The sequence below is a fragment of the Massilia luteola genome (assembly GCF_034420155.1).
Taxonomy (GTDB): Bacteria; Pseudomonadota; Gammaproteobacteria; order Burkholderiales; family Burkholderiaceae_D; genus Telluria; species Telluria luteola.
This window is the reverse complement of record NZ_JAXOFN010000024.1, coordinates 57373-103220: the sequence shown is the minus strand read 5'-3', so window position 1 is coordinate 103220 and position 45848 is coordinate 57373. Positions and strand designations below refer to the sequence as shown.

Below are 45848 nucleotides of genomic sequence, written 5' to 3'. Positions count from 1 at the left end.
CATGATTTACGATTCACGCTTCCTCCCCACGGTCGATTACTCTTCCGCAGTTGCGCTTCACTTCGCTCGCTGTGGTCAGCTTGCGGCGGGACTTTCACCCGCAAGAGTGCGCCCATGCTGGGCGCACGACGAAAAAAAAACCGCCCCGGCATGGCCGGAGCGGTTTTTCGTGCCGGTGCGCGTGTGGCTTACGCGGAGAACGACGAGCCGCAGCCGCAGGTCGACGTGGCGTTCGGGTTCTTGATGACGAACTGGGCGCCTTCGAGGTCGTCCTTGTAGTCGATCTCGGCGCCGACCAGGTACTGGTAGCTCATCGAGTCGATCAGCAGCATGACGCCGTTCTTTTCCATCGTCGTGTCGTCTTCGTTCACGATCTCGTCGAAGGTGAAGCCGTACTGGAAGCCCGAGCACCCGCCACCCTGCACGAAGACGCGCAGTTTCAGGTCGGGATTGCCTTCTTCCTCGATCAGTTGAGCAACCTTCTGGGCAGCGCTGTCGGTGAAATTGATGGGCGAGGGGATCGTGTCTTGTGCGTTTTGCACTTCGGCGACTGCGTTCATGGATAAACTCCTGATTGGATTCGGATTTCGTCCATTATAGACCGTTGGCGCCAGTCATGCTGAAGCCCCTTCGGCCGCCACGCCGAGATGAAAAACGGGCTCGGGGGCCGGCGCCAGGTCGGTCTGGTGCGTCAATTTTCCGGTGACGAGGGCGCCGCCGTGCATTTCCAGCAGGCGGTAATGGACATCCCCATGTATGCGGCCTTTCGGCTGCAATTCAAGGAGTTCCGACGAAAACACCGTCCCCGCGATATAGCCGTTGACCACCAGGTTGGCGCAACGGACCTCGCCCTCGATGCGCGCGTGTTCGGACACGATCAGCACGCTCTCGTTGCCGTCCGCGGCGACCACGTTGCCGTGCACCTCACCGTCGATGCGCAGGCCGCCGGTGAACACCAGATCCCCTTCGATGCGTGCGGAAATGCCGATCAGGCTATCGATTTCGCTTTTTGCGTTACGACCGAACATGATTGTCCCCTGTGCGTGTGGCGTCGACGTCAAAACTCAGTCCAACGGTCAATGTACCGGCGCCAACACTTGCCACCTTGATCTGCGTCTTGTGGCTTGGGGGTGAACGGTCCGGGCCGTTACGGCAGCAGCGCGATCTGCTTCAGGCCGGTACTTTCCGGCACGCCGAACATCAGGTTCATGCACTGCACGGCCTGGCCAGCCGCGCCTTTGACCAGGTTGTCCTGGACGACGAGGATGACGACCGTGTTGCCGTTGTCCGGACGGTGCAGCGCGATGCGCAGCATGTTCGAGCCGCGCGTCGAGCGGGTTTCCGGATGCGAGCCGAACGGCATCACGTCGACGAATTCCGCGTCCTTGTACTGCGCTTCGAACAGCGCTTGGAGGGCGTCGTTCGTGATGTCCTGCGTGAGGCGCGCGTACAGGGTCGAATGCATGCCTCGGATCATCGGCACGAGGTGCGGCGTGAAGATCAGGCCGACCTTCTGGTCCGTGTAGCGCTGCAGCTGGGCCGACGTCTCCGGCGTGTGGCGGTGGCCGTGCACGCCGTAGGCCTTGAAATTGTCGCTGGCTTCCGAGAACAGCGTGCCGATCTCGGCCTTGCGGCCGGCGCCGGACACGCCCGACTTACTGTCGGCGATCAGGTTGCCCGCATCGACGATGCCCGCCTTCAGCAGCGGATAAAAGCCCAACTGCATCGTGGTCGGGTAGCAGCCCGGGTTGGCGATCAGGCGCGCCTTCCGGATGTCGTCGCGGTTCAGTTCCGGCAGGCCGTACACGGCTTCTTCCAGCAGGTCGGGCGCGCTGTGCGGGATCTTGTACCACTTCTCGAACGTGGCCTGGTCCTTCAGGCGGAAGTCGGCGGCCAGGTCGATCACTTTCACGCCGGCGGCGATCAAATCGGGCGCCTGGGCCATGGCGACGCCGTGCGGGGTCGCGAAGAACACGACGTCGCACTGCTTCAGGTCGGCCTTGTCCGGGCTCGAGAACGCGAGGTCGACGTGGCCGCGCAGCGAGGGAAACATGTCGGCGACGGGCAGGCCGTCTTCCTTGCGCGACGTGATGGCGTTCAGCTGCGCCTCGGGGTGGGCTGCGAGCAGGCGCAGCAATTCCACGCCCGTGTACCCGGTGCCGCCAACGATGCCAACTTTGATCATGCTGTTTCCCCTTGGTAAATGAATACATTCTGTTCGAGCCCGCAATTTTAGCAGGCTGCTACGGCGCGTGCTGCATAGCCGCATGGCCGACGGTGAGCGCACGTCATCAGGCCGTCACAACCGTTACTTACCGTCCGCATGAATTTTTACACTGTTGCGCTTTTGTAATCAAAACCTCTGGAAATCCATGCCACGACGTTTCGCCTGACGCCGATCGCACGTACACGAACGATGCGGGCATGCCGTCGTGCTGGCTCGCGAACCTGTCGGTCGGCTGGCCGGGGCTGACCGGGATCAGGACCGGGGTCAGAGCCCGTTTTTTGGAAATTGCCCAAAACAGGGCTCTGACCCCGAATTTGGGCAACAAAAAAGCCGCCGGCTTTGCAGCGGGCGGCTTTTCGTTTCGGCAGCAGCGCAGCAGCGCTGCAGATCCGATTAACGCTTCGAGAATTGCTTTGCGCGACGTGCTTTGCGCAGACCAACTTTCTTACGCTCGACTTCACGGGCGTCACGGGTGACGAAACCGGCACGTGCCAGATCGCCCTTGAGGCCTGCGTCGTAGTCGATCAGTGCGCGGGTGATGCCGTGGCGCACTGCACCTGCCTGGCCGGACTCGCCGCCGCCATGCACGTTGACTTTGATGTCGAAACGCTCGACGTTGCCGGTCAGTTCCAGCGGTTGACGGATGACCATCAGGCCGGTTTCGCGCGAGAAGTATTCGGCGGCCGGTTTGCCGTTCACGATGATCTGGCCGGTGCCAGCTTTGATGAACACACGGGCCACTGCACTCTTGCGACGGCCGGTGCCGTAGTTGTAGTTACCGATCATGTCAGTTCCTTACTTAGATTTCGAGTGCTTTGGGTTGCTGGGCAGCGTGCGGGTGGGTGGCTTCCGCATACACTTTCAGCTTCTTGATCATTGCGTAGCCCAGCGGGCCCTTCGGCAGCATGCCTTTGACGGCTTTTTCCAGGGCGCGGCCCGGGAAGCGCTGTTGCATTTTCAGGAAGTTGGTTTCGTAGATACCGCCCGGGTAGCCCGAGTGACGGTAGTATTTCTTGTCGTTGGCTTTGGTGCCGGTCACGCGCAGTTTGCCTGCGTTGACGACGACGATGAAATCACCGGTATCGACGTGCGGAGTAAATTCCGGCTTGTGCTTGCCGCGCAGTCGGAGTGCCACTTCGCTGGCAACACGTCCGAGGACTTTGTCCGTCGCGTCAATCACGTACCAATCGCGCTGGACTTCATGGCCCTTAGCGGAAAAAGTTTTCATGTTGACTTCCTAATATAGGGGTAGTAATGCTCGAATGGTGGTTCCGCGGGCGATATTACTTCGCGGACTCTGCCTTATTGTCTTTTCCCGAGCAAATGGAAAGCCCACGACTATAGCCGATTTCTCACCCGACAGTCAAGGCCGCCCCCGCCTGCGCACTGGGGTGGAGGCAACGCAATTCCTAGCGGAATCACACAGCCTAGACTCCCACGCTGAGTCATGCAATTTTGCAACTTTTCATTGACCACGAAATCGATATCAAATTAGTATGATCTGCATCGATGAGGAGACTATTTGTTGAAATCCATCCTGTTCCTGGGCGCACTGCTGGCCACGCTCCCAGCGGCGGCGGCGCCCGCGGCACCGGCGCAGACGCGCACCTGCCACCTGCCCGGCGTCGAGGAAGCCCTGCGCTGCCTGACCCTGCCCGTTCCGCTCGAACCCGGCAAGCCCGCCACCCTGAACCTGCACGTGACGATCGCCCCCGCCCTGCGCCAGGGCGCGCGGCCGGATCCGCTGTTCGTGCTCGCGGGCGGCCCCGGCGAAGCGGGCAGCGACGTGCTGCCGCTGCTGTCCACCGCGTTCAAGCGCGTGCGCGCCACGCGCGACATCGTGTTCATCGACCAGCGCGGCACCGGGTTGTCCGGCAAGCTCGAATGCCCGTCCGACAGGGACGCGGATGCGCAGCTCAGCGATCTGGAGGCCGACGCCGCCATGCGCCGCTGCATCACGGCCAGCAAAACCCCGTTTGCCGCCTACACGACGGCCGCCGCCGCGCGCGACATCGAAGCGGTGCGCCGGGCGCTGGGCTATGAAAAGATCAATCTGTGGGGCGGTTCGTACGGCACCCGTCTCGCGCAGGCCTATGCGCGCGCCTACCCGGCCGCCGTGCGCACGCTTCTGCTCGACGCGGTCGCCGCGCCCGACCAGGTGATCCCGGCCGGCGGCCACGATGCCCAGGCCGCGCTCGACCGGCTGTTCGCGCAGTGCGCCAGGGATGCCGCCTGCGCCCGCGCCTACCCGAACCTGCGCGGCGAATTCGACGCGCTCGTCGGCAAGCTCGATGCGGCGCCCCTGAAACTGAACCTGCCGGACCCGCGCACGGCGCGCCAGGTCGACTTCACGATGACGAGCGCACGCCTGCTCAACACCGTGCGCAACATGCTGTATTCGCCGGCCGACGCGCGCCGCCTGCCCTTCCTCGTGCACAGCGCCAGCGAAGGCCGCTGGCAGCCGTTCGTCGCGCGCCGCAACCTCGCCGCCGACATGTCCGCGGAGGGTTCGCCGGCCACGTTGCTGCTCCTCGCCGTCGTCTGCGCCGAGGACATGCCGCGTTTTACGCCCGCGCTGGCGGCCGCCGACGCGAGCCCGCTGACGCGCACCCTGGGCGACCGCCTGCGCGGGTGGTGCCACGCCATGAACGTGCCGGCCGTCCCGTATGTCGCGCCGACGCGCATCGCCGCGCCCGCGCTGCTGCTGTCCGGCGCGCAGGACCCCGTCACGCCGCCACACCGCGCCCAGGAGGCCGCCCGCTACATGGCTAACGCGCAGCTGCTGACGGCGCCCAACGTCGGCCACGGCGTGTCGCAGCTGGGCTGCGCACCGCGCCTGCTGCGCGCCTTCCTCGACCGGCCCGAGGCCAAAGTCGACGGCGCCTGCCTGAACGAGATCCCGGCCCCGACCTTCCAGCTCGGCAGCGCCGGACCGCAACCCTGAACACAGGCCGCATATGATCGAAGCACACGAAGTCCGCAAACAGTTCGGCGCCGTGCAGGCGCTGGGAGGCGTCAGCTTCACGGCGCGCGACGGCAACATCACGGCCCTGCTGGGCCCCAACGGCGCCGGCAAGACGACCCTGCTGCGCACCCTCGTCGGCATGCTGAAACGCGACCACGGCACCATCCTGGTGGACGGCGTCGACCCGGAACGCGATCCGCTCGCCGTGCGCGCCAACATCGGCTTCCTGACCGACCAGTTCGGGCTGTACGAGCGCCTGTCCACGCGCGAATACCTCACGTATTTCGGGGAGCTGAACGGCATGGAAGACGGCGACCTGCGCCAGCGCATCGACGAGGTCTCGGAGATGCTCGCGATGGACGACATCCTGGAACGCCGCAGCAAGGGCTTTTCGCAGGGCCAGCGCATCAAGGTGGCCCTCGCGCGCGCGCTGCTGCACCGTCCGCGCCACCTGCTGCTCGACGAACCCACGCGCGGCCTGGACGTGATGAGCACGCGCGCCGTGCGCCACGCGCTGGCCGCGCTGCGCGCCGAGGGCTGCTGCGTCGTGATGGCCACGCACGTGATGCAGGAAGTCAGCCATTTGTGCGACGACGTGATCGTCATCGCCAAGGGCCATACCGTGGCGCAGGGCACGCCGGCCGACCTGTGCCGGCGCACCGGCATCGCCAACCTGGAAGACGCCTTCGTGCGCCTGGTCGGCACCGACGAAGGGATCGTCGCATGAAATCCAAATTCCTCGTGGTGTTTCGCAAAGAATTCAAGGAATCGCTGCGCGACAAGCGCTCGCTCGGCCTGCTGGCCCTGTTCACGCTGATGTACCCGGTGCTGCTGGGCGTCCTGCTGCACCAGTGGATCGAGCGCGCCACGCGGCCCGAGCGCGAAGGCATCGTGCTGGCCGTGATCGGCGGCGCGCAGGCGCCCACCTTGATGGCCCAGCTGAAGCAGAAGAGCATCACCGTCCACGATACGCCGCCGCTCACCGAAGCCGCGATCGGCGACCTGCTGCGCGCAAAGAAGGCCGCCGCCGTGCTGCGCCTGCCCGGCAAGTACGCGCGCGACTACGAGGCGATGCGGCCGGCCCGCATCGAGCTGTGGTTCGATTCGTCGACGGAGCAGGACGGCCGGCGCGATGTCGAGGACGTGCTGAACGCCTACGGCGCCAACATCGCCAGCGCGCGCCTGCTGGCGCACGGCGTGTCGCCGGCGGCGCTGTCGCCCGTGCAGGTGCAGCGCTACGACACGGGCACGACGGCCGCGCGTTCCGCCGGCATCATCGGCGGCATCCTCGGCTTCCTGTTCTTCCCCGCGTTCATCTGCGGCCTCTCGGCGGCGGTCGATTCCACGGCGGGCGAGCGCGAACGCCGCTCGCTCGAGGTGCTGATGGCGCAGCCCGTGCGCACGTGGGAACTCGTCGGCGGCAAATGGCTGGCCGCGGCGTCGCTGGCCGTCATCGGCATCACGCTGGAACTGATGCTGGCGCACGGGATCCTGTCGTGGATGCCGCTGGAAGAAATCGGCATGAGCTGGCGCGTGGGCTGGGGACGGCTGCTGCTCGTGTGCCTGGCGTCCGTGCCGCTGTCGCTGTTCGCGGCCGCCATGCAGATCGCGGTGGCGATGAACGCCCGCTCGTTCAAGGAAGCACAGAGCGTGCTGTCGATCGTGATGCTGGTGCCGATGCTGCCGGGGCTCGCCGTGTCGATGCTGGAGCTGAAGACGGCGTCGTGGATGTACCTCGTGCCGATGCTGTCGAACCAGACCTTGCTGCGCGAGACGGCGAAGGGCGGCGACATCGGGTTCCTGCCGTTCGTGCTGACGTTCCTGTGTTCCGCGCTGGCGGCGTGGGCGGCCGTCGCGTTCGCCGCCTGGCGCATGAAGAGCGAGCGCTACGTGCTGGCCGTCTGAACGATGGAATGCGACCCGGCCAGCACGGTGCGCCGCGCTGGCTTAGAATGGACGCCCTCGTCAACACACACTCAAGCGGAGAATTCGATGGAAGTCAAAGTCAGCTGGAACGGACCGTCCGGGATGAGCTTCCGGGCCGAGACCGGCTCCGGCCACCTGGTCAACATGGATGGCGCCCCCGAAGGCGGCGGCCACAACCTGGCGCCGCGCCCGATGGAAATGGTGCTGCTGGGTACCGGTGGATGCACCGCCTACGACGTCGTGCTGATCCTCAAGCGCAGCCGCGAGGACGTGCGCGGCTGCGACGTCACCCTGAAGGCCGAACGCGCCGAGACGGACCCGAAGGTGTTCACGAAGATCCACTTCCACTTCATCGTCACGGGCCGCGACCTCAAGCCGGCGACCGTCGAGCGGGCCGTCAACCTGTCGCACGACAAGTATTGCTCGGCCTCGATCATGCTGGCCAAGACGGCCGAGATCACGCACTCGTTCGAGATCGTCGAGGGTTGATTTTCGTGGCGGCGCATGGCCAAATTCACACGCCTGCGTCACGTTGGCTTGTCAGATGTAATACGCCGCCGTGGTCATCACCCTGGACATGGCGCGCATCGCCGCCTTGACGGGCAGCGGCATCTCGGCGGCGCCCATCGCCTCGGCCTTGGCGCCGTGTTCGATCTCGTCGTCGCGCATCCGGGTGACGATCGCGCGCGATTTCGCGTCGTGCGGCGGCAGCTGCTCGAGGTGGCTGTTCAGGTGCGCCTCGACCTGGCGCTCCGTCTCGACGACGAAACCGAGGCTGACGGCGTCGCCCAGGCGCGATGCGACCGTCCCGAGCGCGTAGGCGCCGGCATACCACAGCGGATTCAGCAGGCTCGGCTGCGAGCCCAGTTCGGCCAGGCGCTCGGCCGTCCAGGCCAGGTGGTCTTCTTCCTCGCGTCCGGATTGCGCGAACTGCGCGCGCATGGCATTCGTGGACGCGCGCCGGCCCTGCGCATCGTACAGCGCTTGCGCGCACACTTCCCCCACGTGGTTCACACGCATCAGGCCCGCGCTGTGCCGCTGTTCCTGGGCATTCAGCTCGCAATCCGGGGCCGACACGCCCGGATTCGGGCGCGCGGCCTTCGCCACGCCGCCCATGACGCGCAACGCCTTGTCGAAGCCGACGATCAGGTGGTCGAGAGGATGGAGGATGCGGGGTGCGGTTGCCATGGGATGCCTTTTCAGCCTGGTTGTTCGATAAGCCGAATTATATGCCCTCGGCCGCCGCGCCTCCCGCCCTCGTCTTCTGCGCAAGCTTCTGCGCCTCCAGCCAGTCGTGCAACGGCCCGTCCACCTCGAGCTTCGAGATATTCTTCGCGACGCCCAGGTTCAGTTCCAGCAGGAAGGGGATCGAATCCCGGTGCACGTCGGTGCAGGTGCTGGTGAACGCCGCCATGAAGCGCTCGGATTGCACCACCGGCAAGACCCGCTGGCCGCTCATGAATTGCAGGACGCTCGTGATCGTGTGGCCGCCGCCGATCGTGTGGTAGATGAAGCGGTTGAAGTCGCGGTCGACCGTCTTGAAATCGATGGCTTCCTTCGTCATCAGCCCGGCCAGGTAGTACAGGCCGACGGCGACGCGGAACCAGTCCGTCGATTCGGCCCGGGTGCGGCCCTGGCGCGTGACGGCCAGCACCTTGTCCTTGATGAGGGTATCCATGGGCCCATTATGCGCCCGTCCGGATATCACCGGCAATGTTGCCAAAGTGGACAGAAAGCATGCCGTACCGTATGCTGGCGGGCATCCTGCTCCCGCTTTTCTGCACTCTGGACTTGTGAAAACGCCGTATGTCGCACGGCTGCTGCCGCGTCAGCTCGTTTTTAATACAATGCAACAGTCATGAAATACGTGCATTGTCACGTGCAACGGGAGTCTCCATGGAATTACAAATCCGCAACCTGTCCAAGACCTATGCCAATGGCGTGGTCGCGCTGGACAAGGTCACGCTGAGCATCCCGCCGGGGATGTTCGGCCTGCTGGGCCCGAACGGGGCCGGCAAGTCGACCCTGATGCGGATCCTCGCCACCTTGCAGGAATGCGACAGCGGCTCCGTCTTCCTGGACGACATCGACGTGCTCGACGAAAAGGACGAGGTGCGCCGAATGCTGGGCTATCTGCCGCAGGATTTCGGTGTCTACCCGAAAGTGACCGCTTACGAACTGCTCGACCACTTCGCGCAATTGAAGGGCCTGGCACAGCGCCACCGCCGGCGCGAAGTGGTCGACGCCCTGCTGCAGCAGACCAATCTGTTCGAGGTGCGCAACCAGAAGCTGGGCACCTTTTCCGGCGGCATGCGCCAGCGCTTCGGCATCGCCCAGGCCCTGCTCGGCGACCCGCAACTGATCATCGTCGACGAGCCGACGGCCGGCCTCGACCCGCAGGAGCGGGTGCGCTTCCACAACCTGCTGTCCGACATCGGCGAGGACAAGACCGTGATCCTGTCCACGCACATCGTGTCCGACGTGGCCGACCTGTGCGCCAACATGGCGATCATCAACAAGGGCCACGTGCTGCTGTGCGGCGAACCGGTCCGCCTCATCGAGGGCCTCGAAGGCAAGATCTGGGCAAGAGTCGTCAGCAAGCAGGACCTGCCCGCCTTCCAGAAGCGCCACACCGTCATCTCCACGCGCCTGCTGTCCGGACGCACGCTGATCCACGTGCACGCCGACCGCTATCCCGGCGACGACTTCGAACCGATCCACCCGACCCTGGACGACGTCTATTTCGCCACCATCGCCGGCCGCCACAACGGCCTGGCGGGGAATTGCTGACGCCATGGGCGCGCTCCTCGCCATCGCCGGCTTCGAGGCCAGGCAGCGCCTGAAGCTGCTGTCGACCTGGGTGTATTTCCTTGCCTTCTTCGCGCTGGCGCTGCTGTGGATGGCCGCCGCGGGCGGCGTGTTCAAGGATGCCTTCGTGTCATTCGGCGGCCGCGTCCTGATCAACGCGCCGCGCCAGATCGCGCTGAGCGTGGCCTTCCTCGGCTGCCTGGGCGTCATCGTCGTGGCCGCGATGATGGGCCGCTCGGTGCAGCAGGACTTCGAATACGAGATGCATCACTTCTTCTTCAGCGCGCCGATCCCGAAGTACGCCTACGTGTTCGGACGCTTCCTCGGCGCGCTGGCCACGCTGGCCGTCGTGTTCTCGGCGATCCTGTTCGGCACCCTGCTGGGGACCGTGCTGCCCGGGATCGATCCCGCCCGCGTCGGGCCCTATTCGGTGGCCGGCTACCTGCTTCCCTTTTTCCTCACGCTGCTGCCGAACCTGTTCATCTTCGGCGCCATCTTCTTCGTGCTGGCGGCGCTCACGCGGCGCATGCTGGCCGTGTACGTAGCCAGCGTCGTCATGCTGATCGGTTACATCGTCGCGCCGTCGCTGGCGCGCGACCTCGATTACAAGACGCTCGCGGCGCTGATCGATCCGTTCGGCACGACGGCGCTGATCCGCCTCACCGAGTACTGGAGTGTCACGGAACGCAATACGCTGCAGGTCCCGCTCGAAGGCGTCTACCTCGTCAACCGCGCGCTCTGGTCGCTGTTCTCGCTCGTCGCGCTGGGGCTCGGCTACTGGCGCTTCAGCTTCGTGTCCACGCCCGCGGGCCGGCGCGGCCAGGCGCGGCTTGACCCCGACGCCGCGCCGCAGGCGGCGCCCCTCCCCGCCGACATGTACGAGGCACCGGACTTCGCCGCGCGCAGCCTCGCCGTGCTGCTGGCGAAATCGAGCTGGCTCGCGTTCCGGGAATCCGTCAAGAACGTCTACTTCGCCGTGATCGTCCTGGCGGGCATGCTGACCCTCGTCGTCAGCTCGCTCGACCTGGGCGCGATCTACGGCACGAAGACCTATCCCGTCACGTACATGGTGCTGGAACTGATCCGCGACGTGTTCGCGCTGTTCCTGCTGATCGTCACGACGTTCTATGCCGGCGAGATGGTGTGGCGCGAACGCGAGGCGCGCATGGGCCTGATGCTGGACGCGCTGCCCGTGCCCAGCTGGCTGCCGCTGGCCGCCAAGACCATCGCCCTCGTCGGCCTGCAGGCGCTGCTGCTGCTGGCCGCGATGCTGTGCGGGATGGGCATCCAGCTGGCGCACGGCTACGTGACGCTGGAGCCGGGCCTGTACCTGACGACGCTGTTCGGCATCCTGCTGCCCCGCTACGCGCTGCTGGCCGTGCTGGCGATCGCCGCCCAGGCCATCCTGAACCACAAATACCTCGCCTACTTCGCGCTGGTGACCTATTACGTGGCCACGCTGTTCCTCGGCGGCTTCGGCCTCGACCACCCGATGCTCGTGTACGGCGCGCTGCCGGACGTGACCTATTCGGCCATGAACGGCTTCGGCCACTTCCTGGCACTGCAGCGCGCACTGCAAGTCTACTGGGGCGGCGCGGCCGTCGTCCTGTTCACCATCGCGCTCGTGCTGTGGCCGCGCGGCGTGAGCGACAGCTTCGCCGAGCGCCTGCAACTGGCGCGCCGCCGCCTGACGCCCGGCGTGCTGGGTGCGTTCGCGGCCGGCATCCTGATCTTCGCCGCCAGCGGCGCCCTGCTGTGGTACAACCTCGTGCACCTGGGCGCGTACCAGACGGCCTGGCACAAGGAGCAGGTACGCGCCGACTACGAGCTGCGCTACAAGCGCTATGCGAAACTGCCGCAGCCGCGCATCACGGACGTCGGCCTGCAGGTCGATATCCATCCCGGCAGCCGCACGCTGAAGGTGCACGGCTTCTACCAGCTGGAAAACCGCACGGGCGCGCCGGTCCGCGACGTCGTCCTGTTCCAGAAGCCCGGCCCGGCATTCCATCCGCGCTTCGCGCAGGCGGCGCGGCTGCTGCGCGCCGATCCGGCTCACGGCTTTTATCATTACCTGCTGGCGGCGCCCCTGCAGCCCGGCGCGCGCGTGGCGCTGGAATTCGATCTGCTGGACGCCCCCGGCGGCGTCCTGGGACTGGGCCGCGACACGGCCGTCGTCGGCAACGGCACCTTCTTCAGCAACGAGATCCTGCCGCACGTCGGCTACCAGCGCACGTACGAGCTGGAGGACGACCGCGACCGCAAGCACCACGGCCTCGCGCCGCGGGAACGCATGGCCGCGCGCGACGACCTGAGCGCGCGCGCGAACAACTACATCGCCAACGACGCCGACTGGATCCGCTTCGACGCCGTCGTCAGCACGAGCCCGGACCAGACGGTCGTCGCGCCGGGCACGCTGGAGCAGGAGTGGATGAGCGGCGGGCGGCGCTGGTTCCATTACAAGGCCGACAAGCCCGTGCTGAACTTCTACACGTTCCAGTCGGCGCGCTACGAAGTGCGCCACGACCGCTGGCAGGACGTGACGATCGACGTCTATTACCAGCCCGGCCACGAGTTCAATGTCGACCGCATGATCCGCGGCGCCAAGGCGGCCCTCGCCTATGGCTCGAAGCACTTCAGCCCCTACCAGAACCGCGAGCTGCGCATCGCGGAGTTCCCCCGCTATGCATCGTACGCGCAGGCGGCGCCGGGCACGATCCCGTTCTCGGAAAGCGTGGGCTTCATCGCCAAGGTGGACCCGGAATCGCGCAAGGACATCGACTACCCGTATTACATCAGCGCGCACGAGGTGGGCCACCAGTGGTGGGCGCACCAGATCGTCGGCGCCGACGTGCGCGGCGCGACCGTGCTGTCGGAAAGCCTCGCCGAATACACGGCGCTGATGACGATGAAGAACACGCTGGGATCGAGCAAGATGCGGCGCTTCCTGCGCTACGACCTGGAGGAATACCTGATGGGCCGCGCGCGCGAGAACAAGAAGGAGCTGCCGCTCGCGCAAAACGAAAACCAGAGCTACATCCACTACCACAAGGGCAGCCTCGCGATGTACCTGCTGCAGGACATGGTGGGCGAGGACGCCGTCAACGGCGTGCTGCACGGCCTGCTGCTGGAATACGCGTACAAGGGGCCTCCCTATCCGACCGTGGCGACGCTGGTCGACCGGCTGCGCGGCATCACGCCGCCGGACAAGGCCTACCTGATCGACGACCTGTTCGAATCGATCGTCCTGTACGAAAACCACACCGACAGCGCGACGGCGCACCGCCGGCCGGACGGCAAGTACGAGGTCGAGATCCGCGCCACGGCCGGCAAGGTGCGCGCCGGCGACAAGGGCGAGGAGCAGCCTGTGCCGCTGCGCGACTACATCGAATTCGGCGTCGACGACAGTGACGGCAACCCGCTCGCGCGCGAGCGCCGGCTCGTGACGCAGACCGATCAGCGCGTCGTGCTGGTGGTCGACGGCCGCCCGGCGCGGGCGGGCATCGATCCCGACAACAAGCTGATCGACAGGAAGCCAACGGACAATATGCAGCCAGTCGACATGCACTGAACTTCACGTTATGATCTGGTCACAAAACCCTGCTAGGAGACACCCCATGTCCAATGCCACCGTCGCCGAACTGGCCGGTCAGATCCAGCAACTGTCCCCCGAGGACAGGCATGAGCTGTTGCGTCTGCTGATGGTCGACAGTGACGATGGCGACCAGGATGCCGACGAAGCCTGGCGCAACGAAATCGTGCGCCGCGTGAAGGCGATCCGGAACGGCGAGGCGGCCATCCGGGCGCTGCAGGAGGACTGGCGCGAATAACGCCGCCATCGGACGTAAAAAAACCGCGATGCCGAAGGATCGCGGTTTTTTTTATGCGTTCGATAACAAGACTAACGGTATGCGCCCGAGGCGCGTCGCCCCCTGAAGGCAGGGCCCGCGTTTTGCCCGCGCCGACGCAGCGCCGAAAGCACGTCACCCCTGCGAAGGCAGGGGCCCCAAGTTCTACCCGCGTCGAGGCAACGCCGAAAGCACGTCGCCCCTGCGAAGGCAGGGGCCCAAGTTCTACCCGTGTCGAGGCAACGCCGAAAGCACGTCGCCCCTGCGAAGGCAGGGGCCCAAGTTCTACCCGCGTCGAGGCAACGCCGAAAGCACGTCGCCCCTGCGAAGGCAGGGGCCCAAGTTTTGCCCGTGTCGACGCAGCGCTGAACCTGGGTCCCCGCCTTCGCGGGGACGACGGGGGCTTATTCGCCCGCGACCGCCTTCTTGGCCGCCGTGGCGCGCTTGGCCGGCGCTTTCTTGGCGGCGACCGTCTTGGTGGCCGCTTTCGCCGCAGGTTTCGCGGCTGCCTTGGTCGCCGCGGTCTTGCGCGCGGCCGGCTTGGCGGCGGCGGCTTCCGCGCCGCTATCGCCTTCCTCGGCCTGTTCCTTGGGCTTCGCGCCCGGCTTGGCCTTGCGCTCCTCGAACTCGAAGCTGATCTTGCCGTCCTTGCCGCGCACGAGGAACGCCTTGAACGACCGGCGGGTCCGTTGCGAGACGAAGCCCGGCAGCAGGTCGGTCTTGCCTTCGTTCAGCAGCTTGGCCATCTGCTCGGGCAGGATCTCCTGCTGCAGGATGATGCGGCTGCTGCGGAAATCGCAGGTCTTGGGCTTGGCGACGGTGTGTTCGCAGACATAGGCCAGGCCCATCTCGTAGACATTGCCGGCGCACTTGGGGCACGGGCCGAGCGGCGTCTGGCCGGTGAAGTCGACGCCTTCGCCGTCCTCGCCCTCGTCCTGGTCCTGGCCGAAGTCGAATTCCAGCTTGAAGTTCTTGATATCCTCGTCGCGCACGATGCGCAGGATCGCGGCGAACGGCCGGCCCATCTTCGAGCGGAAGCCCTGCAGCGGACCGATGGTGCGCTTCTCCAGCAATTCCTCGACTTCCTCGATCTCGAACTGGCGCCCGCCCGGCACCTTGCTCATCGAAAAATCGCACTTGGTGCAGGCAAAGCGGCGGTAGTTTTCCTTGACGACGCCACCGCAGTTCGGGCACGGCGTCTTCAAGGTGGCGTACTCGCCCGGGATCGTGTCGTTGTTGTATTCCTTGGCCCGCTTGACGATGATCTGGGTCATCTCGGCGATTTCGCGCATGAACTCTTCGCGCGACATCTTGCCCTTTTCCATCTGCGACAGCTTGTATTCCCATTCGCCCGTCAGTTCCGGCGCCGTCAATTCGTTCACGCCGAGGCCGCGCAGCAGGGTCATCAGCTGGAACGCCTTGGCGGTCGGGATCATCTCCCGGCCTTCGCGCAGCAGGTATTTTTCGGTCAGCAGGCCTTCGATGATCGCGGCGCGCGTGGCCGGTGTGCCGAGGCCCTTGCCGGCCATGGCGTCGCGCAATTCATCGGAATCGACCAGCTTGCCGGCGCCCTCCATCGCCGACAGCAGGGTCGCTTCGTTGTAGCGTGCGGGCGGCTTGGTGACGAGGCCGTTGGCGTTGACCTGCTCGGCCTTCACCAGCTCGCCCTTCGCCACCGGCACGAGGCTGGCGCCGTCCTTGTCGTCGCCCGTCGTGTCCTTGCCGTACACGGCCAGCCAGCCCGGGTTCGTCATGACCTTGCCCTCGGTCTTGAACTGGTGGCCTTCGACTTCCGTGAAGCGCGTCGTGACGAGGAATTCCGCGGCCGGGAAGAACACGGCCATGAAGCGGCGCGTGACGAGGTCGTACAGCTTCTGTTCCGGCTCGGACAGGTTTTTCGGCGCGACGCCGGTCGGGATGATCGCGAAGTGGTCCGAGATCTTGCTGTTGTCGAAGATGCGCTTGTTCGGCTTGACCCAGCCCTTGTCCAGGATCTGCTTGGCGAACGGCAGATAGTTCGAACTGCCCTTCAACACTTCCAGCGTGGACTTGACGGTGTCCAGGTAGTCTTCCGGCAGCGCGCGCGCATCCGTACGGGGGTAGGTCAGCACCTTGTGCTTTTCGTACAGCGCCTGCGCCAGGCCCAGCGTGTTCTTGGCCGAGAAGCCGAAGCGGCCGTTGGCCTCGCGCTGCAGCGACGTCAGGTCGAACAGCGCGGGCGCCATCGACGTGGTCGGTTTCGATTCTTCGGTGACCTTGCCCTGCTTGCCCATGCAGGCGGCGACGATGGCGTCGGCCGCAGCCTTCGACCACAGGCGCTCGGCACGCTTCTCGGCGTCGTTCTCGTCTTTCTTGAACCCGGTGTCGAGCCAGCGGCCTTCGTACATGCCGGCGGCGCAGCGGAATTCCGCGCGCACTTCCCAGTAGTCGCGCGCCACGAATTTCTTGATCTTCTCTTCGCGCTCGACGACGATCGACAGGGTCGGCGTCTGCACGCGGCCCACGGTGGTGAGGTAGAAGCCACCCTCTTTCGAGTTGAAGGCCGTCATCGCACGGGTGCCGTTGATGCCGATCAGCCAGTCCGCTTCCGAGCGGCAGCGCGCGGCATCGGCCAGCGGCAACATGTCCTGGTCGCTGCGCAGGTGGGCGAAGCCGTCGCGGATCGCGTTCGGCGTCATCGATTGCAGCCACAGGCGCTTGACGGTCTGCTTGGCCTTGGCGTTCTGGGCGATCAGGCGGAAGATCAGTTCACCTTCGCGGCCCGCGTCGCATGCGTTGATCAGGGTATCGACATCCTTGCGCTTGATCAGCTTGTTCAGCACTTTGAGGCGCGACTCGGTCTTCGCGATCGGATTCAGCGCGAAGTACGGCGGAATCATGGGCAGGTGCGTAAAACTCCACTTGCCGCGCTTGACGTCGTATTCCTCGGGCACCGCGATCTCGAGCAGGTGGCCGACGGCGGACGACAGGACGAAGTCGTCGGATTCGAAATACTCATCGTGCTTGGTAAAGCCGCCGAGCGCCTTGGCGATATCGTTCGCCACGGAGGGTTTTTCGGCAATGATGAGGGCTTTGGTCATATGGTTTCTCGTACTTGTTCTTGGCTTTGGCTCGCGCATCATACATGAGCCATAGATCAGGGCGGCTCGATAAGCCGGCCGCTTGTTGTCTTACTATTAGCTTATTGGTAACGATTGGCAGGTAGCGGCCAATGATAAGCGGGTTGCCGCGCAATCCGCAAGTAGACTCTGCCTGCGTGCGCATTGTGGCAACCCACCTATCCTGCCGAGCAAAATACGCTTGACCTTGCTTTATCGCAAGAAAAAACGGGGCCGCGGCCCCGTTTTCGTATTCATGATTGCATCGCTGTCAATGCAGCAGGCGCGGCGCCGCGTCTTCCTCGTCCGAACCGAACAGGTCGTCGAACATCAGCGCATCCGGTTCCTTGCCCTGGCTCCACAGGAGCATCAGGACGATGATCTTGAGCTTGCCCAGCGTGACGGGCGACTCGTCCAGCGCCAGCGCGCGTTCGATGACGATTTCGCGCTGCGACGCGGACAGCAACCCGGCCAGTTCGAGGAACTGGATGAAGCCGACGGCGGCGCTGCCGAGCGTATCGACTTCCTGGGCAATATAAAAGCGCGTGCCGCTCGATTCGAGCGCGGGATTGGTCGTCCCGGCCATTTCCCTCAGGCCATTCAACCAGTCCAGCGCTTCGGAAATTTCGATATCGTCGAAACCGACGGCGGACAGCTTGCGTGCCAGGGCCTCCGGCTCGGGGCAGGCATCGGGACGGTAATACGTCTCGTAGAGATAGACTAGGATGTCGAACATGGTGACGCTACTGTAGCAGCTAAACTCCTCGCGGCACAAGTGCGTCACGTGCGCCACTAACGCCCGGAAACATCAGCGTTGTTTATCGGCCTTATCGGGTTTGCCAGCTGTGTTCCTTCCAATTATCGCTCGAATATCCTTTGAACGAGGCCGCCCGGGAGGCGCTCGACGCACCGCGCCAGCTCCAGCACGAGCAGGCGCGCACTGAGTTCTCCCGGGTGCCAGCCGAGCCGGGACAGCAATACATCCGGGTCGACGGGGTCGTGGCCGAGGGCCGCCAGCAGCGCGGATTCGGCTTGCCCGCCGGCATCAGCTTCGGCGCCGTTATCGATCTTGTTATCTGTTAAGGAAATATCTGGGGCGGGTAAGCGGGGCGCCAGGCGAGCCGCCTGCAGTGCCAGCAGCGGCGACTGCGCGAGCGCTTCCAGCACGTCGCGCGCCGTGTCGACGAGTTTCGCGCCCTCGCGGATCAGCATGTGGCAACCCTTGGCCAGCGCCGCGTGGATCGAGCCGGGAATCGCGAACACGTCGCGCCCCTGCTCGGCGGCCTGGCGCGCCGTGATCAGCGAGCCGGACTGCGCGGCCGCCTCGACGACGAGCACGCCGGCCGCGAGGCCGCTGATGATCCGGTTGCGTTTAGGGAAATTGCCGGGCAACGGTGGCGTGCCGATGGGATATTCGCTGACGATGCAGCCTTCATGGGCGATGCGCTCGCACAGGGCACGGTTGCGGGCCGGGTAGGCGATATCGGGACCCGTGCCGACGACGGCGACGGTCCCGCCGCAGCGCCGCAGCGCGCCCTCGTGGGCCGCGGCGTCGATGCCCAGCGCGAGGCCGGAGACGATGCACAGCCCGGCTGCGGACAATGTTTCCGCGAACGCCAGCGCGTTCGCCCTGCCCTGCACGCTGGCGTTGCGGCTGCCGACGATGGCGAGGGCCGGTCCGTCCAGTAAATGTGCATGCCCTCTAATATAGAGGAGCAGCGGCGGGTCGGGGATGCTGGCCAGCAGCTCGGGATAACCGGGTTCGCCCAGCGCCAGGACGTGGTGGCCGGGTGTGGCCAGCCAGTCCATCGTGGCGTCGAGCAGGCGGCGCGTCGTGGCGGCGGGCGGTTGCAGCAGGGCGTGCGCCTGCGCCGGGCTCACGTGGGCGGCCAGCGCGGCGAAGTCGGCGGCGAACACGGCGCCAGGGTTGCCGAAGGCATCCAGCAGCGCGGCCGCCGCGCGCGGACCGATGCCGGCGCTGCGCTCCAGGCGCAGCCAGGCGGCCAGCCGGTCCGCTACGTGAAGGTCCGTGTCCTGCACGGTGGGGTTACTCCGGTGATTTCGCGACGTCGCCGATCTGCACGGGCGCCGACACCTGCATGACCAGGCCGTACGCGACATGGTCGAAAACCCGGAAGATGAACAGTTCGCCGTATTGCTCGTCCGGGAGCCTCAGTTTGGCCTTGCCGAAGCCGAGGAAGCCTTTGCTTTCCGGGTCCGTCACGGTCTGTCCGAGATGATAAAACTGCAGCACGGCGCCGACATCGAGTCCGTCAAGCGTGCCCCGATTGACAGTCACGACCTGGTTCTGCGCCGCATAATTCGATTCGGACGCCATGGCCATCACGCGCGCCACCACCGGCCGGGCGGGCGCGTGCGGCACATAGTTGCGCAGCGGCGTGGGCGGCGTCGGCAGCAGCCGGTCGCCGACACCCATCTCCTTCACCGACTGGGTGACGACGAAGGTGTGCACGTCCGTGCCCGGTCCCGCCGGCTTCACGAGGCGCGCCGTGCCGACATAGGCCGCCTCATAGGCGGTGACCTTGTTGGTATCCGGATCGATGAGCTCCTTGCCCGGGCGGAAGACCTGGAAGCTGGTCGCCCCGTCGAGTGCGCCGCGCACATAGATGCGGTCGCCTTCTCCCAGGTAGAGCCGGTCTTCCTGGGCGGCGACGATGCGCGCCGCGCCGGCCAGCGCCTGCTGCTCGACGACGAGCGGCTGGGTCAGGAAAGGTTCGATCGCGCCGGCGGGAATCGCGGGCACGGCATTGTTCTCGCCCATGTCTTCCGTGCGCAGCTGCGGCGACAGGCGCACGATGGGTGGCGCGCCGGCATCCGGTCCGGCGCCCGGCTTGTTCAACGTGAGGCGGCCATGGGCGCGGTCGAAATAGACGACCTGGCCCGGATAGATCCAGTGCGGATTGCGGATGTCGTCGCGGTTCATGCCCCACACCTGGGGCCAGCACCACGGATGCTCGAGGAAGGCGCCAGAAATGTCCCACAAGGTATCGCGCTTGACGACGACGTGCTGGTCGGGCGCGTTCGGGCGAAACGAACAGGTAGTGGCGGCCTGGGCCGGAATAGCCGCAAGGAAGGCGAACGCGGCCGTGGCAGCGGTGCGGAGCGCGAGCGACCGGGCAGCGCCTGTGCTAAAATTTTTCATTGGAGAGTCCGTAAAGTGCCGTATCGACACGAGTGCTACGCCACCTCGGCCGGCAACAACGCAGGAAACAGACGACTCTTCGACCGCGCAGCGGATCATGAAGGGTCGCAAGAGTTGCCTTACTGAATCAAATTCTGCCGAGAAATCCCTGAACTAGCAAGACAAACCGTGCCCGGCAGCGGGGACGGCGTGTTGCGTTTATGCCTGTGCAGCCTTTGAATCGGGCGACGGACCCCGATATACCGATTATTGATTGACTTCGAATACACAGCCATGGCTTTACTGAACATCCTCCGCTACCCCGACCCGCGCCTGCACAAGGTCGCCAAGCCGGTCACCGAATTCGGCGACCGCCTCCACAAGCTCGTGGCGGACATGGCCGACACCATGTACGACGCCCCCGGCGTGGGCCTGGCCGCCACGCAGGTCGACGTGCACGAGCGCATCGTCGTCATCGACGTGACCGAGACCAAGGACAATCTGCTGGTCTTCGTCAATCCGGAAATCATCTGGTCCAGCCCGGACAAGCAGGTCTACGACGAAGGCTGCCTGTCGGTGCCCGGCATTTATGACGGCGTCGAACGTCCGGCACGCGTCAAGGTACGCGCTGTCGACCAGGATAACAAGCCCTTCGAGCTGGAGGCCGACGGCCTGCTGGCCGTATGCATCCAGCACGAGCTGGACCACTTGCTGGGCAAGGTCTTCGTGGAATACCTGTCGCCGCTCAAGCGCAACCGCATCAAGACGAAGTTGCAGAAGGAAGAGCGCGACATGCAGCGCTCGTCCGCGCGCCGCGCATGAGCGGCCTGAAAGTCGTCTTCGCCGGCACGCCGGAATTTGCCGCCGTGGCGTTGCGCGCCCTGCTCGACGCCGGTTTCGACGTGCCGCTCGTGCTGACCCAGCCGGACCGCCCGGCCGGCCGCGGCATGCAGTTGCAGGCGTCCGCGGTGAAACAGGTCGCCGTCGCGCACGGTATCGACGTATTGCAGCCGCTGTCGCTGCGCATGGATGCCAAGGACCCGCAGCGCGCCAGCGAAGCGCAGGCCGCGCACGCGCGCCTGCTGGCGACGGCGTACGACGTGATGGTCGTGGCCGCCTACGGCCTGATCCTGCCCCGTTCCACGCTCGACATCAAACCGTGCATCAATATCCACGGCTCCGTCCTGCCGCGCTGGCGCGGCGCCGCCCCGATCCACCGCGCGATCGAATCGGGCGATGCGGAAACGGGCGTCACCATCATGGAAATGGAAGAAGGCCTGGACACGGGCCCGATGCTGCTCGTCGAGCGCGTCGCCATCGACGACACGGACACGACGGGCAGCCTGCATGACAAGCTGGCGGCCCTCGGCGGCCGCATGATCGTCGTCGCGTTGCAAAAAATGGCGCAGGGTCAATTGGAAGCCGTGCCCCAGCCGGACGAAGGCGTGACGTATGCCGCCAAGATCGGCAAGGAAGAGGCGAAGCTCGACTGGACGCTGGCGGCCGTCGACCTCGCACGCAAGGTGCGCGCCTTCAATCCCTTCCCTGGCGCACATGGCCAGGCGGGATCGACGACGATCAAGATCTGGAACGCGCAACCCGTCGATGGCCAGGGCCGGCCGGGCCAGGTGCTCCAGGCCGATGCGCACGGCATCGTGGTCGCCTGCGGCACCGGCGCGCTCCGTTTGACGGCACTGCAAAAGCCGGGCGGCAAGCGCCTGGCGGCGGCCGAATTCCTGAAGGGCTTTTCGTTCGACGGCCTCGCGTTCGCCTGAACACGACGCGGCAATAAAGAAGGGCATCAGCCGGTTCGCGCCGGGTGATGCCCTTCTGTTTTATCTGGTCTGGTGGGCTCGGAGAACCCACCCTACGGGACAATGTCCCTGACAGCATCCCGTTCCGGGCATCAGGCCTGAACACAGGCCCGCGGGGCGCTGTGCCCCGACCATCAATGCGTTAAAGGAATCAGTGCTGCTCGCCCTGAGCACGCACGCGATTCGCTTCCATGTATTCGCGCAGGACCTGGTTGATGCGGGTCTGGTAGCCCGGACCGGCCGACTTGAACCATTCCAGCATGTCCACATCCAGGCGGATCGTGACGATTTGTTTGACGCCGGCGACGGCGTGGGCCTTGGCCGGAGCGCTTTCCTCGGTGCGAGCTGCCGGCTGGTCCCACTCGGATACGTATTCTTTATTCATTGCAATTCTTCCCATTTTGGAGGCGGAGCAAACGTCCGCGCACTCCGTTGATCGGACTCATACTGATCGTGAAACCGCGCCTGCGGCGGTTCCATGAAGTTAATTGTCGTCCCTGTATGTATCCAGGAAATTGCTAATACGCGGCAATTTGTATCCCAATGTAACAATGTGGCATTTGATACAGTGCGTTACAAACGTCTTTACAGTCCTGTCTTTTTTTGAGCGAACCGTCGGCCACCGGCCGTCCCGGGAACAAACTCGGCCAGTAACGGTATAATCACAGACCCGCCTCACATTTATCTCCAGCAGACCCCAGGAAAGCCAACGATGATCACCGCCGTCCACGCCCCGTCCCCCGTCGAAGCCAAGTTGCGCGAGATCCTCGCGCGCCGCATCATGATCCTGGACGGCGCGATGGGCACGATCATCCAGCAATACAAGCTGGACGAACAGGCCTACCGCGGCGGTCCGAATGGTCGTTTCACCGATTTCACGGCGCCCGCCACCAGCGGGGCGCGCGAGCTGTTCGTCAAGGGCAACAATGAATTGCTGAACCTGACGCAGCCGCAGATCATCCAGGAAATCCACGAGCGCTACCTGGCCGCCGGCGCCGACATCATCGAGACGAACACGTTCGGCGCGACCGGCGTCGCCCAGGACGACTACCACATGGCCCACCTCGTGCGCGAGATGAACGTGGAAGCCGCCAGGCTGGCCCGCGCCGCCTGCGTCAAGTATTCGACCCCGGACAAGCCCCGCTACGCCGCCGGCGCCCTCGGCCCGACGCCGAAGACGGCATCCATTTCGCCGGACGTGAACGACCCGGCCGCGCGCAACGTCACGTTCGACCAGCTCGTCGCGGCATACTACGAACAGGTCGACGCGCTCGTCGAGGGCGGCGTCGACCTGCTGCTCGTCGAGACCATCTTCGACACGCTGAACTGCAAGGCCGCCCTGTTCGCCATCGACCAGTATTTCGCCGAGCACCCGGCCACGCCGCGCCTGCCGCTGATGATTTCCGGCACCGTCACGGATGCGTCGGGCCGTATTTTGTCCGGCCAGACCGTGCCCGCATTCTGGAACTCGGTGCGCCACGCGAAGCCGCTGACGATCGGCCTGAACTGCGCGCTGGGCGCGGCCCTGATGCGTCCGTACGCGGAAGAGCTGTCGCAGATCGCCGACACGTTCGTCTGCATCTACCCGAACGCCGGCCTGCCCAACCCGATGAGCGACACCGGCTTCGACGAGCTGCCGGAAGACACGTCCGCCCTGCTGCGCGAATTCGCCGACGCCGGCTTCGTCAACATCGCCGGCGGCTGCTGCGGCACGACGCCGGAACACATCCAGGCCATCGGCGCCCTGCTGGCGGACTGCCCGCCGCGCACCCTGCCCGAGATCCCCGTCGCGCTGCGCCTGTCCGGCCTGGAGCCGTTCGTCGTCGACGACACCTCGCTGTTCGTCAACGTCGGCGAGCGCACCAACGTCACGGGTTCGAAGGCGTTCGCGCGCATGATCCTGAACGAGCAGTTCGACGAAGCACTGTCCGTCGCGCGCCAGCAGGTCGAGAACGGCGCCCAGGTCATCGACATCAACATGGACGAGGCGATGCTCGATTCGCAGGCCGCGATGACGCGCTTCTTGAACCTGATCGCATCGGAACCGGACATCTCGCGCGTGCCGATCATGATCGACTCGTCGAAATGGAGCGTGATCGAGGCCGGCCTGAAATGCGTGCAGGGCAAGGCCATCGTCAACTCGATCTCGATGAAGGAAGGCGAGGAAGAATTCCTGCGCCAGGCCACCCTGTGCCGCCGCTACGGCGCCGCCGTGATCGTGATGGCCTTCGACGAGAAGGGCCAGGCCGACACGTTCGAGCGCAAGACCGAGATCTGCAAGCGCGCCTACGACACCCTCGTGCAGAAGGTCGGCTTTCCGCCGGAAGACATCATCTTCGACCCGAACATCTTCGCCATCGCCACCGGCATCGAAGAGCACAACAACTACGCCGTCGACTTCATCAACGCCACGCGCTGGATCCGCGAGCACCTGCCGTATGCGAAGGTGTCGGGTGGCGTGTCGAACGTGTCGTTCTCGTTCCGCGGCAACGACCCGGCGCGCGAAGCGATCCACACCGTGTTCCTGTACCACGCCATCAAGGCCGGCATGACGATGGGTATCGTCAACGCGGGCATGGTGGGCGTGTACGACGATCTCTCGCCGGAACTGCGCGAGCGCGTGGAAGACGTCGTGCTGAACCGCCGCGAGGACGCGACCGAGCGCATGATCGAATTCGCCGGCACCCTGAAGGCCGGCGGCACGAAACAGGAACAGAACCTCGAGTGGCGCGACGCGCCCGTGGGCAAGCGCCTCGCGCACGCGCTCGTGCACGGCATCACGCAGTGGATCGTCGAGGACACCGAGGAAGCACGCGCCGGCATCGCGAACGCAGGCGGCCGGCCGATCCAGGTGATCGAAGGCCCGCTGATGGACGGCATGAACGTCGTCGGCGACCTGTTCGGCCAGGGCAAGATGTTCCTGCCGCAGGTGGTGAAATCGGCGCGCGTGATGAAGCAGGCCGTCGCCCACCTGATCCCGTTCATCGAGGAAGAAAAGGCGGCGGAGGAAGCGCGCACCGGCATCGTCGCGAAACCGAAGGGCAAGATGGTCATCGCGACCGTGAAAGGCGACGTGCACGACATCGGCAAGAACATCGTCTCCGTCGTCCTGCAATGTAATAACTTCGAGATCGTCAACATGGGCGTGATGGTGCCCGCGTCCGAGATCCTCGCGAAGGCCAAGGAAGAAAACGCGGACATCATCGGCCTCTCGGGCCTGATCACGCCGTCGCTCGAAGAAATGGCCCACGTCGCGCGCGAGATGCAGCGCGACCCGTGGTTCCGCGACCGCCGCATTCCCCTCCTGATCGGCGGCGCGACGACGAGCCGCGCGCACACGGCCGTCAAGATCGCGCCGCATTACGAAGGCCCGGTCGTGTACGTGCCGGACGCGTCGCGCTCCGTCTCGGTGGGCCAGTCGCTCGTGACGGCGGAGACCCGCGACGGCTACGTCGCCGAGATCGCCGAGGACTACGTGCGCATCCGCGAACAGCACGCCAATAAAAAAGCGCTGCCGATGGTGAGCCTGGAACAGGCGCGCGCCAACAAGGCGCAGCTGGCGTTCGCGCCGCTGAAGCCGAAGTTCATCGGCCGCCGCGTCTTCAAGAACGTCGACCTGGGCACGCTCGCCCGCTACATCGACTGGGGCCCGTTCTTCCAGACGTGGGACCTGGCCGGCCCCTACCCCGCGATCCTGACCGACGAGGTGGTGGGCGAAGCGGCGGCCAAGGTGTTCGAGGAAGGCCAGGCGCTGCTGAAGAAGATCATCGACGGCCGCTGGCTGACGGCGAACGGCGTCGTTGCCCTGCTGCCCGCGAACAGCGTCAACGACGACGACATCGAGATCTACACGGACGACACCCGCAGCGAAGTCGCGTTCACGTGGTACGGCCTGCGCCAGCAGGGCGTCAAGCCGGTGGTGGACGGCGTGCAGCGCCCGAACCAGTGCCTGTCCGACTTCATCGCGCCGAAATCGTCCGGCATCGCCGACTACATCGGCATGTTCGCCGTGACGGCCGGCATCGGCGCCGAGAAGATCGAGAAGCGCTTCGAAGCCCAGGGCGACGACTACTCGTCGATCATGGTGAAGGCCCTTGCCGACCGCCTGGCCGAAGCGTTCGCCGAGTACATGCACGAGCGCGTGCGCACGGACCTGTGGGGTTATGTGGCGGACGAGAAGCTGTCGAACGAGGCGCTGATCAAGGAAGAATACGTCGGCGTCCGCCCGGCGCCGGGTTATCCGGCATGTCCGGAGCACACCGTCAAGGCCGACCTGTTCAAGGCCTTGCAGGCCGAGGAGATCGGCATGGAACTGACGGAATCGTTCGCGATGTATCCGGGCGCCGCGGTGTCGGGCTTTTACTTCTCGCACCCGGAGTCGAAGTATTTCGTGGTCGGCAAGATCGGGCAGGACCAGCTCGACGACATGGCCAGGCGCCGCGGCCTGGACAAGGCCGAAGTGGAGCGGTACCTGGCGCCGAACCTCTGATCGAACTGCGCGTGGGCTCGGGGAGCCCACCCCTACGGCTCGTGCCGAACCTCTGATCGAACCGCGCGTGGGCTCGGGGAGCCCACCAATCGTTCACATCGCGTACGTTAAACCTGCTCGCGCCGGAACCGCCACACGGCGGCCACGGTGAACAGCAGTGCAAACCCGAACAGCACGGCGATGGCCGGCGCGGCCGCCGCCGCGTCCAGGCCGCGCCACGTCACCGCGTCGAGGCCCGCGATGGCCCAGCGCGTCGGCACGACGAGCGTCAGCTGCTGCACCCAACCGGGAAACATGAACGACGGCACCCAGGCGCCGCCCAGCATCACGAGGATGAGGGTCGCGAACATCGCGATGCCGCGCGCCGCTTCCGGCGTCTTTCCGAACGCGGCGATGAGCAGGCCGAAGCCGGCCGTGAGCGCGCCGAAGCCGAGCGCCATGCCGAGGAAGCCCGGCACGCTGCTCACCTGCACGTGGAATCCCAGCACCGCCACCACGAAGATGGCGCACAGCAGGCAGGTCGCGATGATGGCGGCCGAGGCGGCGCGCGCCAGCACGACCTCGGTCATGGTGACGGGCGCGGCGAGCTGGCGGTCCCACACGCCGCTGCGGCGCGTCAGCAGCATGCCGATCCCCATGTTCACGCCCATGAACAGGATGAATTGCACGCCCATGCCCGAGAACGAATGCGCGTACGGGTTATAGCCCTGGGCGACGGGACCGCTCGCCAGGCTCTCGTCGTGCGTCGTGAACGGCATCGACAGGCCGCGCGCCTGGCCGGTGCCGGCGCCGTCCGCGCGCGGACTGTCCTCGAACTTGCGCACCGCGACGAGCATGTCGCGCAGCGCAGGGTCCTGCACCTTGTTCTCGTCGAGCTGCTGCAGGCCGCGCGCCGTGAGCTTCTTGCCCAGCGGTCCGCCGAACATCTCGGCGCTGACGACCTGCATCACCTGCTGCGTCAGCATGCCCTTCACCATCGCCAGCACGGCCGGCTGCGAAGGGTCGTACAGCAGGGGGATGGCCGGCTTGTCCTGGTTCGAGAACAAGGCGGTGCCGGCCGCCTCGGCGAAGCCGGCCGGCAGCACGATCGCGACGGCCTGGCTGCCCTTGCGCACGGCATCCCTGGCCTGCGTCAGGTCCATCGTCGTCACGTGCAGGTTCGGGTCGGCCTTGAGGCCCGCCGCGATGCGGTTGCCGGCGTCGCTCGTGTCCTGCTGGACGAGGGCCACGTCGATGCCGCTGCCCTTGGCGCTGCCGCCGCCGAACACGGAACCGAAGAACGCGGCGATCACGATGGGCAGCACGAGGTGCATCAGCAGCGCGCGCTTGTCGGAGATGTAGAGGATGAGGTCCTTGCGGACGAGGGCGGAGAAGGCGGTCGTGTTCATCGGGCGGCTCTCAATCGCGCAGCGTGCGACCGGTCAGGTCGAGGAAAATGTCTTCGAGGCTGGCGCGCGCGGTGGCGAAGTGCACGGTGCGCTGGCCCTGCCCCTGCAGCCAGCCGAGCAGCGGCACGGCGTCGGCATTGTCCGTGAGGCCGATGTCGAGGGCCGTGCCCTCGCTCGCCAGGGCCGTCACGCCGGCCTGGGAGCGCAGCGCGTCCAGCAGCCCGGCGCCCGCCGGTTCCGCCAGCTCCACGCGCAGCAGGGCCTTCGCGGCCAGCTTGCGGTGCAGCGCGGCCGGGCTGTCGTCGGCCAGGACCTTGCCGTGGTCGATGATGACGATGTGGTCGGCCAGGCGCTCCACCTCTTCCATGTAGTGGCTCGTGTAGATCAGCGCGCGGCCCTGCGCCTGCAGCGCCTCCAGGGTATCGAAGATGGCGTTGCGGCTCTGCGGGTCGACGCCGACCGTGGGCTCGTCGAGGATCAGCAAGTCCGGATCGTGCAGCAGCGCGGCCGCGATGTTCAGCCGGCGCTTCATCCCGCCCGAGAACGTGGCCGGCTTGTCGCGCGCGCGGTCGACGAGGTTCACGAGGCCCAGCGCGCGGTCGATGCGCTCGTTCAGCGCCTTGCCCTTCAGGCCGTACAGGGCGCCGAACAAACGCAGGTTCTCATGCGCCGACAGGTCTTCGTACAGCGCGAGGTCCTGCGGCACGAGGCCGATGCGGCGCTTGACGCTTGCCGCGCCCGTCGTCACGGCCTGGCCGTCCAGCAGCACCTGGCCGGCGTCGGGCCTGAGCAGCCCGCACAGCATGGAGACGGTGGTCGACTTGCCCGCCCCGTTCGGCCCGAGCAGGCCGACGGTCTGGCCGGCCAGCACCTGGAACGACACGCCGTCCACGGCGCGGCGGGTGCCATATGATTTCACGAGACCTTCAACACGCAACAACACGTTCGACATGGGGCTCCCATCGGATCGCATGGCTGGAAAGCCGCGCGCGGACGCGCGCGGCGGGAAGACATCAGATGGCGTAGCGGACGACGGAGTCGGACCACTGGAATGCCGACATCTCGAGTTCGATCATGTCGTCGCCCGAGATCTGCAGGGCCTTCAGCGTGGGCAGCACGAGTTCCGTGTGCTCGTCGGCCTGCTCGATGCTCTCGGACAGCTTGAGCAGCTCGCCGAAGAAGCCGGCGCGGCCCAGGAGGGCCTGCCGGACTTCGTCGCTGACCGGGATCTGTTCGACGATGTCGGCCATCGGGATGCCGAACAGGGCGTCCATCAGCGACATGATGCCGACCGTGAAGGCGATGTCGGCGACGGCACGCTGGCTGGGACGCAAGCGCTGGGCCAGCAATTCCATCAGCCGGCCGCGCGTGGTGGCCAGCATCAGCAACGGCGTCTGGTTGTGGCCGCGCGTGGCCGGTTCCGCGTACAGCATGATCTGCAGCCAGCGCTGCAACTGGCGCCGGCCCAGCACGAGCAGCGCCTGGCTGACGGAATCGATGCGCTGGGACGCGCCCACGGCCGGCGTGTTCACGAGGCGCAGCAGGTTCAGGGCGAGCGTCACGTCGCGCTTGACCGTGCGTTCGATGACGGCATTGTCGGCGTCCGACATCACGAGGTTCATCAGCTCGACCACCGCGAGCTGCGACGGCGACAGCTTGCGGCCGCCCAGCACGGACGGGCGCGCGAAATAAAAGCCCTGGAAGTAATCGAAGCCGAGGTCCATGGCGGCCTGGTAGGCGTCGCGCGTCTCGACCTTTTCCGCGACGACGGTCTTTTCCATGCCGTGCAGGCGGCGCACGAGGTTCGGCAACTGCGTGGGCGGCACGGTGAGCAGGTCGAGCTTGACGAAGCCGGCCAGCGGCAACAGGCGCTGCAGGCGCAGGCTGTCGCCTTCGATGCCGTCCAGCGCGAAGCGGAAGCCGTGGCCCGCGAGTTCGCGCATGCGCGCCAGCAGGGCGTCGTCCGGCACGACGGTCGGCACGATCTCGAGCACCGTGCGCTCGCGCGGCAGGAAGGCGAAGATGTCGCTGCCGAGGACTTCGGCGTCCACGTTCAGGAAGCAGGCGGCGTCGCCGATCGCGCGCGCGAGCCCCAGCTGGGCCGCGTGGGCGATCACCGCGGCCGTCGCGGTCAGGCCGGTCTCGTCGGCCTCGCCCTGGCGCGCGCTGCGGAACAGGAGTTCATAACCGTACAAGGCCTGGTTGCGGTCGAGCACAGGCTGGCGCCCCAAATAAAAGTCACGCACGCGCAAGGGGTAGTTCGCGTGGTCCAGGCTCGCGGCGGTATCGGTCATCACGGACTCTTGTAGCAATGGAACGTAGCTACTTTAACGCATTCCGCCACCTGGTGACTATTTGAAAATGATTTCCTGTAAAAAACGTATCAGGATGATCACGGCTGCGGCAGGCCGTCCACGAACACCTTGAGCTCGCCCGGCGCGAACTCCGTCCACGTCTCGTTGGTGGTCAACGGGGTCGTGACGATGATGGCCACGCGGTCGTCCGGCGTCGTCACCTGCGAAAAATCGACGGACAGGTCTTCGTCGGCGAGGCAGGCGGCCGCGAACGGGTACTTGCGCACGACGTAGCACAGCTTGGTCGAGCAGTGCGCGAACAGCGCCGTGCCGTCGGACAGCATCATGTTGAACGTGCCGTGGCGCGCGATGACGGCGACGAGCTCGGCGATGGCCGCGCGCAGCACGGGCATGGCGGGCGCCCGGTCGCAGAAGCGGTCGCGCAATTGCTGCAGCAGGAAGCAGAAGGCGCGTTCGCTGTCGGTATTGCCGACCGGGCGGTACGGGCCGTCGAGCACGGGGTCGAAGTCCTTGAGGTCGCCATTGTGGGCGAACACCCAGTAGCGGCCCCACATCTCGCGCACGAACGGATGGCAGTTTTCCAGCGCGACCTTGCCTTGCGTGGCCTTGCGGATGTGGGAGATGACGTTCAGCGACTTGATCGGGTAATGCTTGATCAGTTCGGCGATCGGCGAGGCGATGGCCGCCTGGTGGTCGACGAAATGGCGGACGCCGGCGCCCTCGAAGAAGGCGATGCCCCAGCCGTCATGGTGCGTGTCCGTGCGTCCGCCCCGATGGGCGAAGCCGGTGAAACTAAAAACAATGTCGGTAGGGACATTGCAATTCATGGCGAGCAGCTGACACATAGTTCAAGCTTACCATGTACAGATGCAAAGCCGGCATGGGGAAAATGGGGAAGATGGGGTAGCGGGAACGGGAAGAAGCTGGTGCCCTGCGTCGCCAGCCCGGAACGGGGCCGCGTCACGCAGGTGCGGTGGCCGGACGAAGGTGCCCGGCCGGACGATCAGTGCAGGACGACCGGTTGGCTCATGAGGGTATCGTAGGAACCCAGGAAATCATCGATTTCCTCCATGGTCGGTTCGCTCGCGATCAGGTTGTTGACATCACGCCGGAACGCTTGCGCCAGTTTGCCGCCGATGAACGCTTCGCGCCGGCCGGATTTGTCGACGATCTCGTAGCCGCCGAAGCGCAGGGCCTCGAGGTTGTGATCGACGCCAAATTCGACAACGCTATACTGTTCGCTGTTATAGATCATGTTCATGATGACTCCTTCACTCGATCAGGTGGGTGCAAGGCTGCCGCCCGGCGGCGGACGGCTACTTTCCGCTTTCTTTCCACTTCAACTACGAGGTGGGGCCACTGGAACCGAATTCAAGAACCTCTACAACTTGTTACGAATTCCACTGTATCGATCAAGCTGCGGACGATTCAGGCCTTCAGGTCGGAAGTCAGCCATAACAGCTGATCGTATGGCTCGGACCGCAACCACGATCGCAACTGATCAAGATGCTCGCTACCGGCGACGCCGATGAAGATACGGCGGGGACGCCGGCGCAGCAGGCGATTCAATGTTACACGCAAAACCAGATTGCCGGTGCAGCACAGGCAACCGGGCGCGATCCGCGCAAGGCTTTGGTCGGGAGCGAGGTCATCGAGGGGAGAAACGCCTGACGCGAGGCCTTCGAGAATGATGGCCTGCGCGCCTTCGTCATTCATATCAGAAAGGTGAGCGGCGATCGCCGCTTCGCGCGCCCGGGCGCTCAGGCCCGTGACGAGGGTGACGACCACGCGCGCATCGTCCGCGGCGGCCGCACCGGCCGGATCACTGGGCACTCTTCTTGCCCAGCTTGCCTGGTTCGACGCCGAGCTGCTTGAGCTTGCGGTACAGGTGGGTACGTTCCAGTCCCGTCTTTTCGGCCACGCGCGTCATCGAGCCGCCTTCGCGGCCCAGGTGGTGCTCGAAGTACATACGCTCGAAGGCGTCACGCGCTTCGCGCAGCGGCAGGTCGAACGACAGCGTGTAGCCGTGGGCATGCGCCTCGCCATTGCTGACGGGACGGGCCATGCCCATCGACGCGCCCATCGCCCCGCCCTGCGGCTGCGGCGCGTACATGGGTTGCACCGCGGCGCTGGGTTCCGGCAGCGGGGACGAGACGGATGCGGCGGTGGCCATCGGACGCGGCGCGATGGCCGGCGCGCGCGCCACTTCCTGGCCGCGCTGCAGGCCCTGCTGCACGGCTTTCAGCAGCTTTTGCAGGGCGATCGGTTTTTCCAGGAAGTTCAGGGCGCCGATGCGGGTCGCCTCCACGGCGGTGTCGATGGTGGCGTGGCCGGACATCATGATGACCGGCATCGTCAACAGGCCGTCGCGCTGCCATTCCTTGAGCAGCGTGACGCCGTCGGTATCGGGCATCCAGATGTCGAGCAGCACCAGGTCGGGGGCGCCCTGCTGGCGCGCCTGGCGGGCCTGCTGGGCGTTTTCCGCCAGCTGGACCGCGTGTCCCTCGTCGCCAAGGATTTCCGAGAGCAGCTCGCGGATGCCCATTTCATCGTCAACTACGAGTATGTTCGCCATCTTCTTATGCCTTTTTTGATCTCTCTCCACGGAGACGCCGCACAAATCGCTGACGTGCGCCTCCTACAGCCAAGATTCTATGCGCGATTCACGCTTCGGCCAAGTTCGCCTCTGGCGCTAACTTTAACAGCAAAATCGATACCGAAGCGCCACTTCCGTCGGCGCGGTTGGCGATGTCGATCCGGCCGCCGTGTTCATCGATGATCTTCTTGACCATCGGCAGGCCCAGGCCGGTGCCGCGCGCTTTCGACGTGACGTACGGTTCGAACGCACGCGACAGGATCTTCGGCGCGAATCCGGGCCCGTTGTCGACGATCGCCAGGCGCACCGCGGTGCCCGTGCCGCCGTCGGCGCCGACGTAGTGGATGGCCTCCGTGACGATGTCGATGCGCGGCGGGGCGTCGTGCGTGGTGCGGTCGGCCAGCGCGTCCTGCGCGTTCTGCAGCAGGTTGTGGATCACCTGGCGCAGCTGGGTCGTGTCGCCCATCACCCGCGGCAGGCCCGGCTGCAGGGACGGATGGATCACGTCCGAGCCGTCCTCGGATAAATACAGGTTCAGGATTTCTTCGATCAGGTCGTTCAGGTCCAGCGCCGACAGCACGGCCGGGGGCGTGCGCGCATAGTCGCGGAAATCGTCGACCATGCGCTTCATCGCGGACACCTGGCTGACGATGGTGTCGGTGGCCTTGTTGAGGAGCACGGCGGCGTCCGCGTCGACGCGGTCGATCAGCTTCATCTGCAGGCGCTCGGCCGACAGCTGGATCGGCGTGAGCGGGTTCTTGATCTCGTGCGCGAGGCGGCGCGCCACCTCGCCCCAGGCCACCGAGCGCTGGGCCGAGATCACGTCGGAGATGTCGTCGAACACGACGATGAAGCCGCTGCCCGCCCCGACCGGCAGGCGCGAGCCGCGCGTCAGCAGCGTGAGGTCGTGGTCGTCGTCGGTGCCGGGACGGCGCGGGATCTCGATCTGCTGCTGCCAGTGCGCGCGCCCTTTCCCGCGGCCCGCGGCCGATTGCGCGCTCTGCGCCGAGAAGGCCCGCGTGACGGCCCCGGCGAAGACTTCCAGCCCGTCGATCTCGTCCAGCGGACGGCCCGCCAGCGACGCCACGTCGACCTGCAGGATGCGGTGCACGGCATCGTTGGAATTGACGACGACGCCGTCGGCATCCATCACGATCACGCCGGCCGACATATTGGCCAGCACGGATTCCAGGTGGGCCTTGGCGCTTTCCAGCGCGGCGCGGTTGCGTTCGACGGCGGAGCGGGCCTCGAACAGCTGCCCAGTCATCGCGTTGAACGATTGCGTGAGCGTGCCCAGTTCGTCGTTCGTCTCGACGATCGGGCGCGGCGACAGGTCGCCCTCGGCCACGGCGCGCGTGCCCTCGGCCAGCACGAGCAGCGGCTGGGCCAGGTTGCCGGCGATGAGGAACGCGGCGCCGATGGCCGAGAAGATCGCCAGCAGCAGGGTCAGCGTGAGCGTGCCGATGTACATCTTGCGCAAGCCCGTGCGCGCGGCGTAGCGCTCCTGGTATTCGCGATAGGCGGTGGAGAGCACGGCGGCGTTGGACGCCAGGTTGACGGGCACGCCTTGCGTCAGCTGCAGGTAGCGCGGCGCCATGCCGGGCGGCTCGGGCACGGCCACCACCACGCGCAGGCGCAGGCCGGTGGCGGCGTCGAGGCCGCTGGGCGATTCGCCGCGCGCCTCGCGGAAGTCGTCGTCGATGCCCCCTTCCGCACGCGCGTAACCGCCCGGCATCGCGGCCTGCTTGAGCATCTGCGGCGTCGGCAGGTCGGCGACCAGGACGGCGCGGCGGTCCTCGGTGGCGTCGGCCACGAGCCTGCCGGCGGCATCGATCAGCAGCGCGCTGCGCATCCCGTTGCCCTCGTCGAGCGCACGCACGAGGATGGCCTGCGCATCGCGCTCGCCCTGCCCGGCCAGCGTGGCGGCCACGGTACCGGCGTTGACGCCCAGGTTGACCAGCGCTTCGTCGAGGGCGGCGCGCGACAGGTTCAGGCCCGAGTCGAGCGCGGCCTCGATCTTGACGTCGAACCAGGACTCGATCGAGTGCGAGACGAACTGCACCGAGACCATGAAGACGACGAGCCCGGGCACGATGCCGATGCCGCCGAACAGGACCATCAGCCGGAGCATCAGGCGCGAACCGAACTTGCCGGCCTTGTAGCGCGAATACAGGCGCCAGAACGCGACCAGCACGAGGATGAACAGCGCGCCGGCCACGCCGAGGATCAGGCCCAGCAGCCAGGTGAAGTCATGGGCGAAGAAGCCCGTGTTGCTGGACGCGGAGGCGAGCAGGAACAGCAGGATCGAGGCGATCGCGCTGCCGATCACCAGCCCGTAGCGCAGGGCCTTGATCACGGCTTACTCCGCACGGTAGGTGAACGTCTTCTTGTGCGAGGCCAGGCGCCAGTCGGAATTGTTGAAGGCGTCGATCTGGAGCGGCTTCAACAGGAATTCGCGGTCCATGAACATGCGCAGCGTGACGTTGTAGGTCTCGCCCGGCTTGAGCGCGCCCTTGGGGGCGATCAGCCAGCGGGCCGGGAGGCGGATGGCGCGCAGTGCGTCGTCGAGGGTGTCGAAATTCTGCTGGATGCTGCCGGGGGTGGAGACGTGATAGACCCGCAGCAGCACGTCGTAGTTCAGCTTGGTCGTACGGCGCGAGGACACGGCATGGTCGTCGGTCCACCACCAGCGTGGCCGGGTCAGTTCGATCTCGGTGGTGAACGACAGCGCCACGCCGTGCTCGATGGCCTGCTCGAGGCCGGGCGTGAGGTCGAACGAATAGACGGCCGACAGGCGGTAGCCGTCGTCGGAAGCCTCGATACTGGCACGGGTGATTTCGATCCCTTCGGCCGCCTGCGCAGTCGCGCATGTCAATGCCAGCAACAGCTGGCAGGCGAGGAGGAGGAAAAATCGTACAGTCACTAGGGGCCAGAGCCTTAAAAAGCGTTGTCGGGGTTACTCACGCTCCGGCCTTGTGGAACAGGGCGTAGAACAGACCGTCATGATCCTGCCCGCCGCCACTTCGAGGAAGCAGTTGGCCCGGCGCATCGAGACGGACCGCATCGTGGCGCGCCGCGAAGGCGGCGGCCTGCGCTTCCGATTCCTGCGGCCAGAGCGAACATGTCACGAACAGCAATTTACCATCGGGCCGCAGCATCTGCCAAAGATTGTCGAGTATTTTGGTGGAAAGTGTTGCAAGTTGGTGGGTGTCACTCTTGCGGCGCAACCAGCGGATATCCGGGTGGCGGCGCACGATGCCGGAGGCCGTGCACGGCACGTCGGCGAGGATGCGATCGTACAGGCCGCCGTCCCACCAATCCGTGGCTTCGGCCGCGCCCGCCTTGACGGTCGCATGCAGGCCGAGGCGCTCCAGATTCTGGTCGACGCGGACGAGGCGGCGCGCGTCGGCATCCAGCGCCGTCAGGTCGACGTCGGCCGTTTCCAGGATGTGGCCGCTCTTGCCGCCGGGCGCCGCGCATGCGTCCAGCACGCGCATGCCGTCACGGACGTCGAGCAGCGGCGCGGCCAGCTGGGCGCCCGCGTCCTGCACCGAGACGAGACCGTCGGCAAAGCCGGGGATCTGCGTCACGCCAACGGCCTGCGCCAGGCGCACGGCGCTCGGCCCGACCTGCTCCGCGCGCATGCCGGCCGCGTCCAGCAGCTTCAGATACGTCTCGACGTCGGTCTTGCGGCGATTCACGCGCAGGGTCAGCGGCGGCTGGCGGTTGCCGGCCATGAGGATGGCCTGCCAGTCGCCCGGATACGCGGTGCGCACGGCGTCGATCCACCATTCCGGGTAATTCCATTGGGCGACCGGCTCGCGCAGGGCGCTGGCCACCACGTCCTCGCGCTCGCGCAGGAAGCGGCGCAGCACGGCGTTCACCATCGCCTTGGCGTGGGCGAAATCCGGATGCGCGGCGGCCGCGCGGACCGCCTGGTCGACGACCGTGAAGGCTTCGTACGGGGGCTCGGCGCCCGCGGGCGGATCGAGCAGCGCCAGCGCACACTCCAGCAGGCCGGCCAGCATAGCCGGCTCGGGCGCCTTGCTCGTCATCAGCCCCAGCAGCGTGCCGCTGCGTCCCAGCTGGCGCATGGCGCGGTAGGCGATGTCCTGCATGGCGCCGCGCGCCTGCGGCGGCGCGTCCCAGGCCTGGACCACGTCGGCCAGCGCCTGGGGCAGCGCCATGCCGGCGCGCACGCGCGCCAGGCTGCTCGCCGCGCCCAGCAGGGCGAACGCAAGGGAATCGTCGCGCAGGTCGGGACGGTAATCGAGCTGGGCGTGGACCTTGACCTCGTGGCTGTGGCGCAGGCGCGGGCCCGGCTCTTCGTGCGGACGCGGCGGCGCAACGGCGACGTCGCGCGGCGCCGGCTCGACGCGCTGGGGGCGATTCTCCAGGCCGCGTGGCGCCGGCTCGACGCGCGGAGGGCGATTCCCCATGGCGCGCTGCGGCGCACCGCCGGGACCGCGCGGCGCGCTGTCGCGCGCGCCTTCGCGTCCCGGGTCGCGTCCCTGGTCGCGTCCGCCGGTCACGGCGGGGCCGGCCTTGGGGTTGCGCGGACCAGTCCCTTTCCCGGCTTGCGGGCCACCCGGCCGGGCCGGACCGGCCTTCTTGCCGCCGGTGCGGCCGCCGGCCTTGGGTTTGAGGGTGAGCGTCGGGCGCTTTTCGGTCATGGCAATCGATCAATGCATAAAGACGCACATTGTAACGGTTACGCGTTGCGCAGGCTTAAGCGAGGCTTGCGTCGGCGCCCCGGAGTGGTGGCGCGTTGCGTCAAACCAGTATAATGATTGCTTAGCCTGCCCGTGGCCATGCCACCGCGCCGCACCGACCATTATATTTTCGACCACAGTTCATGCTCGCCCAACAAAAACAAGAGATCGTCGCCCTGTTCCAGGCCGCGCTGGCCCCCATCGTCGCGGGCACCGACCTCGTGCCCAACGTCGTCCTCGAGCGCCCGCGCGATCCGTCGCACGGCGACATCGCCTGCAACATCGCCATGCAATTGGCGAAGCCGCTCAAGACCAACCCGCGCGAACTGGCCACCCGCCTCGTCGCCGCGCTGCTGGCCGCACCGAAGGCGGCGGGCCTGATCGAATCGGCCGACGTGGCCGGCCCCGGCTTCATCAACCTGCGCGTGGCCGCGAGCGCCAAGCAGTCCGTCGTCGCCACCGTCCTGCGCGAGGGCGACGCCTTCGGCCGCGGCGAGTCCGGCAACGAGCACCACGTGATCATCGAATTCGTGTCGGCCAACCCGACCGGCCCCCTGCACGTCGGCCACGGCCGCCAGGCGGCGCTGGGCGATGCGATGTCGGCGCTGTTCGAATCGCAGGGCCACCAGGTCACGCGCGAGTTCTATTACAACGACGCCGGCGTGCAGATCGCCACGCTGGCCAACTCGGTCCAGGCGCGCGCGCGCGGCCTCAAGCCGGGCGACGCCGAATGGCCCGAGTCGGCCTACAACGGCGACTACATCGCCGACATCGCCGCCGACTTCCTCGCCAGGAAGACCGTGGCGGCCAGCGACGGCCAGCCGGCCACCGCCAGCGGCGACACGAACGACATCGAATCGATCCGCCGCTTCGCCGTCACCTACCTGCGCAACGAGCAGGACCAGGACCTGCAGGCGTTCGGCGTCAAGTTCGACAATTACTACCTCGAGTCCTCGCTGTACACGGACGGCAAGGTCGACGCGGCCGTGCAGGCCCTGGTCGACGCCGGCGTGACCTACGAGCAGGACGGCGCGCTGTGGCTCAAGACGACGGACTACGGCGACGACAAGGACCGCGTGATGCGCAAGTCCGACGGCACGTACACGTATTTCGTGCCGGACGTGGCGTACCACATCCAGAAATTCAGGCGCGGTTTCGACCAGGCCATCAACATCCAGGGCAGCGACCACCACGGCACCATCGCCCGCGTGCGCGCCGGCCTGCAGGCCGTGAACATCGGCATCCCGCGAGGCTATCCCGACTACGTGCTGCACAAGATGGTCACCGTCATGAAGAACGGCGAGGAGGTCAAGATCTCCAAGCGCGCCGGCTCGTACGTGACCGTGCGCGACCTGATCGAATGGTCGGGCAACGGCGACGTGACCCGCGGCCGCGACGCCGTGCGCTTCTTCCTCATCTCGCGCAAGGCCGACACGGAGTTCGTGTTCGACGTCGACGTCGCCCTCGCGACCAACGACGAGAACCCCGTCTACTACGTGCAGTACGCCCACGCGCGCATCTGCTCGGCCCTCGCGAACTGGGGCGGCGACGTCGCCGGGCTGGCCAACGCCGACCTGGCGCCGCTGACGAATTCGCACGAATCCGGCCTGCTGGCCAAGCTGGCGGACTATCCCGAGATGCTGCAGCGCGCGCTCGTCGAGCTGGGCCCGCACCAGGTCGCGTTCTACCTGCGCGACCTGGCCGGCGAACTGCACAGCTATTACTTCGCCCACAAATGGCTGCTCGACGACGACGAGCCGACGAAGCTAGCGCGCCTCGCGCTGGCGGCCGCCATCCGCCAGGTGCTGCGCAACGGCCTGGCCCTGATCGGCGTCTCGGCGCCGGAAAAAATGTAAGCGTTCCAACCTAGACCCGCACTACATGACCGCCGTATTCCGTAATCGACAGCTCCAATCCTTCGCGCGCCAGCGGGGCAGCACGCTCACTGGCCTCATCATCGGCCTGATCGTCGGCCTGGGTATCGCGGTCGCGGTCGCGCTCACGATCACCAAGGGCGCCTCGCCGTTCACCGACAAGGCGGTCAAGGCCGGCCGCCCGGCCGATCCGGCGCCGGGCCAGGCCCAGGATCCGAACAAACCGATGTACGCCAACCGCGACGCCGCGCGCGAGGCGAACAAGGAGATTTCGGAAAAGGCCGCCGCGCGCGCGACCGGCGGCACCGCCGCCCCCGCCGAGACCAAACCGGCCGAGGCCGACCCGCTGGGCCAGGCGATCGCCGCGATGAAGGAGCCGGCGCCGGCCAGGCCGGAACCGAAACCCGAGACGCGCGTCGCCTCCGCCGCGCCGTCGGCCGCAACCGCCCCCGGCGCCACGGGCGCCACCGGCGGCTATGTGTACTACCTGCAGGCCGGCGCATTCCGCGGCTTGCCGGACGCCGAAGCGACGCGCGCCAAGCTGGCGCTGCTCGGCTTCGAGGCGACGATCAGCGACCGCGCGAGCGACAGCGGCGTGCTGCACCGCGTGCGCCTGGGCCCGTACAACCAGGTCGAAACCATGAACAAGGCGCGCGCCAAGCTGCTCGACAGCGGCATCGTCGTCGACATCGTGCGCAACCAGCGCTGATCCCGGGAGCCCCGCATGCGCCTGCCGCGCCGCCTGTTCTGCACCGCCCTCCTCGGCCTCGCGGCCGGTGTGCAAGCCGCGTCGGCGCTGGCCGCCGATCCGCAAGCGGGCGCGCAATACGTCGTGCTGCCTTCACCGCAGCCGACCGACGCCGGTAAAAAAATCGAAGTCATCGAGTTCTTCGCCTACTACTGCCCGCACTGCTACGCCTTCGAACCGGCGCTGGAAGCGTGGGTCAGGAAACAGGGTGACGACATCGTGTTCAAGCGCGTGCACGTGCCGCGCGACGCCAGCGTGCTGCCGCAGCAGCGCCTGTTCTACACGCTCGACGCGATGGGCCTCCTGAACCAGTATCACCAGAAGGTGTTCGACGCCATGCACCAGCAGCACCTGCGCCTGTCCAGCGACGAGCGGGTGTTCGACTGGGTGGCGCAAAACGGCATCGACCGCGCGAAGTTCATCGATACCTACCGCTCGTTCGGCATCCAGGCGAAGCTGCATCGCGCAGCCGCGATGATGGATGCCTACGGCGTCGACCGCTGGCCGCTCGTCGTCATCGACGGCCGCTTCATCACGTCGCCCTCGCACGCGGGCGCGGGCGCGGGCGCGGGCGCCCCCGAGGGCACCACGGAAGCCCAGCAACAGCAGACGGCCTTGCAGGTGATGGACTTCCTCGTCACGAAAGCGAAAGCGGACAAGCGATGACCGCGGCGCGGGGCCGCCGGCTGCGCGTGTTCGTCACCGGCGCATCCAGCGGCATCGGCGCGGCCCTGGCGCGCGAATACGCGGCGCGCGGCGCCGTCCTCGGCCTGCTCGGCCGCCGCCCCGATGCCCTCCGCGAACTCGCCGCCGCGCTGCCCGCGCCAAACGACCACCACATCTACGCCGTCGACGTGACGGACCACACGGCCCTGGCGCGCGCCGCCGCCGACTTCATCGCGCGTGAAGGCGGCGCCGACATCGTGATCGCCAGCGCCGGCGTCTCGGCCGGCACGCTGACGGAGCGGCCGGGCGACGTGTCCCAGTTCGCCGAGATCTTCGCCATCAACGTCACAGCCACCGTCGCCACCTTCGCACCGTTCATCGCGACGATGAAGCAAGGCACGGGTACGCGCCGCCTCGTCGCGATCGGCAGCGTGGCCGGCATCCGCGGCATGAAAGGCGCGGGCGCCTATTGCGCGTCGAAGTCGGCCGTGCACACGTATGCGGAATCGCTCCGCCTCGAACTCCAACCCCACGGTATCCGGGTCGTGACCATCGCGCCCGGCTACATCGATACGCCGATGACCCGCCTGAACCGCTTTCCCATGCCCTTCCTGATGCCGGCCGACCGCTTCGCGGCCGCAGCCGCGCGCGCCATCGACGCGGGCCGCAGCTACCGCGTGATCCCCTGGCCGATGGGCGTCGCGGCGAAACTCCTGCGCCTGCTGCCCAACGTCCTGTTCGATGCCCTGTTCGTGCATGCGCCGCAGAAGGCGGGCAAGGTGGCGCCATGAACGCCGATCGCATTACGCAACTGTCGCGCGCCGGCGTCGCCGTCGAGGTGGTCGCGCAAACCGGATCGACGAACGCCGACCTGCTGGCGCGCGCGCCGCACCTGGCGGCGCCGGTGCTGCTGGTCGCGGAACACCAGACGGCCGGGCGCGGGCGCGCGGGCCGCAGCTGGCTGTCCGAACCGGGCAACTCGCTGACCTTCTCGCTGGCCTGGCGCTTCGCCGACGGCTTGCGCGGCCTGGCCGGCCTGCCGCTCGCGATCGGCGTCGCGCTGGCGGAAACGCTGGGCCGCCTCGGCCAGCCCGTGCAGCTGAAATGGCCGAACGACGTGCTCAAGGATGGCGACAAGCTGGCCGGCATCCTCGTCGAGACCCAGGCGCTGCCGGACGGCGCGGCCTGGACCATCGTCGGCATCGGCTTGAACCTCGTGATGCCGGACGCACTCGAAGACAGGATCGGACGCAGCGCCGCCGCGGTGCCGTGGCTCGCGCGCATGGACCGCGACGCACTGATGGCCGCGCTGCTCGACGGCCTGGCCGACGCATTGTCCCTGTTCGCGCAGCGGGGCTTTGGCGCGTTCGCCGCGCGCTGGAACGTGCTGCACGCCTGGACGGGACGGCCGGTCGTCCTGCTCGACCGCGGCGAAGTCCAGCACGAGGGCCTTGCCGCCGGCGTGGACGACACGGGCCGCCTGCTGCTCGACACGGCGGGCGGACGCATCGCGATCGTCGCCGGCGACGTGTCGCTGCGCACCACGGATTGATCTTCGGGAGACCACCATGCTGCTGCTCGTCGACGCGGGAAACACGAGAATCAAATGGGCCATCGCGGCGCTCGACGCGCTCCCTGGCGACTGGACCGCGCACGGCGCCGTGGCGCACGCGGAACTCGACCGCCTGCAGGCCGCCTGGGCTGGCCACGGGCTCACGCGCGCCGTCGTCTCGAACGTGGCGGGCCACGCGATGCAGGCGCAGCTGACGGCGCTGCTCGCCCCGCTCCTGCCGGCCGCGCCGGACTGGTTCACGGCGCGCGCCGAATTGAACGGCCTGCGCAACCGCTACCGCAATCCGGCGCAACTGGGCAGCGACCGCTTCGCCGCCGCGCTGGGCGCACGCTGCCTCGCCCCCGGCCAGGCCCTCGTCGTGGCCACGTGCGGCACCGCGACGACGGTCGACGCGGTGACTGCCGCGGGCGACTTCCTCGGCGGGATGATCCTGCCGGGCCTGGGCCTGATGCTGGGCGCGCTGGCGCGCGGCACGGCCCAGTTGCCGCAGGTGGCGCCGGGCGAGCGCCACATGGCACCGCCTGTGTTCGCCGACCACACGAGCGACGCGATCCTGTCCGGCTGCCTGGCCGCGCAGGCGGGCGCGATCGAACGCGCCTGCGCCGCCCTGCCCGCCGACCTGTGCATCATCTCGGGCGGCGCGGCGGCCAGCGTGGCCCCGCTGCTGTCCGTTCCCCACTGGATGCTGGATAATATCGTGCTGGTGGGCCTGCATGCGGCCGCGCCGCTGCCCGCTTCCGCCCCCGACCCCGCATCTGCTTGAGGACACGCTCGTGCTACGACTCGCCTTCTGGTCCCTGCTGTTCCTGAACGCCGCCCTGTTCGCGTATGCCCAGGGCCTGTTCGGCACGGGCAAGAGCAATGAACACGAACCGGCGCGCCTCAAGCGCCAGTTCAACACGGCCAAGATGACGCTGCTGACGCGCGAGCAGGCCGAAGCCGCCGCGAAGGCCGCCGCGCCGCCGCCGGGTGGCGACGAGGCCGACGGCGCGGCGGCGGCAAGCGCGCCTGCATCCGCAGCTGCAACCGCTGCAACCGCTGCAAAGGCGCCCACCCAAACGCCCGCCCCTGCGCCCGCCTTCGCCTGCACGGAAATCGGCCCGCTCGACGCGGGCGACGCGCGCCGCTTCGAGGCGCGCCTGGCCGCGCTCGACCTCGGCGACCGCCAGTCGCGCCAGGCCGTCCAGGCCCAGGACGTGACCAGCTGGATCGTGCACATCCCGTCCCAGGGCAGCAAGGAAGCGGCCGACAAGAAGGCCGCGGAGCTGCGCACCCTGGGCGTGACCAATTTCTACATCCTGCAGGCCGATTCGCCGCTCAAGTACGCGATCTCCCTCGGCGTGTTCAAGACCGAAAGCAGCGCCCAGGCCATGCTCGCCCAACTGGGCAAACAGGGCGTGCACACGGCGCGCATCGCCCCGCGCGGACCGCAGACCACCCACTACGTCTACCGTGTGCGCAGCCTCGACGCCGCGACCCGCAAGCGCATCGAAGGCTACGCGGAACGCTACGACGGCGCGGACGTCAAGAGTTGCAACTGAGCCGCGGCCCTTCCGATTTCGCGCGATGCTATGCTGAGCCTTGCGGCCGGGTTCGACCAGCAGATGCCGGTGGCTGTTGACCTGACGGAAATTCGACACGGTTGGCTGGAACCTGTTCCAGGCAAACGCCCCTGCGCCCGGCAAAGCCTGCCTCCATTTTTTACTCACTACTCGACATGATGGCACTGACTCGCGACCAATATGATGTAGATTTCCTGAAGAGTAACGCGGACTGCATTCGCGCCCAAGGCTTGCATTTACCACATCTCGATCAGCCCATCAGTCTGCTTAACTATATCCGTATCGCAAACGATATCGAGGCAAGACTGCATGCTGCGCGGCCGAAGAAAACCGGCGCGGACCATCCTGCGCAGCGCGTGCTGGATTGGGGCTGCGGCTATGGCCAAATGACATGGTTGCTACGCAGGCGAGGCCTTGAGGTTACGTCATTCGACATCGGCCCCGACGATGCTGTATTGCCGAACCTTCCGCTTTGCAATGCACTTGACGTCACACGAACGACGCATGCAACCCACCTCCCCTTTGAGCGCGAAGAGTTCGACGCTATGTTGAGTTGCGGTGTCCTCGAGCATGTCGACGAGTGCAGCGGGGAGGTCGGTAACGAACGAAAATCCTTGGCCGAGATCGCACGCGTGCTGAAACCGAACGGGCGATTCCTGATTTACCAGCTTCCGCAAAAAGCCGCCTGGCAGGAGGCTGTCGTCAGACGATTCAAGCTCGGATACTCCCATCCACGTCGCTATACGGCGTCGGAAATACGACTCCTTCTGCAGGAGGCAGGCTTCCGCGTCGCCCGCCTGAAACGCGCGAATCTGGTACCCAAGAATCTGACGGGCATGCCCAACGCGCTGCGGAAAATATACAGCGTGTTCGGTCCGCTCCTGGTCGTCCTCGACGGATTTTTCTGCGGGATTCCATTATTGAACCGCATCGCCGGCGTACTGGAAATCGAGGCGGTAAAACAACACGCATGACAGGCAGTAATTCGGACGCTGGCGTCAGTGGCCCCGGCGCCGGCGCTTCGAACACGAGATCCCGAGATCCCGACCGAAACGGTGGGCCTCGCAGTTTCCGGTGACGATAGGCGCATTGGTCAGGCTCGGCACCTGCACACTGCTAAGCACAGTGCCGTGACCGCACCAGCCGCTACCCGGCCCGCGCTGCCTGCTCTCCGCCCAACGCCTTCATCCCCCGCTCGAGCACCTTGATCTTCTCCCGCATCGTCGCCAGGTTGCGCACGAGCGCCGCGCTGCGCTCCCATTCCGCGTTCGGCGCGATCGGATAAAAGCCCGTGTAGCGGCCTGGTGCCGCGATCGAGTTCGGCACCAGCGTGCCGGCCGTGACGTGGACGTTGTCGGCGATGTCGATGTGGCCGTTGATCATCGCGGCGCCGCCGAACGTGCAGTGGCTGCCGATGTTGGCGCTGCCCGCCACGCCCACGCAGCCCGCCATTGCCGTGTGCGCGCCGATGCGGCAGTTGTGGCCGATCTGGATCAGGTTGTCGAGTTTCACGCCGTCTTCGATCACGGTGTCGTCCAGCGCGCCGCGGTCGATTGCCGTGTTCGAGCCGATGTCGACGTCATCTCCGATCACCACGCGTCCCGTCTGCGGGATCTTGATGTAGATGCCGCCGTCCACCGCGAAGCCGAAGCCGTCGCCGCCGATCACAGCGCCCGAGTGGACGATGCCGCGCGCGCCGATGACGCAGCGCGCGTGGAAGGTCACGTTGGCGAAGAAGTGCGTTCTTTCGCCGACCGATGCGTCGGGACCGATGTAGCAGCCCGCGTCGATCATGGCGCCGGCGCCGATGACGGCGCCCGCCTCCACCGTGACGTGCGCGCCGATGCACGCGGTCGGGTCCACGCGCGCGCTCGCGTGCACGACGGCCGACGGGTGGATGCCCGGTGCGGGCGCGGCGCCCGACCCGCACAGGTATTGCGCCGTGCGCGCGAAATAGGCGTACGGGTTGTTCGTGACGATGCGTGCGCCGTCGTACGCGGCGGCGACGTCCGGCTCGTCGAGCGGAGACAGGATCAGCGCCGCCGCCCGGCTGTGCGCCGCCGCGGCCCGCAGCCGGCTGTCGCTGAGAAAGCTGATGTC

41 protein-coding genes (1 of these 41 running past the window's edge) are annotated in these 45848 nt (G+C 66.6%); 18 read left to right on the top strand and 23 right to left on the bottom strand.

What is annotated here, in order from left to right; all coding sequences use genetic code 11:
* Positions 1–188: 188 nt before the first annotated feature.
* The 5 genes from erpA to rplM all read right to left on the bottom strand — a co-directional run bounded on the left by erpA (position 189) and on the right by rplM (position 3455).
* Positions 189–560, bottom strand: coding sequence for an iron-sulfur cluster insertion protein ErpA (gene erpA / locus U9J41_RS21845; RefSeq protein WP_056447984.1), 372 nt, complete (start codon positions 558–560; stop codon positions 189–191).
* A 54-nt stretch (positions 561–614) separates the two neighbouring features.
* The gene (locus tag U9J41_RS21840) at positions 615–1028 is read right to left on the bottom strand and encodes a bactofilin family protein (protein WP_322404257.1); all 414 of its coding nucleotides are present in this window, start codon (positions 1026–1028) and stop codon (positions 615–617) included.
* A 119-nt stretch (positions 1029–1147) separates the two neighbouring features.
* The gene (gene argC, locus U9J41_RS21835) at positions 1148–2185 is read right to left on the bottom strand and encodes an N-acetyl-gamma-glutamyl-phosphate reductase (protein ID WP_322404256.1); all 1038 of its coding nucleotides are present in this window, start codon (positions 2183–2185) and stop codon (positions 1148–1150) included.
* A gap of 435 nt (positions 2186–2620) precedes the next feature.
* Positions 2621–3013 carry a 30S ribosomal protein S9 gene (gene rpsI, locus U9J41_RS21830; protein ID WP_028102305.1) on the bottom strand — a complete coding sequence of 131 codons (393 nt, stop codon included), beginning with the start codon at positions 3011–3013 and terminating at the stop codon, positions 2621–2623.
* Positions 3014–3026: 13 nt separating this feature from the next.
* Positions 3027–3455, bottom strand: a complete 429-nt coding sequence (rplM, locus tag U9J41_RS21825; protein WP_036235400.1) for a 50S ribosomal protein L13 — start codon at positions 3453–3455, stop codon at positions 3027–3029.
* Between the two features lie 297 nt (positions 3456–3752).
* Here rplM and U9J41_RS21820 point away from each other — a divergent pair, with 297 nt between their 5' ends.
* The 4 genes from U9J41_RS21820 to U9J41_RS21805 all read left to right on the top strand — a co-directional run bounded on the left by U9J41_RS21820 (position 3753) and on the right by U9J41_RS21805 (position 7607).
* Positions 3753–5171, top strand: a complete 1419-nt coding sequence (locus U9J41_RS21820) for an alpha/beta hydrolase (RefSeq protein WP_322404255.1) — start codon at positions 3753–3755, stop codon at positions 5169–5171.
* A 13-nt stretch (positions 5172–5184) separates the two neighbouring features.
* Positions 5185–5919 carry an ABC transporter ATP-binding protein gene (locus U9J41_RS21815; protein WP_322404254.1) on the top strand — a complete coding sequence of 245 codons (735 nt, stop codon included), beginning with the start codon at positions 5185–5187 and terminating at the stop codon, positions 5917–5919.
* Positions 5916–7097, top strand: a complete 1182-nt coding sequence (locus U9J41_RS21810) for an ABC transporter permease (protein WP_322404253.1) — start codon at positions 5916–5918, stop codon at positions 7095–7097. Before U9J41_RS21815 ends, U9J41_RS21810 begins: the two co-directional genes overlap by 4 nt.
* An 87-nt stretch (positions 7098–7184) precedes the next feature.
* Complete coding sequence (locus tag U9J41_RS21805; RefSeq protein ID WP_056448005.1) at positions 7185–7607, top strand: OsmC family protein; 423 nt, start codon at positions 7185–7187, stop codon at positions 7605–7607.
* A 51-nt stretch (positions 7608–7658) separates the two neighbouring features.
* Here the strand turns inward: U9J41_RS21805 and coq7 are convergent, their stop codons facing one another.
* Complete coding sequence (gene coq7, locus U9J41_RS21800) at positions 7659–8306, bottom strand: 2-polyprenyl-3-methyl-6-methoxy-1,4-benzoquinone monooxygenase (RefSeq protein ID WP_322404252.1); 648 nt, start codon at positions 8304–8306, stop codon at positions 7659–7661.
* Positions 8307–8343: 37 nt separating this feature from the next.
* Positions 8344–8796 carry a hypothetical protein gene (locus U9J41_RS21795; RefSeq protein ID WP_322404251.1) on the bottom strand — a complete coding sequence of 151 codons (453 nt, stop codon included), beginning with the start codon at positions 8794–8796 and terminating at the stop codon, positions 8344–8346.
* Between the two features lie 218 nt (positions 8797–9014).
* On the opposite strand from U9J41_RS21795, the gene U9J41_RS21790 reads away from it, so the two are divergent.
* The 3 genes from U9J41_RS21790 to U9J41_RS21780 are packed head-to-tail and all read left to right on the top strand — an operon-like array spanning position 9015 to position 13753.
* Positions 9015–9908, top strand: coding sequence for an ABC transporter ATP-binding protein (locus tag U9J41_RS21790; protein ID WP_322404250.1), 894 nt, complete (start codon positions 9015–9017; stop codon positions 9906–9908).
* 4 nt (positions 9909–9912) lie between these two features.
* Positions 9913–13494 carry an ABC transporter permease/M1 family aminopeptidase gene (locus U9J41_RS21785; protein ID WP_322404249.1) on the top strand — a complete coding sequence of 1194 codons (3582 nt, stop codon included), beginning with the start codon at positions 9913–9915 and terminating at the stop codon, positions 13492–13494.
* A 46-nt stretch (positions 13495–13540) separates the two neighbouring features.
* On the top strand, positions 13541–13753 hold the full coding sequence (locus tag U9J41_RS21780; RefSeq protein WP_056448020.1) for an addiction module protein: 213 nt from the start codon (positions 13541–13543) through the stop codon (positions 13751–13753).
* A 422-nt stretch (positions 13754–14175) separates the two neighbouring features.
* On the opposite strand, the gene U9J41_RS21775 is transcribed toward U9J41_RS21780, so the two are convergent.
* The 4 genes from U9J41_RS21775 to U9J41_RS21760 form a co-directional block, all read right to left on the bottom strand.
* On the bottom strand, positions 14176–16851 hold the full coding sequence (locus U9J41_RS21775) for a DNA topoisomerase III (RefSeq protein ID WP_322404248.1): 2676 nt from the start codon (positions 16849–16851) through the stop codon (positions 14176–14178).
* Between the two features lie 289 nt (positions 16852–17140).
* Complete coding sequence (locus tag U9J41_RS21770) at positions 17141–17605, bottom strand: Smg family protein (protein WP_056448026.1); 465 nt, start codon at positions 17603–17605, stop codon at positions 17141–17143.
* 122 nt (positions 17606–17727) lie between these two features.
* Positions 17728–18909 carry a DNA-processing protein DprA gene (gene dprA, locus U9J41_RS21765; protein WP_322404247.1) on the bottom strand — a complete coding sequence of 394 codons (1182 nt, stop codon included), beginning with the start codon at positions 18907–18909 and terminating at the stop codon, positions 17728–17730.
* Between the two features lie 7 nt (positions 18910–18916).
* Positions 18917–20032, bottom strand: a complete 1116-nt coding sequence (locus U9J41_RS21760; RefSeq protein WP_322404246.1) for a LysM peptidoglycan-binding domain-containing protein — start codon at positions 20030–20032, stop codon at positions 18917–18919.
* A gap of 273 nt (positions 20033–20305) precedes the next feature.
* On the opposite strand from U9J41_RS21760, the gene def reads away from it, so the two are divergent.
* Together def and fmt are read left to right on the top strand one after the other, a co-directional pair.
* Positions 20306–20833 carry a peptide deformylase gene (gene def / locus U9J41_RS21755; protein ID WP_322404245.1) on the top strand — a complete coding sequence of 176 codons (528 nt, stop codon included), beginning with the start codon at positions 20306–20308 and terminating at the stop codon, positions 20831–20833.
* Positions 20834–20838: 5 nt separating this feature from the next.
* Positions 20839–21786, top strand: a complete 948-nt coding sequence (gene fmt, locus U9J41_RS21750) for a methionyl-tRNA formyltransferase (protein ID WP_322404262.1) — start codon at positions 20839–20841, stop codon at positions 21784–21786.
* Between the two features lie 190 nt (positions 21787–21976).
* Here the strand turns inward: fmt and U9J41_RS21745 are convergent, their stop codons facing one another.
* Positions 21977–22210, bottom strand: a complete 234-nt coding sequence (locus tag U9J41_RS21745; RefSeq protein ID WP_322404244.1) for a BrnA antitoxin family protein — start codon at positions 22208–22210, stop codon at positions 21977–21979.
* 327 nt (positions 22211–22537) lie between these two features.
* On the opposite strand from U9J41_RS21745, the gene metH reads away from it, so the two are divergent.
* Positions 22538–26314: a methionine synthase gene (metH, locus tag U9J41_RS21740; protein ID WP_322404243.1), complete on the top strand. Its 3777-nt coding sequence runs from the start codon at positions 22538–22540 to the stop codon at positions 26312–26314.
* A gap of 107 nt (positions 26315–26421) precedes the next feature.
* Here the strand turns inward: metH and U9J41_RS21735 are convergent, their stop codons facing one another.
* The 10 genes from U9J41_RS21735 to rsmB form a co-directional block, all read right to left on the bottom strand.
* On the bottom strand, positions 26422–27702 hold the full coding sequence (locus U9J41_RS21735) for an ABC transporter permease (RefSeq protein WP_322404242.1): 1281 nt from the start codon (positions 27700–27702) through the stop codon (positions 26422–26424).
* Positions 27703–27712: 10 nt separating this feature from the next.
* Entirely contained in the window at positions 27713–28621 is a 909-nt protein-coding gene (locus tag U9J41_RS21730; RefSeq protein ID WP_322404241.1) for an ABC transporter ATP-binding protein, read from the bottom strand.
* A 94-nt stretch (positions 28622–28715) separates the two neighbouring features.
* Positions 28716–29996 carry an EAL and HDOD domain-containing protein gene (locus U9J41_RS21725; protein WP_322404240.1) on the bottom strand — a complete coding sequence of 427 codons (1281 nt, stop codon included), beginning with the start codon at positions 29994–29996 and terminating at the stop codon, positions 28716–28718.
* Between the two features lie 98 nt (positions 29997–30094).
* Positions 30095–30862, bottom strand: coding sequence for a class II glutamine amidotransferase (locus U9J41_RS21720; RefSeq protein ID WP_322404239.1), 768 nt, complete (start codon positions 30860–30862; stop codon positions 30095–30097).
* Between the two features lie 158 nt (positions 30863–31020).
* Entirely contained in the window at positions 31021–31278 is a 258-nt protein-coding gene (locus U9J41_RS21715) for a BTH_I0359 family protein (RefSeq protein WP_036235350.1), read from the bottom strand.
* Positions 31279–31445: 167 nt separating this feature from the next.
* Positions 31446–31850, bottom strand: coding sequence for a GTPase (locus U9J41_RS21710; protein WP_322404238.1), 405 nt, complete (start codon positions 31848–31850; stop codon positions 31446–31448).
* Entirely contained in the window at positions 31840–32592 is a 753-nt protein-coding gene (locus tag U9J41_RS21705) for a response regulator (protein ID WP_322404237.1), read from the bottom strand. Before U9J41_RS21705 ends, U9J41_RS21710 begins: the two co-directional genes overlap by 11 nt.
* 88 nt (positions 32593–32680) lie before the next feature.
* Complete coding sequence (locus tag U9J41_RS21700) at positions 32681–34969, bottom strand: sensor histidine kinase (protein WP_322404236.1); 2289 nt, start codon at positions 34967–34969, stop codon at positions 32681–32683.
* 3 nt (positions 34970–34972) lie between these two features.
* Complete coding sequence (locus tag U9J41_RS21695; RefSeq protein ID WP_322404235.1) at positions 34973–35536, bottom strand: DUF4390 domain-containing protein; 564 nt, start codon at positions 35534–35536, stop codon at positions 34973–34975.
* 37 nt (positions 35537–35573) lie between these two features.
* Positions 35574–36923, bottom strand: a complete 1350-nt coding sequence (rsmB, locus tag U9J41_RS21690; protein ID WP_322404261.1) for a 16S rRNA (cytosine(967)-C(5))-methyltransferase RsmB — start codon at positions 36921–36923, stop codon at positions 35574–35576.
* Between the two features lie 545 nt (positions 36924–37468).
* Here rsmB and argS point away from each other — a divergent pair.
* From argS to U9J41_RS21650, 8 genes are all read left to right on the top strand, one after another.
* Positions 37469–39181: an arginine--tRNA ligase gene (gene argS, locus U9J41_RS21685; protein WP_322404234.1), complete on the top strand. Its 1713-nt coding sequence runs from the start codon at positions 37469–37471 to the stop codon at positions 39179–39181.
* Between the two features lie 25 nt (positions 39182–39206).
* The gene (locus U9J41_RS21680) at positions 39207–39908 is read left to right on the top strand and encodes an SPOR domain-containing protein (protein ID WP_322404233.1); all 702 of its coding nucleotides are present in this window, start codon (positions 39207–39209) and stop codon (positions 39906–39908) included.
* 15 nt (positions 39909–39923) lie between these two features.
* A complete protein-coding gene (locus U9J41_RS21675) occupies positions 39924–40613 on the top strand; it encodes a thiol:disulfide interchange protein DsbA/DsbL (RefSeq protein WP_322404232.1) in 690 nt (229 codons plus the stop codon).
* Positions 40610–41404 carry an SDR family oxidoreductase gene (locus tag U9J41_RS21670; RefSeq protein WP_322404231.1) on the top strand — a complete coding sequence of 265 codons (795 nt, stop codon included), beginning with the start codon at positions 40610–40612 and terminating at the stop codon, positions 41402–41404. The genes U9J41_RS21675 and U9J41_RS21670 overlap by 4 nt, the downstream gene beginning before the upstream one ends.
* Positions 41401–42165: a biotin--[acetyl-CoA-carboxylase] ligase gene (locus tag U9J41_RS21665; RefSeq protein ID WP_322404230.1), complete on the top strand. Its 765-nt coding sequence runs from the start codon at positions 41401–41403 to the stop codon at positions 42163–42165. Before U9J41_RS21670 ends, U9J41_RS21665 begins: the two co-directional genes overlap by 4 nt.
* Before the next feature lie 16 nt (positions 42166–42181).
* On the top strand, positions 42182–42949 hold the full coding sequence (locus tag U9J41_RS21660) for a type III pantothenate kinase (protein WP_322404229.1): 768 nt from the start codon (positions 42182–42184) through the stop codon (positions 42947–42949).
* A 10-nt stretch (positions 42950–42959) separates the two neighbouring features.
* Entirely contained in the window at positions 42960–43727 is a 768-nt protein-coding gene (locus U9J41_RS21655; protein ID WP_322404228.1) for an SPOR domain-containing protein, read from the top strand.
* Positions 43728–43903: 176 nt separating this feature from the next.
* Positions 43904–44722, top strand: a complete 819-nt coding sequence (locus tag U9J41_RS21650; RefSeq protein WP_322404227.1) for a class I SAM-dependent methyltransferase — start codon at positions 43904–43906, stop codon at positions 44720–44722.
* A gap of 172 nt (positions 44723–44894) precedes the next feature.
* Here the strand turns inward: U9J41_RS21650 and lpxD are convergent, their stop codons facing one another.
* Positions 44895–45848, bottom strand: the 3' portion of a protein-coding gene (lpxD, locus tag U9J41_RS21645) for a UDP-3-O-(3-hydroxymyristoyl)glucosamine N-acyltransferase (protein WP_322404226.1). 108 nt of this gene lie beyond the right edge of the window; the window shows 954 of its 1062 coding nt (coding positions 109–1062); its start codon lies beyond the right edge, outside the window; the stop codon is at positions 44895–44897.

Bases quoted from the DNA above. Each gene is read 5' to 3' on its own strand.
- U9J41_RS21760 (WP_322404246.1), bottom strand. From the start codon at position 20,032: ATGAAAAATTTTAGCACAGGCGCTGCCCGGTCGCTCGCGCTCCGCACC.
- U9J41_RS21780 (WP_056448020.1), top strand. From the start codon at position 13,541: ATGTCCAATGCCACCGTCGCCGAACTGGCCGGTCAGATCCAGCAACTG.
- U9J41_RS21735 (WP_322404242.1), bottom strand. From the start codon at position 27,702: ATGAACACGACCGCCTTCTCCGCCCTCGTCCGCAAGGACCTCATCCTC.
- argC (WP_322404256.1), bottom strand. From the start codon at position 2,185: ATGATCAAAGTTGGCATCGTTGGCGGCACCGGGTACACGGGCGTGGAA.
- U9J41_RS21715 (WP_036235350.1), bottom strand. From the start codon at position 31,278: ATGAACATGATCTATAACAGCGAACAGTATAGCGTTGTCGAATTTGGC.
- U9J41_RS21790 (WP_322404250.1), top strand. From the start codon at position 9,015: ATGGAATTACAAATCCGCAACCTGTCCAAGACCTATGCCAATGGCGTG.
- erpA (WP_056447984.1), bottom strand. From the start codon at position 560: ATGAACGCAGTCGCCGAAGTGCAAAACGCACAAGACACGATCCCCTCG.
- U9J41_RS21795 (WP_322404251.1), bottom strand. From the start codon at position 8,796: ATGGATACCCTCATCAAGGACAAGGTGCTGGCCGTCACGCGCCAGGGC.
- U9J41_RS21805 (WP_056448005.1), top strand. From the start codon at position 7,185: ATGGAAGTCAAAGTCAGCTGGAACGGACCGTCCGGGATGAGCTTCCGG.
- U9J41_RS21680 (WP_322404233.1), top strand. From the start codon at position 39,207: ATGACCGCCGTATTCCGTAATCGACAGCTCCAATCCTTCGCGCGCCAG.
- U9J41_RS21665 (WP_322404230.1), top strand. From the start codon at position 41,401: ATGAACGCCGATCGCATTACGCAACTGTCGCGCGCCGGCGTCGCCGTC.
- U9J41_RS21770 (WP_056448026.1), bottom strand. From the start codon at position 17,605: ATGTTCGACATCCTAGTCTATCTCTACGAGACGTATTACCGTCCCGAT.
- U9J41_RS21670 (WP_322404231.1), top strand. From the start codon at position 40,610: ATGACCGCGGCGCGGGGCCGCCGGCTGCGCGTGTTCGTCACCGGCGCA.
- U9J41_RS21840 (WP_322404257.1), bottom strand. From the start codon at position 1,028: ATGTTCGGTCGTAACGCAAAAAGCGAAATCGATAGCCTGATCGGCATT.
- rplM (WP_036235400.1), bottom strand. From the start codon at position 3,455: ATGAAAACTTTTTCCGCTAAGGGCCATGAAGTCCAGCGCGATTGGTAC.
- U9J41_RS21650 (WP_322404227.1), top strand. From the start codon at position 43,904: ATGATGGCACTGACTCGCGACCAATATGATGTAGATTTCCTGAAGAGT.
- U9J41_RS21675 (WP_322404232.1), top strand. From the start codon at position 39,924: ATGCGCCTGCCGCGCCGCCTGTTCTGCACCGCCCTCCTCGGCCTCGCG.
- rpsI (WP_028102305.1), bottom strand. From the start codon at position 3,013: ATGATCGGTAACTACAACTACGGCACCGGCCGTCGCAAGAGTGCAGTG.
- def (WP_322404245.1), top strand. From the start codon at position 20,306: ATGGCTTTACTGAACATCCTCCGCTACCCCGACCCGCGCCTGCACAAG.
- U9J41_RS21705 (WP_322404237.1), bottom strand. From the start codon at position 32,592: ATGGCGAACATACTCGTAGTTGACGATGAAATGGGCATCCGCGAGCTG.
- metH (WP_322404243.1), top strand. From the start codon at position 22,538: ATGATCACCGCCGTCCACGCCCCGTCCCCCGTCGAAGCCAAGTTGCGC.
- U9J41_RS21810 (WP_322404253.1), top strand. From the start codon at position 5,916: ATGAAATCCAAATTCCTCGTGGTGTTTCGCAAAGAATTCAAGGAATCG.
- U9J41_RS21745 (WP_322404244.1), bottom strand. From the start codon at position 22,210: ATGAATAAAGAATACGTATCCGAGTGGGACCAGCCGGCAGCTCGCACC.
- coq7 (WP_322404252.1), bottom strand. From the start codon at position 8,306: ATGGCAACCGCACCCCGCATCCTCCATCCTCTCGACCACCTGATCGTC.
- U9J41_RS21660 (WP_322404229.1), top strand. From the start codon at position 42,182: ATGCTGCTGCTCGTCGACGCGGGAAACACGAGAATCAAATGGGCCATC.
- argS (WP_322404234.1), top strand. From the start codon at position 37,469: ATGCTCGCCCAACAAAAACAAGAGATCGTCGCCCTGTTCCAGGCCGCG.
- U9J41_RS21725 (WP_322404240.1), bottom strand. From the start codon at position 29,996: ATGACCGATACCGCCGCGAGCCTGGACCACGCGAACTACCCCTTGCGC.
- U9J41_RS21785 (WP_322404249.1), top strand. From the start codon at position 9,913: ATGGGCGCGCTCCTCGCCATCGCCGGCTTCGAGGCCAGGCAGCGCCTG.
- U9J41_RS21775 (WP_322404248.1), bottom strand. From the start codon at position 16,851: ATGACCAAAGCCCTCATCATTGCCGAAAAACCCTCCGTGGCGAACGAT.
- U9J41_RS21720 (WP_322404239.1), bottom strand. From the start codon at position 30,862: ATGTGTCAGCTGCTCGCCATGAATTGCAATGTCCCTACCGACATTGTT.
- U9J41_RS21815 (WP_322404254.1), top strand. From the start codon at position 5,185: ATGATCGAAGCACACGAAGTCCGCAAACAGTTCGGCGCCGTGCAGGCG.